At 60.9% G+C, this 56,959-nt stretch carries 51 protein-coding genes and 5 tRNA genes (1 of these 56 running past the window's edge); 44 read left to right on the top strand and 12 right to left on the bottom strand.

Translation table 11 applies throughout. From position 1 onward, the window contains the following. A protein-coding gene (locus tag ABCN01_RS03755; RefSeq protein WP_342995983.1) for an SIS domain-containing protein crosses the window boundary here: on the top strand, positions 1-99 show its final stretch. The gene continues 870 nt to the left of window position 1, outside the view; only the last 99 of its 969 coding nucleotides appear in the window; the start codon falls outside the window, past its left edge; the stop codon is at positions 97-99. Between the two features lie 133 nt (positions 100-232). Here ABCN01_RS03755 and ABCN01_RS03750 read toward each other — a convergent pair whose 3' ends face one another. Then, positions 233-1,210 (bottom strand): L-lactate dehydrogenase, encoded by a 978-nt coding sequence (locus tag ABCN01_RS03750; protein WP_342995982.1) that lies wholly within the window; start codon positions 1,208-1,210, stop codon positions 233-235. Positions 1,211-1,419: 209 nt separating this feature from the next. Between ABCN01_RS03750 and metA the strand changes: the two genes are divergently transcribed. Then, entirely contained in the window at positions 1,420-2,346 is a 927-nt protein-coding gene (gene metA / locus ABCN01_RS03745) for a homoserine O-acetyltransferase MetA (RefSeq protein WP_006235124.1), read from the top strand. A 42-nt stretch (positions 2,347-2,388) separates the two neighbouring features. Here the strand turns inward: metA and ABCN01_RS03740 are convergent, their stop codons facing one another. From ABCN01_RS03740 to ABCN01_RS03730, 4 genes are all read right to left on the bottom strand, one after another. After that, on the bottom strand, positions 2,389-2,985 hold the full coding sequence (locus ABCN01_RS03740) for a 5-formyltetrahydrofolate cyclo-ligase (RefSeq protein WP_342995980.1): 597 nt from the start codon (positions 2,983-2,985) through the stop codon (positions 2,389-2,391). A gap of 133 nt (positions 2,986-3,118) precedes the next feature. Beyond that, a complete protein-coding gene (locus tag ABCN01_RS03735) occupies positions 3,119-3,448 on the bottom strand; it encodes a type II toxin-antitoxin system HicB family antitoxin (RefSeq protein WP_055285251.1) in 330 nt (109 codons plus the stop codon). Beyond that, positions 3,441-3,704: a type II toxin-antitoxin system HicA family toxin gene (locus ABCN01_RS09525; RefSeq protein ID WP_425458727.1), complete on the bottom strand. Its 264-nt coding sequence runs from the start codon at positions 3,702-3,704 to the stop codon at positions 3,441-3,443. Before ABCN01_RS09525 ends, ABCN01_RS03735 begins: the two co-directional genes overlap by 8 nt. A gap of 317 nt (positions 3,705-4,021) precedes the next feature. Next, entirely contained in the window at positions 4,022-7,066 is a 3,045-nt protein-coding gene (locus ABCN01_RS03730) for an insulinase family protein (RefSeq protein WP_342995978.1), read from the bottom strand. A gap of 404 nt (positions 7,067-7,470) precedes the next feature. Here ABCN01_RS03730 and ABCN01_RS03725 point away from each other — a divergent pair, with 404 nt between their 5' ends. Then, positions 7,471-8,937, top strand: coding sequence for an ATP-binding protein (locus tag ABCN01_RS03725; protein WP_342995977.1), 1,467 nt, complete (start codon positions 7,471-7,473; stop codon positions 8,935-8,937). A gap of 100 nt (positions 8,938-9,037) precedes the next feature. Here ABCN01_RS03725 and ABCN01_RS03720 read toward each other — a convergent pair whose 3' ends face one another. Next, entirely contained in the window at positions 9,038-9,529 is a 492-nt protein-coding gene (locus ABCN01_RS03720) for a hypothetical protein (protein ID WP_342995976.1), read from the bottom strand. A gap of 215 nt (positions 9,530-9,744) precedes the next feature. Here ABCN01_RS03720 and ABCN01_RS03715 point away from each other — a divergent pair, with 215 nt between their 5' ends. Then, positions 9,745-10,827 carry an HNH endonuclease gene (locus ABCN01_RS03715; RefSeq protein WP_342995975.1) on the top strand — a complete coding sequence of 361 codons (1,083 nt, stop codon included), beginning with the start codon at positions 9,745-9,747 and terminating at the stop codon, positions 10,825-10,827. Positions 10,828-10,973: 146 nt separating this feature from the next. Next, positions 10,974-11,234 carry a hypothetical protein gene (locus ABCN01_RS03710; protein WP_342995974.1) on the top strand — a complete coding sequence of 87 codons (261 nt, stop codon included), beginning with the start codon at positions 10,974-10,976 and terminating at the stop codon, positions 11,232-11,234. A 38-nt stretch (positions 11,235-11,272) separates the two neighbouring features. Here ABCN01_RS03710 and ABCN01_RS03705 read toward each other — a convergent pair whose 3' ends face one another. Together ABCN01_RS03705 and ABCN01_RS03700 are read right to left on the bottom strand one after the other, a co-directional pair. After that, positions 11,273-11,959 carry a DUF5710 domain-containing protein gene (locus ABCN01_RS03705; RefSeq protein ID WP_342995973.1) on the bottom strand — a complete coding sequence of 229 codons (687 nt, stop codon included), beginning with the start codon at positions 11,957-11,959 and terminating at the stop codon, positions 11,273-11,275. Positions 11,960-12,362: 403 nt separating this feature from the next. Beyond that, positions 12,363-12,437: transfer RNA gene (locus tag ABCN01_RS03700), tRNA-Val, on the bottom strand. 289 nt (positions 12,438-12,726) lie between these two features. On the opposite strand from ABCN01_RS03700, the gene ABCN01_RS03695 reads away from it, so the two are divergent. From ABCN01_RS03695 to glmM, 3 genes are all read left to right on the top strand, one after another. After that, positions 12,727-13,749: a DMT family transporter gene (locus ABCN01_RS03695; RefSeq protein ID WP_342995972.1), complete on the top strand. Its 1,023-nt coding sequence runs from the start codon at positions 12,727-12,729 to the stop codon at positions 13,747-13,749. 149 nt (positions 13,750-13,898) lie between these two features. Next, positions 13,899-16,229 (top strand): DUF4012 domain-containing protein, encoded by a 2,331-nt coding sequence (locus ABCN01_RS03690; RefSeq protein WP_342995971.1) that lies wholly within the window; start codon positions 13,899-13,901, stop codon positions 16,227-16,229. Positions 16,230-16,232: 3 nt separating this feature from the next. Continuing rightward, positions 16,233-17,564, top strand: coding sequence for a phosphoglucosamine mutase (gene glmM / locus ABCN01_RS03685; protein ID WP_342995970.1), 1,332 nt, complete (start codon positions 16,233-16,235; stop codon positions 17,562-17,564). 97 nt (positions 17,565-17,661) lie between these two features. On the opposite strand, the gene ABCN01_RS03680 is transcribed toward glmM, so the two are convergent. Beyond that, positions 17,662-19,245 (bottom strand): carboxypeptidase M32, encoded by a 1,584-nt coding sequence (locus tag ABCN01_RS03680; protein WP_342995969.1) that lies wholly within the window; start codon positions 19,243-19,245, stop codon positions 17,662-17,664. A 503-nt stretch (positions 19,246-19,748) separates the two neighbouring features. On the opposite strand from ABCN01_RS03680, the gene pheS reads away from it, so the two are divergent. The 6 genes from pheS (at position 19,749) to ABCN01_RS03650 (ending at position 27,374) form a co-directional block, all read left to right on the top strand. Continuing rightward, on the top strand, positions 19,749-20,825 hold the full coding sequence (gene pheS, locus ABCN01_RS03675) for a phenylalanine--tRNA ligase subunit alpha (protein WP_342995968.1): 1,077 nt from the start codon (positions 19,749-19,751) through the stop codon (positions 20,823-20,825). Positions 20,826-21,031: 206 nt separating this feature from the next. Further along, complete coding sequence (gene pheT, locus ABCN01_RS03670; RefSeq protein ID WP_342995967.1) at positions 21,032-23,485, top strand: phenylalanine--tRNA ligase subunit beta; 2,454 nt, start codon at positions 21,032-21,034, stop codon at positions 23,483-23,485. A gap of 246 nt (positions 23,486-23,731) precedes the next feature. Then, positions 23,732-24,817 carry a cobalt transporter CbiM gene (cbiM, locus tag ABCN01_RS03665; protein ID WP_342995966.1) on the top strand — a complete coding sequence of 362 codons (1,086 nt, stop codon included), beginning with the start codon at positions 23,732-23,734 and terminating at the stop codon, positions 24,815-24,817. Next, positions 24,795-25,631 carry an energy-coupling factor transporter transmembrane component T family protein gene (locus ABCN01_RS03660; protein WP_342995964.1) on the top strand — a complete coding sequence of 279 codons (837 nt, stop codon included), beginning with the start codon at positions 24,795-24,797 and terminating at the stop codon, positions 25,629-25,631. Before cbiM ends, ABCN01_RS03660 begins: the two co-directional genes overlap by 23 nt. A 44-nt stretch (positions 25,632-25,675) precedes the next feature. Then, a complete protein-coding gene (locus ABCN01_RS03655; RefSeq protein WP_342995963.1) occupies positions 25,676-26,446 on the top strand; it encodes an energy-coupling factor ABC transporter ATP-binding protein in 771 nt (256 codons plus the stop codon). Between the two features lie 79 nt (positions 26,447-26,525). Then, positions 26,526-27,374: a hypothetical protein gene (locus tag ABCN01_RS03650; RefSeq protein WP_342995962.1), complete on the top strand. Its 849-nt coding sequence runs from the start codon at positions 26,526-26,528 to the stop codon at positions 27,372-27,374. On the opposite strand, the gene ABCN01_RS03645 is transcribed toward ABCN01_RS03650, so the two are convergent. Together ABCN01_RS03645 and pyk are read right to left on the bottom strand one after the other, a co-directional pair. After that, positions 27,371-28,276: a hypothetical protein gene (locus tag ABCN01_RS03645; RefSeq protein ID WP_342995961.1), complete on the bottom strand. Its 906-nt coding sequence runs from the start codon at positions 28,274-28,276 to the stop codon at positions 27,371-27,373. The genes ABCN01_RS03650 and ABCN01_RS03645 overlap by 4 nt on opposite strands. Before the next feature lie 586 nt (positions 28,277-28,862). After that, on the bottom strand, positions 28,863-30,323 hold the full coding sequence (pyk, locus tag ABCN01_RS03640) for a pyruvate kinase (protein ID WP_342995960.1): 1,461 nt from the start codon (positions 30,321-30,323) through the stop codon (positions 28,863-28,865). Between the two features lie 441 nt (positions 30,324-30,764). Here pyk and ABCN01_RS03635 point away from each other — a divergent pair, with 441 nt between their 5' ends. The 26 genes from ABCN01_RS03635 (at position 30,765) to proC (ending at position 54,015) form a co-directional block, all read left to right on the top strand. After that, positions 30,765-33,446, top strand: a complete 2,682-nt coding sequence (locus ABCN01_RS03635) for a cation-translocating P-type ATPase (RefSeq protein ID WP_342995958.1) — start codon at positions 30,765-30,767, stop codon at positions 33,444-33,446. 273 nt (positions 33,447-33,719) lie between these two features. Further along, the gene (gene rsgA, locus ABCN01_RS03630) at positions 33,720-34,904 is read left to right on the top strand and encodes a ribosome small subunit-dependent GTPase A (protein ID WP_425458726.1); all 1,185 of its coding nucleotides are present in this window, start codon (positions 33,720-33,722) and stop codon (positions 34,902-34,904) included. A gap of 252 nt (positions 34,905-35,156) precedes the next feature. Then, positions 35,157-35,816, top strand: a complete 660-nt coding sequence (gene cpaB, locus ABCN01_RS03625) for a Flp pilus assembly protein CpaB (protein ID WP_342995957.1) — start codon at positions 35,157-35,159, stop codon at positions 35,814-35,816. Next, positions 35,816-37,459, top strand: coding sequence for a CpaE/TadZ family protein (locus tag ABCN01_RS03620; protein ID WP_342995956.1), 1,644 nt, complete (start codon positions 35,816-35,818; stop codon positions 37,457-37,459). The genes cpaB and ABCN01_RS03620 overlap by 1 nt, the downstream gene beginning before the upstream one ends. A 2-nt stretch (positions 37,460-37,461) precedes the next feature. Beyond that, positions 37,462-38,790, top strand: a complete 1,329-nt coding sequence (locus tag ABCN01_RS03615) for a TadA family conjugal transfer-associated ATPase (RefSeq protein WP_342995955.1) — start codon at positions 37,462-37,464, stop codon at positions 38,788-38,790. Next, positions 38,763-39,689: a type II secretion system F family protein gene (locus tag ABCN01_RS03610; RefSeq protein ID WP_342995954.1), complete on the top strand. Its 927-nt coding sequence runs from the start codon at positions 38,763-38,765 to the stop codon at positions 39,687-39,689. Before ABCN01_RS03615 ends, ABCN01_RS03610 begins: the two co-directional genes overlap by 28 nt. Continuing rightward, positions 39,686-40,327 carry a type II secretion system F family protein gene (locus ABCN01_RS03605; RefSeq protein WP_342995953.1) on the top strand — a complete coding sequence of 214 codons (642 nt, stop codon included), beginning with the start codon at positions 39,686-39,688 and terminating at the stop codon, positions 40,325-40,327. Before ABCN01_RS03610 ends, ABCN01_RS03605 begins: the two co-directional genes overlap by 4 nt. A 10-nt stretch (positions 40,328-40,337) precedes the next feature. Beyond that, positions 40,338-40,571, top strand: coding sequence for a hypothetical protein (locus ABCN01_RS03600; RefSeq protein WP_117634299.1), 234 nt, complete (start codon positions 40,338-40,340; stop codon positions 40,569-40,571). Further along, positions 40,535-41,098 (top strand): hypothetical protein, encoded by a 564-nt coding sequence (locus ABCN01_RS03595; RefSeq protein ID WP_342995952.1) that lies wholly within the window; start codon positions 40,535-40,537, stop codon positions 41,096-41,098. Before ABCN01_RS03600 ends, ABCN01_RS03595 begins: the two co-directional genes overlap by 37 nt. A gap of 1 nt (position 41,099) precedes the next feature. Further along, on the top strand, positions 41,100-41,318 hold the full coding sequence (locus ABCN01_RS03590) for a hypothetical protein (RefSeq protein WP_342995951.1): 219 nt from the start codon (positions 41,100-41,102) through the stop codon (positions 41,316-41,318). 46 nt (positions 41,319-41,364) lie between these two features. Beyond that, positions 41,365-41,790: a pilus assembly protein gene (locus ABCN01_RS03585; protein ID WP_343014193.1), complete on the top strand. Its 426-nt coding sequence runs from the start codon at positions 41,365-41,367 to the stop codon at positions 41,788-41,790. Positions 41,791-41,854: 64 nt separating this feature from the next. After that, a complete protein-coding gene (locus tag ABCN01_RS03580) occupies positions 41,855-43,915 on the top strand; it encodes a hypothetical protein (protein WP_342995949.1) in 2,061 nt (686 codons plus the stop codon). Further along, positions 43,915-44,391, top strand: coding sequence for a TadE/TadG family type IV pilus assembly protein (locus ABCN01_RS03575; RefSeq protein ID WP_342995948.1), 477 nt, complete (start codon positions 43,915-43,917; stop codon positions 44,389-44,391). The genes ABCN01_RS03580 and ABCN01_RS03575 overlap by 1 nt, the downstream gene beginning before the upstream one ends. Then, the gene (locus ABCN01_RS03570; protein WP_343014191.1) at positions 44,367-44,747 is read left to right on the top strand and encodes a DUF192 domain-containing protein; all 381 of its coding nucleotides are present in this window, start codon (positions 44,367-44,369) and stop codon (positions 44,745-44,747) included. The genes ABCN01_RS03575 and ABCN01_RS03570 overlap by 25 nt, the downstream gene beginning before the upstream one ends. A gap of 58 nt (positions 44,748-44,805) precedes the next feature. Then, positions 44,806-45,072, top strand: coding sequence for a hypothetical protein (locus ABCN01_RS03565; protein WP_342995946.1), 267 nt, complete (start codon positions 44,806-44,808; stop codon positions 45,070-45,072). Beyond that, complete coding sequence (locus tag ABCN01_RS03560; protein WP_035137167.1) at positions 45,072-45,356, top strand: ATP-binding protein; 285 nt, start codon at positions 45,072-45,074, stop codon at positions 45,354-45,356. The genes ABCN01_RS03565 and ABCN01_RS03560 overlap by 1 nt, the downstream gene beginning before the upstream one ends. 123 nt (positions 45,357-45,479) lie before the next feature. Further along, positions 45,480-45,552: transfer RNA gene (locus tag ABCN01_RS03555), tRNA-Phe, on the top strand. Positions 45,553-45,841: 289 nt separating this feature from the next. After that, a complete protein-coding gene (locus tag ABCN01_RS03550) occupies positions 45,842-46,903 on the top strand; it encodes a glycoside hydrolase family 5 protein (protein ID WP_161115712.1) in 1,062 nt (353 codons plus the stop codon). 6 nt (positions 46,904-46,909) lie between these two features. Continuing rightward, entirely contained in the window at positions 46,910-47,788 is an 879-nt protein-coding gene (gene rsmI, locus ABCN01_RS03545) for a 16S rRNA (cytidine(1402)-2'-O)-methyltransferase (RefSeq protein WP_342995943.1), read from the top strand. Between the two features lie 69 nt (positions 47,789-47,857). Further along, entirely contained in the window at positions 47,858-49,459 is a 1,602-nt protein-coding gene (gene metG, locus ABCN01_RS03540) for a methionine--tRNA ligase (protein WP_342995942.1), read from the top strand. Positions 49,460-49,569: 110 nt separating this feature from the next. Then, positions 49,570-50,430 (top strand): 16S rRNA (adenine(1518)-N(6)/adenine(1519)-N(6))-dimethyltransferase RsmA, encoded by an 861-nt coding sequence (gene rsmA, locus ABCN01_RS03535; protein WP_342995941.1) that lies wholly within the window; start codon positions 49,570-49,572, stop codon positions 50,428-50,430. Continuing rightward, entirely contained in the window at positions 50,420-51,337 is a 918-nt protein-coding gene (locus ABCN01_RS03530) for a TatD family hydrolase (protein ID WP_343014190.1), read from the top strand. Before rsmA ends, ABCN01_RS03530 begins: the two co-directional genes overlap by 11 nt. Positions 51,338-51,380: 43 nt before the next feature. After that, positions 51,381-51,467, top strand: a tRNA-Leu gene (locus ABCN01_RS03525). A 288-nt stretch (positions 51,468-51,755) separates the two neighbouring features. Beyond that, positions 51,756-52,694, top strand: a complete 939-nt coding sequence (locus tag ABCN01_RS03520) for an SPFH domain-containing protein (protein WP_342995939.1) — start codon at positions 51,756-51,758, stop codon at positions 52,692-52,694. A 6-nt stretch (positions 52,695-52,700) separates the two neighbouring features. Beyond that, a complete protein-coding gene (gene rlmH / locus ABCN01_RS03515) occupies positions 52,701-53,171 on the top strand; it encodes a 23S rRNA (pseudouridine(1915)-N(3))-methyltransferase RlmH (RefSeq protein WP_217749852.1) in 471 nt (156 codons plus the stop codon). Positions 53,172-53,244: 73 nt separating this feature from the next. Further along, a complete protein-coding gene (gene proC / locus ABCN01_RS03510) occupies positions 53,245-54,015 on the top strand; it encodes a pyrroline-5-carboxylate reductase (RefSeq protein WP_342995938.1) in 771 nt (256 codons plus the stop codon). A 158-nt stretch (positions 54,016-54,173) separates the two neighbouring features. On the opposite strand, the gene ABCN01_RS03505 is transcribed toward proC, so the two are convergent. After that, a complete protein-coding gene (locus tag ABCN01_RS03505) occupies positions 54,174-54,347 on the bottom strand; it encodes a DUF6724 family protein (RefSeq protein ID WP_342995937.1) in 174 nt (57 codons plus the stop codon). A 111-nt stretch (positions 54,348-54,458) separates the two neighbouring features. Between ABCN01_RS03505 and serS the strand changes: the two genes are divergently transcribed. From serS to ABCN01_RS03485, 4 genes are all read left to right on the top strand, one after another. Then, entirely contained in the window at positions 54,459-55,742 is a 1,284-nt protein-coding gene (gene serS, locus ABCN01_RS03500) for a serine--tRNA ligase (RefSeq protein WP_040359108.1), read from the top strand. 172 nt (positions 55,743-55,914) lie between these two features. After that, positions 55,915-56,292 (top strand): hypothetical protein, encoded by a 378-nt coding sequence (locus ABCN01_RS03495; RefSeq protein WP_342995936.1) that lies wholly within the window; start codon positions 55,915-55,917, stop codon positions 56,290-56,292. Between the two features lie 80 nt (positions 56,293-56,372). Then, a tRNA-Arg gene (locus ABCN01_RS03490) sits at positions 56,373-56,449 on the top strand. A gap of 433 nt (positions 56,450-56,882) precedes the next feature. Next, a tRNA-Arg gene (locus ABCN01_RS03485) sits at positions 56,883-56,959 on the top strand.

Below are 56,959 nucleotides of genomic sequence, written 5' to 3'. Positions count from 1 at the left end.
TTCTTCTACAACATGAGCTGCGAGCTGCGCGCCGCACGCGGCAAGGTGTTCGATCACAGCCCCGAGGTTCGTCGCTACATGGGCATCGAGCAGTACTAAGTAACGGGAAAAGCATTCACCTTCGATTCGCAAGCGTGCCGTGTGAGTCAAAAAGCGGGCCGTGCCGGGGATTTCCGGCACGGCCCGCTTTGCATGGCGTCCGTATGGGCGAGGTGTCGCGGCAGCCAGCGGCTTACTTGGCGTCGTAGGCCTCGGCGTCCCACCAGTCGAGTTGGGCGATGTTGTCGCGGATGTGCTGGCAGCTCTTGTGGAAGCCCTCGAGCTCGTGCTCGGACAGGTCGAGCGTGTAGACCTCCTCGACGCCCTCGGCACCGATCACGCACGGCAGGGAGGTGAAGATGCCCTCCTCGCCATACTGGCCGGTCATGAGCGTGGAGGCGGAAAGCACGGCGTGCTCGTTGTGCAGCACGGCGGCGCAGACGCGCGCGGCGGAGTTGGCGACGGCGTACTCGGTGCACTGCTTGCCCTGGTAGGTTACGTAGCCGCCCTTGCGCGCGAGCTCCTCGATCTCCATGTGGTCGAAGTCATACTTGTCGGGGTTCTCGGCCTGAAGTTCGTTGAGGCTCTTACCGGCGATGGTTGCGGCCTTAAAGGCGGCAAGCTGGCTAAAGCCGTGCTCGCCGATCATGTAGGCGTCGATGGACTTGGGGCTCACGCCGACCTTCTTGGAGATCTCGGTGCGCAGGCGGGCGGAGTCCAGGCCGCAGCCCGAGCCGATGATCTTCTTGGGATCGTAGCCGGTCAGGTGCCACAGCTCGGTGCACACGACGTCGCAGGGGTTGGAGATGCTCACGAAGATGCCGTCAAAGCCGGCGTCGACGATGCGCTTGGCAAAGGTGCGGGCGGCGTCGGTGGTAAAGAACAGCTCGCCGTCGCGGTTGCCGGCGGCCAGCGCGACCTTGCCGGCGGCGTTGACGATGACGTCGCAGCAGGCAAGCTCCTCGTAGTGGTCGTAGCAGTTGACGATCTTGGTGTTGTACGGGACAAACGAAAGGGAGTCGCGCAGGTCCTGGACCTCGGACGTCACCTTGGCCTCGTTGATATCGCACAGGTACAGCTCATCGGCAATGCCCTGCATGAGCAGACTGTTGGCAACATGTGCTCCTACGTGGCCCTGGCCGACCACACCGATCTTACGCGTCTGGTACATATATGCATCCTTTCGGCCGAGTTTTTCGTGTCGAACCATTGTAACGTCCTGCTGCCACTTTGCTAGGCTAAAGCGCCATAGATTTTGGGTATGCCTTAATCTCTACTTTTGGAGTGATTTGGGCCGCTGACGGCATCGCTGGGCGATGTGCTCGCGCGGATGGGCCCGCTCGTTGTACCATAGCTGCAACTGACTCGTAAGGAGCATCCATGCCCATTCGCATTCCCGACGCCCTCCCTGCCGCCGCGCAGCTCGAGAGTGAGAACATCTTTGTCATGACCGAGTACCGCGCGCTGCACCAGGACATCCGTCCGCTGCGCGTACTCATCCTCAACCTCATGCCCACCAAGATCGCTACCGAGACGCAGATTATGCGCAAGCTCTCCAACACGCCGCTGCAGGTGGAGGTGGACCTGCTGCGCACGAAAACGCACGAGGCCACGCACGTGAGCGCCGGCCACCTGGAGACGTTCTATCGCACGTTCGACGACATCCGCGACATCCACTACGACGGCCTGATCATCACGGGCGCGCCGGTGGAGCAGATGCCGTTCGAGGAGGTCGACTACTGGCCCGAGCTCTGCCAGATCATGGATTGGTCCACCACGCACGTGCACTCCACGCTGCACATTTGTTGGGGCGCGCAGGCCGGTCTGTACCATCATTACGGTATCCAGAAGTACGACCTACCGGCAAAGGCGAGTGGCGTATTTGAGCATTATCTGGTGAAGCCGCAAAGCCCGCTGGTCCGCGGCTTTGACGACCGTTTCTATGCCGTGCATTCGCGCAACACCGATGTGCGCCGCGAGGACGTGGAGGCCGAGCCGCAGCTTGAGGTTGTGGCCGTGTCTGACGAGGTTGGCCTGTACATCGTCAAGTCGACCGACAGCCGTCGCTTCTTTGTATTTGGCCACCCCGAGTACGATACCGACACGCTGCGCCTGGAGTACGAGCGCGACGTGAAGCGCGGCCTCAATCCTCAGGTGCCGGCGCATTACTTCCCGGGCGACGACCCCACCGCCGAGCCGCGCAACGTCTGGCGCAGCCAGGCTCAGCTGTTCTACACCAACTGGCTCAACTACTACGTCTACCAGACCACGCCCTACGACCTGGCCCGCGCCGGCGAGGAGCACTAGGCTGCGATGGTGCTGCTGTAGCCGTGGCTGATGTGGCGGCGGTTAGGCGCTAATGATGTGGGGTAGCGGCAGGTCGTGGGCATCGGTGGGGATGTGGTCGACGCGCTGTTCGTCAAAGGAGATGCCGATGATCTGGCATGTGGCCGAACGCGTGGGCAGGTAGCGGTCGTAGCAGCCGCCGCCGTAGCCCAGGCGTGCGCCGGCGCGGTCGAAGGCCACGAGCGGCACAACAATCATGTCGAGTGCTTCGGCAGGTACGATGGGGAAGCGGTCGCTGTCGATGTCCGTGGCCGCGAAGGTCCGCGCAGGGTGGGCGATAAACGGAGCCGCGGACGCATCGTCGGCGGCAACTGCCCGCATACACATGCGCTGGCCACAAGCCACGGCGTCTGCTGCCGAGAGCATGCACGGATAGGCCACGCGCCAGCCGCGCACGGCGGCCGCAGCGGCAAACGCGGCAGGGTCTGCCTCGGAACCCATCGCGGCATAGACGGCAACGGTGCGCGGCGCCGCGGCATCCAAGCGGCCCAGCAGCTCAGCCAGCCGCGCACAGATATCAGCAGACTTCGCCGCGCGCAAGTCCAAATCAAGAGCATCGCGCCGAGCAATCACCGCCCGCCGCACTTCAGCCTTGTCCATCCCAGCCTCCTCTCCCAAACCTACCAAAAAGGGACAGGTTTATTTTGGCAGGTTTTATCTAGGCAAACAGCAAAAACAACCACGAAGGGAACACAGGCACCCTCGTGGTGGTTTTGATGGCGACTCGTCTCTATTACAACGCCGCGGCGATTGCTTCGGCCACAAATTTGTTAAGCGACTCACCCTTCTTTGCCGCCGCCAGTGCTGCCTGCTTGTGAAGCTCGGAGCCTGTTCTCACATTGAATGAGCCCTTAAAAGCCCGCTCTGGTTCCTTGCCCTTTTCGGCACAAAACTCAAGGTAATCGTCGACGGCGTCGTGGAAGCATCGCTCCACTTCTTCAACCGTGGAGCCTTCAAATACGATTGCGTCCCTAATGCCGGCGACCATACCTGTTAGCACATGCTGTTCGGCATCGAACTCGACCGGGGCGAAATAACCCTTGTATGCCAAAACGTTACTCATGACTACCTCCGACATCTTGCAGAAAGCGAACGATGTTTCGAATGGTCCCCGCTGTCAATTCGTCAGATGGATGAGGCACGTGCATTACGAACATCCTGCCATCTGATGGCCTGTAGAAGCGAACGCGCGATCCGGATGTCTTGCCTTTGCTGTCCATTTCAAAGCCATACGAAGCCATGACTTTTAAAAAATCCGCATACCGATACGTCGAAGGGCAGCTAAACAGTTGGGCGATGAGTTTATCGGTCCGCGTCATCCCGCCTCACATTCTGCAACTATATTCTAGTTGCAATTTCAGTTTGATGCAAGCACCTCTACTATAGAACATGTGTTCGTATAGAACAAGTGTTCGAATCACAACTGAGGAAGGAGACGGGCACCTTTGTGGTGGTCTGTGCTGTGGAGTGGGCGTCTGCGGCGGTTTGTCTCAATCTGTAACAGTAACTCGGCAAAATTGGACCTAGATGTTACAGATTGAGACAAATCGCCGCGGTGGGCTGCGCCGCCCCGCTCAAACCGCAGAAAAAAAGGTAGATTTTCAGACATGTCCCAAAAATCTACCTTTGCCGTGCCTTAGCCCAGCAGGTCGACTACGTTGAAGCCGGCGTTGCTCTTGGCGATGACTTCGCGGCCGCCAAAGACGCAGGTGGGCGACTCGGCTGCGATGCGCGTCACATCGGCGCCGAGCGAGCGCAGCTCACCGGGCGTGGCGGCGAGCATCTGGGCGCGACGCTCCTCGCGCGCATGCGGATCGAGCCCGGCCAGATAGGTCGTGTTGCGGCGCTTGGTGAGCGCGTACGGCTTCACCGGCGCATCCATGCCGCTCACGCAGCTTACGATAAAGCCCTCAAAGGCGGCCTCGTCGGGCTCAAAGCTGCTAAGCCATGCACCCGCGCGCTCCACGCGCTCAATCGAAGGATCGATCGCCGGGTCGCGGTAGGTGTAGAACGCCGTCTGGCGCTCGCTGGCTGCGCGGAATCCGCAACCGTACGCACCGCCCTTCACGCGAATCTCGTTCCACAGGTAATCGTAGGAGAGCGCGTTGGCAGCCACGGCCCAAGCGCCTGTCACGTCAATGCCCAGGCGACGCGGATCGCACGCACGCGCGGCAAAGCAGATGTCGCTGGGGATCACGAAAGCCTCGTGGCGGTCGCACGGCGTCGGCACCACGAGCGCGTCGCGGTCGGCATCGGCGCCGTCGCCAGCGCCCAGCTCCAGGTCGCCCGCGGCGGCCCAGTACGCGTTAAAGTCCTCATCGCTGCCGGTAAAGCTCGCCAGGCAGCCGTCGGCCACAAAGATGCGGCCTGCCAGCTCGGCAAGCTTGGCACGCAGGCCGTCCAGGCGCTCGTCAAAGTGGTCGAGCAAATCGCGCAGGAACAGGTAGAAGTCTACGCCCGAGAGCTGCTCACGCACCACGGCCGAAGGCGAGCTGTAGCTCATCACGCGACCGAGCGCCGCCGAGTGGCCGTTGTTGATAAAGCCCTGTTCAAGCCCAATGCGAATCTGCGTGAGCACGTCGCGCACGCGGTCGGCGTCGGCATCTGCCAAAAGCGTGCTCGACCACACCTCGCGCGGCAGGCTCGCCAGCGCGTCGATCTTCTCGGACAGGGCGCCTGCGCTCACCAGCAGGTAGGGGCGCACGCCGTCCACGTCGGGCTGGGTCATGACCTCGGTCGTAAAGCTCAAAAAGCCCAGCTTGCCGGCGAGCAGGTTGTCGAGCTCCTCGGCCGAATGCCCGCGCGTGGGCAGCTGCTTGAGCAGGCGGCAGAGCAGCGTCACGTAGGGCAGGTCCTCAAACGCGACGCAGCTCAGGTCGAAATACTGCATGGCGTAGGCCAGACGGTTGGTGGGGATGCCGTGGCGCAGGCAGGGGATGGGCGCGGTCGTGTCCACGATCAGCGGCGGCTCGGGGCGCGCCTCGCCAATGTCGGACACGCGCAGGCGCGGCAGCGTGGCCTTGGCCTCGGGCGTGTCTTCCGCCTCCTGCGCGGCACGCAGCGCGGCCGTGCGCTCGACCACGTCGGCCAGCTCGGCATCGGTCATGGCGTCGCGCTTGGCAGTCAGCTCGGCAGCTTCGGCACCCTCTGCGCCCTCGGCGGCGTCCACCGGCACCAGCTCAACCAGCGCCATGTGGTCGTTTTCCAGCACCAGCTCGCGCAGCAGGTCCTCAAAATAGCTGCCGTCCAGCTCGCCACGCAGCTCCTCGTACACCGGGCCGTACTTGAGTGCCAGCGTCGCGGCGTCGTCATCGTAGAGCCAGGTGCTCAGCGCGTCGCACGCAATGGCCACGCCGTCGGCGATGCCGTAGTCGCGCTGGCGCAGGTCGTACTCGTTGCTGCTGATGATAGCTTCCAGGCGCTCGCGCGGAACGCCGTGCTCGCACAGGTCGCGGCAGGCGTCCTGGAACACGCGGCGCAGCTCGCGCGCCACGCCGGGCTGCGCATTTTGCAGCATGATGAGCTCGTAGGGCTGCAGGCTTTCGGCCGCGGTGTAGCTCACCACGTTGCCGCCCAGGCCGGCGGCCAGAATGGCCTTCTTAACTGGCGCTTCGTTGGAGCCCAGCAGTGCCTCGAACAGGATATCCGCGGCGATCGTGCGCTTGCGGTCGAGTGCGCTGCCCAGCACAAGGCCCAGGCCAACCAGGGCGTTCTCGGGCGTGGTGTCCATCTCGATGCGCTTATACTCGCAGGTCACGGGCGCCTGCACGTCCAGCGGATTGGGTGCCAGCGTGGACGGATCCTCGCCGGCGGCAACGGCTGCGTCCATGCGCCGACTTGCGGCACTCGGCTGCGACAGATAGCGCTCGTCCAAAAAGGCCAGGGCGCGGTCCACGTCCAGGTCGCCGTAGAGCGTGATGTAGGAGTTGGAAGGATTGTAGTGGCGCGCGTGCGTGTCCAGGAACTGCTCGTAGGTGAGTGCGGGAATCGCGCGCGGGTCGCCGCCACTCTCGTGCGCATAAGCGGTGTCGGGATAGAGCGCGGCGTTGACGGCGTCGTCTAGCACGCTCATGGGATCGGACAGAGCACCCTTCATCTCGTTGAACACCACGCCGTTATAGCGCAGCGTGCCCTCGCGCAGGCTGGCGGCGTCGCCCTCGCCATCGCCCTCGGCGTCCTCCGGCAGGTCCAGCTCGTAGTGCCAGCCCTCCTGCTCAAAAATGGTGGACTTGGTGTAGATGGCCGGGTTGAACACCGCGTCCAGATACACGTCCATCAGGTTGTACAGATCCTGCTCGTTGGTGGTGGCAACGGGGTAGATGGTCTTGTCGGGGTAGGTCATGGCGTTGAGGAACGTCTGCATGGAGCTCTTGATCAGGTCGACAAACGGCTCCTTGACGGGGAACTTTGCCGATCCGCACAGCACCGAGTGCTCAAGAATATGGAACACGCCGGTGGAATCGGCCGGCGGCGTCTTAAAGCCAATGGCGAAGGCCTTGTTTTCGTCGTCGCACGCCAGGTACAGCAGGCGAGCGCCCGAGGCGGTGTGGCGCAGCACGTAGGCGTCCGAGTCGAGCTCGGGCACGGTCTCGCAGCGCTCGACGGCAAAACCGTGACAGATGGTACCGGGCACCAGCAGTGCGGCAGCAGCGGCACGCGGGTCGGTTGAGGTGGTGGACATATGCAGTCTCCTTTGACGCCCCAGCGGGGGCGAATCGAGTCGAATCCCCGAGAGTATACCCATATGGGGCCGCGGCTCTGCGGCGAACTGAAGACGATGCTGGCGGATTGGGCAAAGGCCCCGCGTGACCGCCGCGCGAGCGTGGAAACTTGGACGCCTATCGAATGAGAGTGGATTTTCGGACGGAATCAGCCTCAAAACGCCCAAAAACCGTCCAAATATCCACCCTCATTTTCCGACCGTCCAAAATCCACGCTCATCCGCTGCCCACACATCTCTCATATCTCATTCGTCTCTAATATGAGAGATAACAGAAAGATGAGAGATAATTACGAGAGATAACTGAGAGACGAAGGAAATCTATTCGCGGCATTCTTCGCAGAACCGAGCGAAAGGACGTGCAGGTGAACGAAAACGAACTGACCGGTTTGCTCGAGTCTTTAAGGCGCATGGGCTCGGACGATCTTAACGTCGAAGTGAAGGAGAGCGCCACGACGCTTTCCCGCGACGTATGGGAAACGGTCAGCGCTTTCGCAAACACCGCCGGCGGCATCATCGTACTCGGAGTGAGCGAGCGCGCGGGTTTTGTCCCAGTTGCAAACTTTGAGACCGAGAAAGTGCTCAACCAATTCGTGGCGGGCATGGGCGATGCGGGCGGTCGCGGAAAGCTGGCCAATCCGCCCAAATACGCGATCGAGCGAGTGGAGCTTCAGGGCGTCATCGTTCTCGTCATTACGATTGAGGAGCTCGACCCGTCGAGCAAGCCTTGCTATGTCATAGATCGGGGCGCTCAAGGTGGCAGCTACAAACGCATCGATGACAAAGATGTCCCGCTTTCGTCGACCGAGGTTTTGGCACTGCCGTCAAATGAGCGGACGAGTCCTAGCGATCGCGATGCGGTGCCCGGCACGAGTGTGGGCGATCTCGACGAGTCGCTGGTCGACCGCACGATAGAGCGTGCCTATTCGTTGACGCCTCGAGCGATGCGCGGTGCGGCGGACAAGAAGACAAAGATGGAGCGTCTGAATTTCCTCGACTTCCAGGGCAATGTTACCAAGGCCGGCCTCCTTGCCGCGGGCGTTTACCCTCAGCAGTTCTATCCCAAGCTCTTCATTGATGTGGCTGTCCACGTGGGAGCTCAAAAGGGAGCTGCGGGGCCACTAAGGTTTATGGACCGCACAATCTGTGAGGGAACGTTGGGCGAGATGATCTCGGGTGCTGTCGCGGCCGTCGCCAAGAATTTGCGGCGAACATCGACCGTCCAAGGCGTCTCGCGTGTCGACTCGCTGGAGATTCCCGAGGAGGTTCTGCGCGAGGCAATCGCCAACGCCGTAATCCATCGAGAATACGGGGATCGGTTCTGTGGACAATCGATTGCCGTCGACGTCTTTGACGATCGTGTCGAGGTGACGAATCCTGGCGGCCTTTACGGGGGAAAGGCTCGCGAGAACTTGTTTGACGGCAGCTCCCGATGCCGTAACGCGACACTCGTGAAACTCATGTCGATTGTCCCGCTGCCGGATGGCGCAGGTTCGCCGGCTGAGGGCAATGGCTCGGGCATCCCGATGATGATCGATGCCATGCGCGCGCATGGTCTGGCCGAGCCCCTGTTCTGCCCGGGGTTCGATCGGTTCAAGGTCGTACTTTACCGTTCAAAGATCGAGCCGGTCGATCATGGCGGGGGCTTAATTGTGACGGCACTCAAACACTACGGCGAGCTGGGGACGCGTGAGCTGGCAGAACGTACGGGGCTTACAATTTCCCAGGTTAGGTCGCGCGTCAACGCGCTCATTGCTCAAGGCGAGCTTGAGCCCACGGCGCCGGCGACGAGCCGCAACCGCAAGTATCGACTGTCAGGGCGCGTGGAATAAATGCGTTAGTGGACGAGGCGACCCAATAATCGACCCTCAATTGGCGCCCACTAAGGTAAAGCGGTTGTTGCTCAGTCGACGGTGATGCTAAAGACTCGGCTTACGCCGGCATGGCCCCGAACCCGTCCATCAAGAACAGCCTAAGAACCAGCTTGATGACATATCCCGGTTTGACTTCTGCCGCGTCAAAGACGTGGCGCTCGGCGAGCTCGCTGGAGTATGCATAGATGTCGCGGATAAGGTCCGCGCCCGAAAGCGTAAACATGTAGCCTGCGTCTGAAAGCGCATTGGGTACGGCGGGCAACTTGGCTATGCGGCAGAACGTTTGCAGGTCGGGCGCCATAACATTCTGGTAGTCGAGGTGGCCGCTGGCGTCCTGTGCGGCAAGCTCCAATTGGCGCACAAAATCCAGCGCCGCCGCTAACACAAAGCTCGGCGTAGGCGCATTGACGTCCTGAGTGGTCGCCACAAGCCTGCCCGCCGCCTGCGTGACAAGCCAGGCGACCTCGCGCTGGCAACGCACGGCCTTGCGCGTAACCGGCTTGATGGACGAAGAAGAAACGCTCCCCTTAGGCGGATTCGAAGCAGCCATGAGATCCTCCCATGAACAATCCGGCCCAAAAAGTCCGGATGAAACACGTGCTACATCAGTATACAGGGGAGTTGGATGGCGGGGTACAAGCGCGCCAGCGGCAAACCGAGAGCATCAACGATGTGCCGATCGCGGAATGAGATCTCGTAATAATTGACTCTCGGCCATATTATTGAGGGGTATGACTCGTGTTCGTATGGTTGTAGGTGCTGGCGATGAACGACATTGACCTTGCTGTTCCGTTGATGGATGGACCAAGCTATGACCGTGCCTGCAGTCTCGTTCCTTCTGAATACGTTGAGGCATGGGAGTGGTTTCTGGGTGAGGAGCAGCGCGGCGGCGTTTGGGCCAGCCTTCCGCACCACACCAAGGAAGATAGCCCTCAGTATCAGTATCGTTTGAGAATTGGCTCGGACTTCTTTCCCGTAACGCGGGATTCAGGGATCTTCTGGCCGGGCCAGGATCGGGTGAAGCAAGATCCCAATAAGATCTTTGCGCTTTCGGTCCATAACTCTAAAAAGAGCTTCTACACCGATGTGCCTCCGCTCTATTTGGACGATGGTACGTGGGTCATTAAGTATTCGGTTCAAGCGCCGGGTACCGTTGGTTTTCGAGACCAGAATTACAACCGTAAAATGCTCAACTGCATGGAATGTGGCGTTCCAGTCGGAGTCATATTTGCAACCGAGGTGGGCTATAAGGTGCTCGGCCTTGCGTTTGTTGAGCGGTTCGAGCCCGAAAACGGATGGTTTGTTCTGCACGGTCCTGTTCATAAAGGCGGACCGGACCCTCGTTTTGCGCCCGACATGAGTTATCTGAAGCACATGCCCGTCGATATTGAGTTTGCCGGACAGGGTACGACCGACGACGAAAAGGTCCGCTATGCGTTAAGGCGCGAGCGATTGGGGCAGCAATGGTTCCGCAAGCAGCTCGTTGCCGCCTATGATGGCCGTTGCGCGGTGTCGGACTGCGGCGTCAGCGAAGCTCTGGAGGCTGCACATATCGAGAATTACTCGGGACCCAAATCGCAGGTTGCCAGCAACGGCATTCTGCTTCGGCGCGATCTTCATTCCCTATTTGATGCTCACCTGATTTCGTTTGAGCCTGTTTGCGGCGAATATCGGCTGTGCGGATCGTACCTGCTGGATAAGACCGACTACGTTTCCTTTGCGGGTGCGACGCTAAGGCAGCCGAATGAGCGTCAGTGGCGACCCAATACGGTGTTTCTTGAGGCCCATCGCATTGAGTTCGATCGCTCGGAAAAGAAGCGTGAAAAGGCGGGGCTTCTGCCGTATTAGCGTATTTGGCTTTGGCATTCTTTGACGATCGTGTTGTTTGATCGGATCGCGTGGCGATGCAATCTCGCGCACGCCTGCCGGTGCATGCTCTTCCTGTTTTGTATAGCGAGAGGGGAGCGTGTATGAGCTGGCGAGGCGATATTGCGATGGGGAAGTACGAAAAACTGCCGTGTGCCCTTATAGACAACAATATGTTTCCGAGCGTAGAGGTTGATTGCGGGTCGTTTGTCGTCACCTGCCCTTGCTGCGGCTCGCAAATACCGTGTCTCGACATTCGGTTCATCGATGCACGTGACAGGTTCAGCGACGAAGTGAGGAAACGTACGGGCGTTCATATGCCGGTGTATCCGGAGAAATGCCCTGTTTGTGGCCTTGATATCGTGTACGACGCCGGCGACGAGGGATAGGTGATGCGGAGGAGCTGGCTGTGAAGGCTTCTCCGTATCTACAAATAAACCCCCTCACCGAGTTGCCTGTGGAACTCGGCGTGATGGTCGCGTGCCCAGGTAAAGAGCGCCTGGTCAAAGTCGGTGCGCGTGGCCGGGACGCCAAAGACGCCGGCAACTTCGACGCGCACAAACTCCAGTGCCGGCAGCTTGTTGATGGCAGTGAGGGCAAACGGGGACGAGGGCTCCTCGAACAGATAGCTGCTGCCTTGCAGCGCGTCGCAACTGGTGCACGTGTTGCCGAGCGACGGGGCTTTGGAGGCTCGCGCGCCTACGGGCTTGTAGCCGCAGCGCTTATGAAGGTAGTCGCGGATCTCGCCCGGCACGCAGCCAAGAGCGGGCACGATGGCGAGTGCGTTGGCGTTGGCCGTGTTGATGGCAATGTGCCCGGCTTCGTTGGGCGCGTGCGCGATGACGATGCTCTCGTCGTTATCGGTTCGATAGGGAATGCCAAAGGCCGCGACCGAGGTCTCTTTGTGACATTTCCAGCACTCGCGCTTGCCCAGTACTAGATATATATACGGCGCTGAGGGGTCGGATCGGTCAACACCGGGCAGCCACTCGGCAAAGGGCTCGGGGTTGACGCCGCTGGGTACATACCAGATCTTCTTGGTCCGGTCCCATTTGGCGCCCAGCGCCTTGGCTTCTTCTTTGTGCGAAAAGGGGACATCGAGCTCGGTGCGCATGGCGGCTCCTTGGTGCTGCAGGTGCAAGTGACTCAAGGATACCGCAGGGCGCAGACATCGCGGCGTTTTGCTGAGAAGTTGCGGTGCGGATGGGTTCGAGACGCGTTGGTCTCGGCCTCGGTGGCTATTGGGGCGGTTTTGATTGACTGCGGAGTCAGCCGGGATAGGCACCTGGGTCGCTGACGCGGTTTTGTGTATGGGCAGGGTGGTTGTTTGGGCGGTTGGAGCAGCTTGCGGCGCAGTTTTGTGCCTGGCTATTGTTGATGTTGGGGTATTGAATTTGTTTGGCTGCCATTTGTCAGGTGAATTGATGTTACGTTGCGATGACGGTTGGAGCTGCCAGCTGATTTGACGACATAAAACAAAACAGCCCAGAGGACATAGCCTCCGAGCTGCGAACATTTGGTGGGCGTTAGAAGATTTGAACTTCTGACCTCTTCCGTGTCAGGGAAGCGCTCTCCCCCTGAGCTAAACGCCCGATCAAGGGTGCGCAAGCGCGCAAGGGATAATATAACGGAGCCTGAACTCGGTGGCAAGAACATTTTTAAAAATCGCTTACATTGTGGAATTCGGGGGCTTTGCCGTATCCATCTCAAAAGAGCCTGCTGCCGCGATTTGGCTGTCGCATAATGCAAGGCCATTGCGGTATCGAGCTATGGAAAGACGCCTGCGGAATTGTCCTACCGATAAGCGGACAAGCCTCCAGCTGGTGACTTCGCCGTGGTAAGGTAAGCCGAATTGTTTCCAGGCTGTTTCGGGGGAGTGGAATGAGCAAAGAGTGTGTCGAGCAGGTCGAAGGCGCAGGGGCTTCGGTGCCGATGACCGATATATCGAACATTGATGTGCCCGAGGGCACCGACGAGCTCAGCCGCAACACCCGTCGCGCATGGCGCGACCGCTTGAACAGCGCTTCGACGCGCAAGATGATCACGGGCGTCTTGGCTACGCTGGTGGGCGGTTCGTTTTGGGGCTTTTCGGGCACCAGCGCGAGCTTTCTGTTCGATACCTACCACGTCGACACCTTGTGGCTTATGAGCGTGCGTCAGATTCTCGCCGGTCTACTCTTTATGGCCGTGGTTGTTACGCGCGACCGCGAGCGCCTGATTAAGCTCTGGACCACGCCCGCCGATCGCAAGCAGCTGCTGCTCTTTACCGCCTTTGGCCTGCTGTTCAACCAGTTTTGCTATCTTTCGGCCGTGCGCCTGACGAACGCGGGAACCGCGACGGTGCTCCAGTGCCTGCAGCTCGTTATCATCATGGGCTACACCTGCGCGATCGATCGCCGCATGCCGCGTACTCGCGAAGTCATCGGCATTGGCCTGGCTCTGGGTGGAACCTTTTTAATCGCCACCGGCGGCGACCCCACCAGCCTGAATATCTCGCCGCTTGGCCTGGCAGCGGGTCTTATGTGTGCGGTCAGCGCCGCGTGTATGGCGGTAATTCCCGCCAAGATCCTGCCCGAATACGGCAGCCCCATCGTCACGGGCTCGGCAATGCTCACGGCGGGCGTGATCTCATGTGTCTTCGTGCAGCCCTGGGCGCATATGCCGGCGCTCGATGCTGCCGGCATCGAGGCGCTCGCGGTGTTCGTGGTTATCGGCTCGTTTTTTGCTTACATGCTCTATATGCAGGGCGTTAAGGACATCGGCTCGGTGCGTGCGAGTCTCATCGGAACCGTGGAGCCCGTCTCGGCGACCATCACCAGCGCCGTTATGCTGGGCACGGTGTTTTTGCCGACCGACCTTATCGGCTTTGCCATGATCATCGTGATGATGTTCCTCACGGTGTAGCTGGCGCCGCTGCCAAGACGGAAAAGGTGTTGTGCCGCATTTTCGCCAATTGATGTCCGTGTCTGGAGTTTAGCTGTCGATGCCCAAAATGCCATAAACTAGTAACGTTATGGACTTTTTCATTGCGACTCAATTGCGAGGATTTCTTTATGGCTGGTAATCACTTTAAGGGCAGCGATAGCGGCCGTCCTGCAGTTCCGCCGCGTCCGAACGGGGCTGGTAAGGCCGGCACGCCGGGCGGCGCTGGACAGGGCGGTTCCGGTAAGCGCGTGTCCCCGGGCGAGACGGCGATGTTTACCGCTCTGTACGAGCAATCTCAAAAGGCAAAAAAGACCGGCCGCGCAAGAGGGAATGTCTTTGCGGGCGGTGCAACCTCCACGTCGCAGCCGAGCGGGGCTCCTTCGGTACCCGCGAACAACGCAGGTGCTGCCAACGCCGCGAATGCCGCCGGCAACGTTAATGCCGACAAGGCCGCCAACAATACTCCCTCTGCCGGTGGCGCGGGGCTTACGGGTAACCTTGGCACGATTTACACCGGCGCCTCCGAGACTGGCACGTTCGCCCGCCTGGATGATAGCGGTGCCGAGTTTGCGGGCTCGGGTTCCAAGGAAGATTATTACGATTTTGGCTTGAACTACGGTAGCGATGCTTCGTCGAGTTCGACCTCTGACGGTCTGGTCCGTCATCGCCATCGCAAGGGCGAGCGCAAAAAGCGTCACACCGGCGCCATTATTGCCGCTGTAGCCGCGGTGCTTCTCGTTGCGCTTGGCGCAAGCGGCTTTATGCTGCTTAACTCGGCAAAGACCGTAAAGAGCGAAGCGAAGGAGGCTGTCGAGATCGTCGGTGGCCTTAAGGACAAGGTCACGTCGGGCGATTTTTCGACGCTGCCTGACGGCGCGAAGAAGATTGATGAGCTCTGCGACAGCATGAAGGCGGAGACCTCGAGCCCGCTGTGGACGGCGGCATCGTTTATCCCGGTGTATGGCAGTGACATCAACGCGGCCCGCACCATGATTGATGCCCTGTCCGATGTCTCGAGCAACGCACTGGTTCCCATGGCCGACAACCTTTCGCAGGCCACGCCCGGCAAGCTGTTCCAGGACGGCATGATTAACGTGTCCGCGCTGCAGGCGGTCGCCGATTCGCTTTCCAGCAGCTCGAAGGTGTTCAAGAGCGCCAACGAGAAGGTCCAGGGCATTGGCGATACTCATATTTCCCAGGTGACCGAGCTGGTCGATAAGGCCAAGGACGGCTTTGCCACCCTCAACGGCGCGGTTGACGCGGCGGAGAAGGTCGCCCCCGTCCTTCCCCAGATGCTCGGCGCCAACGGCCAGACGCGTCATTATCTTGTGCTCGCGATGAGCAATGTCGAGATCCGCGCCTGCGGCGGTTTCCCCGGTTCTCGCGGCGTGATGTCGGTGACTGACGGTAAGCTCGAACTGGGCGATTTTGTCAAAGTCGACATGATGAAAGAGCCTTTGAGCCCGCTTCCCATCACCGATGAAGAGGCAAACTTGTTCACGACCGGATGGGGCCTGACCGGATTCAACACGCTCGGATACACGATGGGCGACGTTACGATGACGCCTGATTATCCGCGTGCGGCTCAGCTTGCCAGCGATATGCAGAAGGCCATTGTCGGAGATGACATCGACGGCGTATTCGCAGTCGATCCGGTATTTTTGCAGTATATGCTCGGCATTGTAGGCGGTACACAGCTTCCTGATGGCACCGTCGTTGATGGAAGCAACGCTGCAAAGGTGCTGCTGCACGATATTTATTGGAATTACCCGGTAGAGGAACAGGATGCCATTTTTGCGGCGGTTGCCGGATCAGCTTTTAACAAGATCGTGGGCGAACTGGGATCCAGCGATATTACTAAGATTGCTGCCGCCATCGAAAAGGGCGCTTCCGAGGGTCGCATCCTCATGTATTCGAGAAACGATGACGAGGAAAAGGCCGCGAAGGCTCTTGGAATATCGGGCGCCCTCCAAACCGATACGTCGGAGGCTCCGATCTTGGGCGTCTATGTGAACAACTACAGCTATTCAAAGATGGATTGGTTCCTCGATAAACGGGTCACCATCGATTCTTCGGTTGAAAATGCCGATGGCTCGACGACGTATCGAGTGACCACCTCGCTCAAGAACACGATGACCCCCCAGGAGAAGGCCGAGATGCCTGGTTATTTCCAGGGCCATAACGGCATTAGCCAGGATATTGACGATGAGGTGCTGAGGCTTTATCTCTATGCTCCTGCGGGAGGCAGCATTTCGGACATTAAGACTTCGGGCTCCGGTTCTATCGAAATGAACGAAGCGACGCACGATGGCTTGAAGGTTGCATGGGGCGGTGTCCACATGCTTCTTGGACAAGACATAAAGGTCGAGTACACGGTCACGACTTCGAAGGACTCTGGGCACAAAGAGCTTAAGGTTCGTACCACGCCAACCGCTCAAACGTTCGAACAGGATAAGTAAGATATGAAGTACTTTGGCACCGACGGCTTTCGCGGTGAGGCCAACGTTGGGCTGACGGTAGAGCACGCTTATAAGATTGGCCGTTTTGTGGGCTGGTATTACGGCGCCAACCGCGAGCGCAAGGCGCGCGTCATCGTGGGCAAGGACACACGCCGCTCGAGCTATATGTTTGAGGCGGCGCTGGTGAGCGGCCTGGTCGCGAGCGGTGCGGACGCCTATATGCTGCACGTGATCCCCACGCCGGGCGTGGCGCATCAGACCGTGGAGGGCTGCTTCGATTGCGGCATCATGATCAGTGCGAGCCATAACCCGTTTTGCGATAACGGCATTAAGCTCGTCAACAGCGACGGCTTTAAGATGGACGAGGACGTGCTGGAGCTCATCGAGGACTATATCGATGGCAAGAGCGAGGTGCCGCTGGCAACGGGCAATCACATCGGCGCCACGGTGGACTACATGCAGGGCCGCAACCGCTACATTGCTTCGCTCATCGCCAGCGCGAACTTTTCGCTGCAGGGCGTCAAGATCGGTATTGACTGCGCCAACGGCTCGGCTTCCTCGGTGGCCAAGCCGGTGTTTGACGCGCTCGGCGCCGACGCGCGCGTGATCAATGCCGCGCCCGATGGTTTTAACATCAACGTCGACTGTGGCTCCACGCATATGGAGCGCCTGCAGCGCCACGTGGTGGAGCAGGGGTTGGACGTGGGCTTTGCCTACGACGGCGATGCCGACCGCTGCCTGGCTGTGGATGAGCGCGGTCGCGTGGTAGACGGCGACCAGATCCTGTACGTGTGCGGCGTGTATCTGAACAAGCACGGGCGACTCTCGGGCGGTACCGTGGTGCCGACGATTGCCAGCAACTTTGGCCTGGTCAAGTCGCTGGAGCTTGCCGGTCTGAGCGCCGTGACCAGCGGCGTGGGCGACCGTCACGTGTATGCCAAGATGCGCGAGGGCGGCTACAGCCTGGGTGGCGAGCAGACGGGCCATACGATCTTTGGCGATATCGAGCGCACGGGCGACGGCATTATGACCTCGCTGCGCGTGATGGAAGTGATTCGTGCCGAGCGCGAGACGCTCTCGCAGCTCACGGCTCCGTGCAAGCTGCTGCCGCAGGCGCAGGTGGCCGTGCACGTGGCGGACAAGGACGCCGCGCTCGAGAACATGGGCGTGCAAAACGCCATCGCCGAGGCCGAGGCTGCGCTGGCAGGCGAGGGCCGCGTGCTCGTACGCAAGAGCGGAACCGAGTCGGTTATCCGCGTGCTGGCCGAGGCGCCCGACCAAGCCGCCGCCGACGCCGCCATGAAGCGCATCACAAGCGCTCTGGAAGCTCTATAAGGTAGTCATTGGGGACGTTCTTAAGCGACTAGGTGGAAAGGGGGCGCTGCGGATTGGTTCCGCGGCGCCCCCTTTGCGTTGGCGTGCTGCCTAAGCTTTACAGCTCGTAGAGCGCGGTGAACTTGTCCTGCAGGTAGCTGCAGTAGTAGCGGGCATCGAACGCCATGCCGCACGCGCCCTTGATGAGCTCCGGCGCGTCCTTGGCGCGGCCCCACTGCCAAATGTGCTCGCCCAGCCAGGCGCGGACGGGTGTCAGGTCGCCGCTCGCGCAGGCGCCGGTAAGGTCGACGCCGTCGCGGCACATGGCCGGCACAAACATGGCGTCGTAGGCGCTGCCCAGCGCATAGGTGGGGAAGTAGCCAAACGAGCCGCCGCTCCAGTGCGTATCCTGCAGGCAACCACGCGTGTCGTCGGGAACCGGAATGCCCAGGTACTCATCCATGAAGCGGTTCCAAAGCGCGGGGATGTCCTTGGCCGTGGCCTCGCCGGCAAACAGCATGCGCTCGATCTCGTAGCGCACCATAACGTGCAGCGGATAGGTGAGCTCGTCGGCCTCGGTGCGGATCAGCGAAGGCTGCGCGATGTTCACGGCGTGGTAGAGCGTGTCCTCGTCGACGTCGCCGTAGACCTCGGGTGCGTGGCGGCGCAGTACCTCGAGCAGCGGTCCCATAAAGGCGCGGCTGCGACCCACGGTGTTCTCGAAAAAGCGGCTCTGGCTCTCGTGGATGCCCATGGAGGTGCCACCCTCCAGGCACGTGCACGCATAGGCGGGGTTCACGCCCAGCTCATACATGGCGTGACCTGCCTCGTGGATGATGCTGAAGACGTTGGAGATACAGTCGTTCTCGTAGATGTGCGTCGCGATGCGTGCATCGCCCACGGCAAAGCCCTCGCTAAACGGATGCTCGGTAAAGGCAAGCGTGGTGTCGTCCAGGTCTAGGCCGACGAGCTTCATAAGGTCAAAGCTCATGGCGCGCTGGGCGGCCTCGGGCACGCGGGCATGCAAAAAGTCGGCAGCGGGCTGCTGGCCGCGCTCGCCGATGGCGTGCACGAGCGGCACGACCGTGGCCTTAACCTCCTCGCAAAACGCGTCGAAGCTCTTGGCAGAAAGGCCGCGCTCGTACTGGTCGAGCCAAACGTCGTATGGGTCGCGCTTGGGGTCCATGAGCTCGGCCTGATGCTTAAGCTGGGCGACGATTCTATCCACATAGGGCTCAAAGCTCGCCCAGTCATTGGCCGTCTTGGCCTTGTGCCACACGGCGTCGGCCTCGCAGGTGAGCCTGGTCCAGGCTTCGGCCTCCTCGGTAGGAATAACGCTTGCCTCGCGCTGGTCGCGGCCGAGCACGCGGATCTCGTCGAGCAGCTGCGGGTCGTCGATCTTGCCTCCGGCGACCGTCTCACGCGCGAGAGAGCGCACAAGCTCAACGGACTTCTCGCTGGTCAGTAGCTTGTGATGCTCGCCGGCAAGGGTTCCCATGGCGTCGGCGCGCGCTGCGGCGCCGTTGGCAGGAGCAATCGTCGCTCCATCGAACTCGGCAATCTTGAGCAGGTACTCGCGAGTCCACAGCTTGCCCTCGAGTTTGCGGAACTTTTTGACGGCCTTGTCGACTTTAGCGGCCTTGACGCCCTTGGCGGCCTTTGCCACGGCGGCCTTGGCCTTCTTATCGAGTTTCTTTCCCATACCGTATCCTTAATCTCGCAGGCCGAGCGCCGTAAGCGGCTGCGCGGCCAGTTTGCACAGCTACCTGCCTTGTACCCAGCACGAACAAAACGGAACGCGGCGATATGCTCGCAGAATGTGTTATCCTATAGCCCAATGCGTTGACGGAGAGGGTTTTGCCCGTCGCGTCGCCGGCAAGAGAGGGAAGGTCATGGGCTGCAAGCCTTCCTGCGGTGGCAAGGGCTAAGCGTTCACTCCCGAGCAGCGACCTCAACGGGCGCGCGGCCAGTGGCAGCAAAGTCTCAGTAGGGAAGCCGTGAGCCTCGCGACAAGAGGCGCAGAGTGGGCGCGGCGGGCCATACATCCGCCGGGTCAAACAAGGTGGTACCGCGGAATTTAACCGTCCTTGGGCAATGCACATGCCCGAGGGCGGTTTTTTGTTACCGAACCGGGCCGCGCATCCGCAGCATCGGGCGGCGTCAGCCGTCCCGGAGCGCGGATGCGCGAGAGACGAAAGGGAAGACATGAGTCTGATTGATGATCTGGTCAAACTCGAGGAAGAGGCCAAGGAGCTCGTCGCAGGTGCCGACGACGCCGCCAAGCTCGAGGCTGCGCGCGTTGAGCTGCTCGGTCGCAAGGGCCGTATCACCGGCCTGATGCGCATGATGGGCAAGCTCGCCCCCGAGGATCGTCCCATGATGGGCAAACGCGCCAACGAGATGCGCCAGCTGATCGAGGGCATGCTCGACGAGCGCACCACCGAGATGAAGGCCGCCGCCCTCAAGCACGCACTCGAGCACGAGGCCGTCGACATCACGCTGCCGGGTATCCGTCCGCAGATTGGTCACCAGCACCTGATCAAGCAGATCATCGAGGAGGCTGAGGACATCTTTAGTGGTATCGGCTACACCGTCGAGTCCGGCCCCATGGTCGACACCTCCTACTACAACTTCACCGCGCTAAACGCCCCCATGGATCACCCGAGCCGCTCGGCCCGCGATACCTTCTACGTGGTCGACAACAACCCCGGCAGCGTCGCGCATCCCGAGGCTCACGCTCACGGCGAGTCCGACGTGCTGCTGCGCACCCAGACCTCGGGTGTGCAGATCCACACCATGGAGTCGCAAAAGCCGCCCATCTACATGATCTGCCCGGGCACCGTCTATCGTCCCGACACGGCCGATGCCTGCCATCTGCCGCAGTTCAACCAGATCGAGGGACTGGTCGTCGACGAGGGTATCACCTTTGGCGACCTGAAGGGCACGCTCGACTACTTTGTTAAATGCATGTTTGGCGAGGATCGCAAGACGCGTTACCGCCCGCACTTCTTCCCCTTCACCGAGCCCAGCTGCGAGGTGGACGTGAGCTGCCACGTCTGCGGCGGCAAGGGCTGCAACTTCTGCAAGCACAGCGGATGGATCGAGATCCTGGGCTGCGGCATGGTCGACCCCAACGTCCTGATCAACTGCGGCATCGACCCCGAGAAGTACACCGGCTTCGCCTTTGGTATTGGCGCCGAGCGCGTCGCGGCACTGCGCTACGACCTGCCCGACCTCAGAACGCTCATGACAGGCGATATGCGTTTCCTGAATCAGTTCTAGGCTGCGGCTTGCCCAAGCCTAGGCTGCGGCTTGCCCAAGCACGGCACCTCGGCGCTCATTCGTCGCTTGCGTACCAAAGTACGCGGCGCTCCTCTTTCGGGCCGATCTGCCGCACTTGGACAACCCTCGCTTTGTAAGGAATGTTCACAAAGTTGAAGTTTCCACCTGCATCTCTTCGCAGGCTTTCAGTATGAAAGGAGAGCTAGATGCGTGTTTCTTACGACTGGCTCAAGACCATGATCGATATTCCGGAGGATCCCAAGACCCTTTCGGACGAATATATCCGTACCGGCACCGAGGTCGAGGCGATCGACACCGTGGGCGAGTCCCTCGACCACGTGGTGACCGCCAAGGTGCTCACCAAGACCCCGCACCCCGATAGCGACCATATGTATGTGTGCTCGGTCGACGTGGGCGACAAGAACCTCGACGCCGACGGCAACCCCGCTCCGCTGCAGATCGTCTGCGGCGCGCAGAACTTCGAGGCCGGCGACCACATCGTCACGGCCATGATCGGCGCCGTGCTTCCTGGCGACGTCAAGATCAAGAAGAGCAAGCTTCGCGGCGTCGTGTCCATGGGCATGAACTGCTCCGCGCGCGAGCTCGGCCTGGGCGGCGACCACTCCGGCATCATGATCCTGCCCGAGGACACGCCCTGCGGCATGCCGTTTGCCGAGTACGTGGGTTCGAGCGACACCGTGCTCGACTGCGAGATCACGCCCAACCGCCCCGACTGCCTGTCCATGATCGGCATGGCCCGCGAGACCGGCGCCATCTTCGACCGCGATTTCCACGTTGAGCTGCCTGCCATCAAGGCCGAGACTGGCCGCGCGACCGACGACGAGCTTTCCGTCGAGATTGCCGACGAGGGCCTGTGCGACCGCTACGTTGCCCGCATCGTGCGCAACGTCAAGGTCGGCCCGTCGCCCGACTGGATGGTCAAGCGCCTTAACGCCCTGGGCGTGCGCCCGCACAACAACATCGTCGACATCACCAACTATGTGATGATGCTCACCGGTCAGCCGCTGCACGCCTTTGACCTGGACACCTTTGCCGCGCGCGAGGGCAGGCGTCGCGTGGTGGTTCGCGCCGCCCAGCAGGGCGAGAAGTTCACGACGCTCGACGGCGAGGAGCGCGTGCTCGACGCCGGCATGGGCCTCATCACCGACGGCGAGCGTCCCGTGGCGCTGGCCGGTGTCATGGGCGGCATGGATTCCGAGATCGAGGACGATACCGTTGACGTGATGGTCGAGAGCGCCTGCTTCAACGCCGGCCGCACCTCGCACACCAGCCGTGACCTATCGCTGATCTCCGACGCCTCCATCCGCTTTGAGCGCCAGGTCGACGAGACCGGCTGCGTGGACGTCGCCAATGTGACGTGCGCGCTCATCGAGGAGATCGCCGGCGGCGAGGTCGCCCCCGGCTATGTGGACGTGTTCCCCGCGCCCAAGACCATCGACAGCATTAAGCTGCGTTTGGCCCGCGTGCACGCCATCTGCGGCGCCGACATCGAGCCCGACTTTATCGAGCGCTCGCTTACCCGCCTGGGCTGCACCGTCGAGCGCGATGGCGAGGACTTTATGGTCACGCCGCCGAGCTTCCGTCCCGACCTGCCGCGTGAGATCGACCTGATCGAGGAGGTCCTGCGCCTGTGGGGCATGGGCCGTGTGACGGCGACCATCCCGGCTGCCAAGAACCACATCGGCGGTCTGACGCGCGAGCAGAAGCTTACCCGCAAGGTCGGCGAGATCCTGCGCGCCTGCGGCCTCAACGAGACCACGACTTTTGGCTTTGCTGCCCCGGGCGACCTGGAGAAGATCGGCATGTCCACCGAAGGCCGCGGCTGCCCCGTGGTGCTCATGAACCCGTTGGTCGCCGAGCAGACCGAGATGCGCCGCTCGTTGCTGCCGGGCTTACTGCAGTCCGTTGCCTATAACGAGGCCCACGGCACGCCCAACGTGCACCTGTACGAGGTCGGCAGTCTGTTCCACGGTCGCGAGAACGCCAGCCTGCCCAAGGAGACCAAGTCCGTCGCGGGCGTGCTCTCGGGTCAGTGGTGCGAGCAGTCTTGGAACATGAAGTACCGCAAGCTGCGTTTCTTCTTTGGCAAGGGCATCGTCGAGGAGCTGCTCGCCCAGCTGCGCATTGAGAAGGTTCGCTTCCGTCCCGTCGAGGGCGAGAGCTATGCCTTCCTGCAGCCGGGTCGTGCTGCCGAGGTGCTCTCGGGCGGTACCGTGCTGGGCTGGGTTGGCGAGATCCACCCCGAGGCGCGCGAGGCTATGGGCATTGACGAGGTCGTCGTCGCCTTTGAGCTCGACCTGGACAAGCTGATCAAGGGCGCCCGTAACCAGGAGAACTACCGTGAGTTCTCGCAGTACCCGGCCGTTGAGCACGACCTCGCTATCGTGGTCGACAACACTGTGACCTGCGAGGATCTTGAGCGTCGTATTACGAGTGCCGGCGGCAAGCTGCTCGAGGGCGTGCGCCTGTTCGATGTCTACCGCGATCCCATCCGCATCGGTGCGGGCAAGAAGTCCATGGCCTTTGCGCTTACGTATCGCTCCGACGACCACACGCTCACCAGCGAAGAGGTCGAGAAGGCGCACCAGAAGATCGTCACCAAGGTGTGCAAGGGTGTGAACGGCGAGGTCCGCGGCTAGATCCTGCGCTGGGGTATGGGTCAGCGGTGGCTGCTGCCGAGTCCTACGTGACTGCTATGCCCGGTATAAGGCACCGTTGAGCCTGCATATATGACACGCGCATTACATGACGGCGTGCTGCTTTGTCGGCAGCGCGCCGTTTTGCTATGATAGCCCGCGGCGTGTTACGAATCTGGCAATACGTAACACTGGCAAGGTGATTCAAGCGGCGTTGCAATTCTGTGCGCCGACAACCGGGAGGCGTATATGCACATTCCAGATAATTATCTGTCCCCGCAGACCGATGCTGTCATGGCGGTGGCGATGGTGCCCGTTTGGGTCCATTGCATCAAAAAGGTACGCGCCACGCTCGATCGCGAGCACATGGCTTTCCTGGGCATCTGCGCCGCGTTCTCCTTCTTGCTCATGATGTTCAACGTGCCGTTGCCCGGCGGCACCACGGGTCACGCCGTCGGCGGCGCGCTCATCGCGCTGCTGCTGGGTCCCGAGGCCGCGGCTATCGCTGTCTCGGTCGCGCTGGCACTGCAGGCGCTGCTGTTTGGCGACGGCGGCATCCTGTCCTTTGGCGCCAACTGCTTTAACATGGCCTTCGTGTTGCCGTTTGCCGCTGCTATCGTGTTCCGTGCGCTCAACAGCCGTTTGCACGACAAGAGCTGGGGCACCTCGGTTTCGGCCATCGTAAGCGGCTGGGTCGGCCTGTGCCTGGCGGCCCTTTGCGCGGCAATCGAGTTCGGTATTCAGCCGATGCTCTTCACCAACGCTTCGGGCGCTCCGCTGTACTGCCCCTTCCCGCTGTCCGTGGCTATTCCGGCCATGTTGATCCCGCATATGCTGGTTGCCGGCGTGGTCGAGGGCGTGGCGACTGCCGCGATCTACGGCTTTATCAAGAAGACGGCGCCGAGCGTTATCGTCGGGCCCGAGGCCGTCGATGGCCAGCTTACTGCCGAGGGCGCTGCTGCCAAGAAGACCTCGCTGGTCCCCACGCTCATCTTGGTTGCCGTGCTTGTCGTGGCTACGCCGCTCGGCTTGCTTGCCACAGGTGACGCATGGGGCGAGTGGGACGCCGAGGGCGCCGCGACCGCCGTTCAGGAGGTTGGTGACGACAGCCTGCAAGCTTCGGTCGGCCTTGATACCCCGACCTTTGCCGACGCTCTGCCTACGGGCGATTACCTGCAGGCCTATTCCGAGGAGCAGGGTCTTGGCTTTGCCGGTCAGGCTGCCATGTATATCCTGTCCGGCGTGATTGGCGTGGCGGTGCTCACCATCGCATTCCGTCTGATCTCGCTGACGGTTAAGGAAAGCGGTGCTCATGGCAATAGCCGAGCTGCCTAGCTGGCTTGCGGCCGAGGAGCGATACGAGCCCGTGGGGGCTCGGCATCGTGTGATGCAAAAGAATGTCCTGCACCTGGCGAGCCTGCTTGAGCGGGTTCGCTTGGGTGGAGGCGCGCACGAGGGCGGGTCGATGGTCGACCGCGCCCTTTCTTGCGTTTCGGCTCCGGTGCGCCTGGTGGGGATGTTCGTCTGCGTCCTGTGCGTGTGTCTGACACAGAGCCCGCTGTACCTCATGTTGATGGCGGCCATTGCGCTGGTGCTCGTTGCCGTGCGTCCCGTACGCGGGCTGCGCGCGACCTTTGTGCCGGCGCTTGGCGCCGCGGGGCTCGCAGTGGTTTTGGCGCTGCCTGCCCTGCTGCTGGGTGCTTCCGCTACGGGCGCCATGCTCAAAATTGCGCTTAAGACGTTCATTAACGTGTCGCTCGTGCTGGGTGTTTCGTGGACGCTCACCTGGAGCCGCATGTCGGCGGCGCTCAAGACGCTACATCTGCCCGACGAGGTCATCTTTACGTTTGATATGGCGCTCAAGCACATCGAGGTGCTGGGTCGCACGGCGCACAATCTGTGCGAATCGGTCATGCTGCGCAGCGTTGGCCGTGCGCCTGAGGGATTTTCGCGTACCGATTCGATCGCGGGTATCATGGGCAGGACCTTTATCAAGGCGATGGAATGCAGCCGCGCGATGGACGAGGCTATGCTCTGCCGTGGCTTTGCCGGTGCGTATCCGGCTCCTGCGCGGAGCGGCTTTGGCTGGCGCGATGCGGTTTACGCGGTCGTTGTGGTTCTGCTCGCCGTGTTGTGCGCGGTGCTGTAGCGCGGGCGGTCGAGCCGTCGATGTGGATAGGGAAGGGCGACGTTTTGGCAAACGATACAAATGGCGCGATGTGCGCGAGCGGTGCTGCCGGCGCCGAGACCACGCCGCTCATCGAGTTTCGTGACGTGGTGTTTTCCTATGCGGGTCATACGGTGGTCGACGGCGTTTCGCTGCAGGTGGATCGTGGTGAACTCGTTGCTCTGCTTGGTCCTAACGGCTGCGGCAAGACGACGATCATGCGCCTTATCAACGGCCTTGAGCTCGCGGATGCCGGCGCATACCTGTTTGACGGACGCGTGGTCGATGCGGCGTATCTGAAGGATTCTGCTGCTGCTCAGAAGTTCCACCAGCGCGTGGGCTTCATATTCCAAAACGCCGACGCCCAGCTGTTCTGCGCTACGGTGGGCGAGGAAGTTGCTTTTGGTCCCGCGCAGATGGGGCTGCCGGCAGACGAGCTCGAGCGCCGCGTGCGCGATGCCATGGGGCTGTTTCAGGTTGCCGACCTTGCCGACGCCTCTCCCTATCAGCTCTCGGGCGGGCAAAAGAAGCGCGTTGCGCTGGCTGCGGTGGTGTCGATGAACCCGGATATCTTGGTCCTTGACGAGCCTACCAATGGGCTCGACGAGGATTCATGCGACATCGTGGTCAACTTTTTGCTGGCCTACGTCGCGGCGGGTAAGACGGTCTTGATGAGCACGCATCACCAGGATTTGGTGCGACGCCTGGGTGCCCGTGCAATCTATATCGATCGATATCACCATGTGGTCGAGGCACCTTCGCCGTCGTATGGAACCGAAAGCGGTGCTACGGACTAGTTGCTGCGTAGAGCGTGCGTAGCCGCCCGCGCGGCTTTGCCGTGATGGTATAGTTATCCAGGTTTTTATGGGGGTGGCTATGCCAAGCTGGAACATTCATATCGCTCAGACGGAGCGTTTGCTGGAGCGCACCGGTGCGCTTGCCAATAGCGTGCGCGATCGCAATGCCTTTTTGTTTGGCTGCGTGGTTCCGGATATCTTCGTGGGCTATATGGTCCCTGGCATCGCCGATCCCATCCCGTACCGCATTACGCACTTTGCCAAGCCTGAGCCCATCCCAAAGCCTCGTGAGCATGAGTTCTGGGATACCTATGTGGCACCGTTGCTTAAAAGTTCGCCCATCGGTGCGCCAGCCGCGGCGACCTCGATTATCGAGGAACGCGAGCGACTGAACCGCGTGCACTATCCCCAGCGCTACAAGGATGCCGAGCCGGTTGCCGGTCCCGGCGCCTGTGAGTTCTCGCTTGCGTCCGAGGACGTGGCGCAGTCGTTGCTCGATTTGACACTGGGTGTCTGGTCGCATCTGGTGGCCGATACCGTATGGAATACGCGCGTGAATCAGTACCTGGAGGTGCACGGCGGCAAGCCGTGCGAGGAGTTCCGCATTAAAAAGCAAGGCGACTTTGACTGGTTTGGCAAGACGCTGGGCATTGTTTCCATCCCGCGTGCGACCGATCGCCTGTATACCGCTGCGACGCGTTTTGGGCAGTATCCCATCCATAAAGAATATGTGCTCAAGACCATCGGCGTCATGCACGAGATTGTACGCGAAAACCCCGGTGAGCCCGACCATCCGCCATACCGCCTGCTAACCGAGGAGTTTTTCGATGCAACGTTTACCGAGGTCATCGAGCTAACCGAGGCGGGATTTGCGGCTCGCGTTGCTGCTTCTGACGTTCCCGCAGTCCCCCTGATCGCTAGCTGCTAGCCGGCCGGCTTAACGGAGAACAGTTCATCCCAATTGACCAACAGCTCCCGTCGCAGGGCATCTTCGGTGGTGCGTTCCTGATCGGTCTTTGGGATGTAGGGGAGCCCCGCCTTTTTATGAATGAGCTCGGCGATGTTGTTAAAGCTCTTCGTGTCCTTGATCTGGTCGTAGGTTATCTGGATAACGTCATAACCCATGCTTGTGAGGGACGTGGTGCGTTCGGCATCGGAGAGGCTTGCGGCTTCGCTGTCATGGGCGGAGCGGCCTTGGCATTCCAGAATGACGCCCATGCTGTCGGTGCTGCTCTCTATGAGGATATCGGCGTAGCAGCAGGTTTTGTCATACAGTGAGCGCGCGGAGTCGCTGAGTGGGATGCGCACGTTGTTTGCGATGTTGATGCCCATGCCGCCCTCGTCGCGGGGGAGCGAGACAAGCATGGAGGTCTGTACTTCGAAGGGCGAGGCAGTTTGCCCCGTCATGTGCTCGGCCGCCCAGCGCAGTTGTTTAACGCCGCGCAGGCCTGCGGCTTGCTTGGCGAACGCGGCGATATCCGTTGCGGTAAGAAGCGGCGTGCGTTTCCACAAGTTGGTGCCATTGCCCTTGGTATCGACAACGCGTTTCCAACCACAGTCGGGCGGAATGAGCTTAAGCGAAATAGCTTCATCAAGTTGTTGTTGCGTTCGCTCGCAGGGCTTAAACACTGCAAAGGAGCCGCACATCTCGTAACAAGCCATGAGTAACTGGTTGCGTGAAACCTGCGTAGCAAGGTTGAGCAGCGTGAACTCCGGTGACGTGACATCAAACCCATGTTCAGTCTGCCTAAACGACCCCGGAGGTGGCTCTTGGGTTAGCAGACGGCTATGAAATAGCTTTCCGTTCGCGCGCTGTTTTCTTTCGCTCACGAATCTTCAAACTGGTGTGCCGAGCAAGTCTTTAAATACTGGCTGTTTTGAGTAATGCACCAAGCGATGGTCATGGTCAGGCGGCAGGATTGCCGGATAGAGTCCCAGTATCTGGGGCGGGATGCGATAGTACTGAAAAGCCGTGGGTCCGCAGGCAAGAAATGACATAGCGATCCGATCGTTTGGGCGTAGTTTGGGCTAGAAAAGCTATCGGTTTCGGAAGTGCGGGGAAAAAGACAAACAGGCAAAGCACAAGCGGTATTTGAACCAAATTTATCAGGGGTTTTGTTGAAATAAAAGGGCTTGTGCTCGGAGGTAAGCAATTTTTCCCCGCACTTCCGAAAACGCGGTCGATTTGGACTTTGCTAAAACGATTTATCAGCCCTGCGTGAGGTGTGGTCTTGCCACCGGGTGAACACTTCTAGCGCCTGAGCTATATTTTTTGGGCCTCGAAGGGTGGATTTCGCGCTTTTGGTAAAGAAATGAGTGCGTGTTTTGCCGTGCGCCGGCATTGACGCAAAGAAAAGGGTCCGGAAGGCGAAGCCTTCCGGACCCTTTGCAATGCAAATCTGCTTGCAAGTGCGATTTAGCGCACCTGAGCGACGTAAGCGACGTTGGTCGAGGAGACCTTGTCCTCGAGCTGGACGCTCATGCGGGGATCGCCGGCGGTAGCGACGGTCAAATCGCCAGTCTTGACATAGCCGAGCTCCTTAGCGGTCTCGATCGCCTTGACGATCGTGCCGTTGACGGTGCCCTGGGTAATCTCGGCCTGGTGCGGGATAACGCCCCAGTACATGATCATCTGCTGGACGGCCCACTCGTGGCGGGAGAACGCGCAGATCGGCATGTTGGGACGGAAGTGCGAGATCAGGCGAGCGGTACGACCGGTGGTCGTCGGCACGGTGATGCACTTGGCGCCAACGGTGGTGGCCATGTTCACAGCGGACATACCCACAACGTTGTTGACGACGCGGGTGCCGTGAGCGTCAGCCGGAACCTCGAGCGGAGCGTGAGCCGGGAGGTACTTCTCGGTCTCGAGAGCAATGCTGGCCTGCATCTTAACGGCCTCGACCGGGTACTTGCCGGCAGCGGACTCGCCGGAAAGCATAACGGCGTCGGTACCGTCGTAAATGGCGTTAGCAACGTCGGCAACCTCGGCGCGCGTCGGGCGCGGGTTCTGCTGCATGGAGTCGAGCATCTGCGTAGCGGTGATAACGGGCTTGTAGGCCGCGTTGCACTTGGCGATGATCTCCTTCTGGATGTGGGGAACGAGCTCGGGCTTGATCTCGATGCCCAGGTCGCCACGGGCGACCATGATGCCGTCGGAAGCCTCGAGGATCTCGTCGAAGTTCTCGACGCCCAGGGCGCACTCGATCTTCGGGAAGATCGTCACGTGCTCGCCACCGTTCTCGCGGCAAAGCTCGCGGATGCCGCGGACGGACTCGCCGTCACGGATGAAGGAAGCGGCGATGTAGTCGATGTTCTCGGTCAGGCCAAAGAGGATGTCCTGACGATCGCGCTCGGTGATGGCGGGCAGCGAGATGTTGACGTTGGGCATGTTGACGCCCTTGCGCTCGCCGATCAAGCCATCGTTCTTAACGACGCAGGTCATGTCCTGGCCGTCGACGGACTCGACCTCGAGGGCAACCAGGCCGTCATCGATCAGGATGAGGGAGCCCTTCTCGACCTCGGAGGGCAGAGCCAGGTAGTCGAGGGAGATGTGCTCAGCGGTGCCGTGGAAATCCTCGGACGTGGGCTGAGCGGTGACGACGATCTTGTCGCCGGTCTTGACGGCAACCTTCTTGCCGTCGACCAAAAGGCCGGTGCGGACCTCGGGGCCCTTGGTGTCGAGCAGGATGCCGACGGGCAGACCGAGCTCCTTGGAAATACGACGGACGCGCTCGATGCGACCGTGGTGCTCGTCGTAGGATCCGTGCGAGAAGTTAAAACGGGCGACGTTCATGCCCGCCTTGATCATCTCGCGGATGGTCTCGTCGCTATCGCAGGCGGGACCCATGGTGCATACAATCTTGGTGCGCTTGTACATTCAGACCTCCATCTGACATCGTCTTGCGCTGATAGATAAACCATAAGAAATAAAACTGAGATGATTATAACGAAATGCCGACCGAATACCCCAAAAAATCGACCGTATGCCGAATTAGAAGTTCATTTTTTGCGAAAAAACGGTATATGCAAAAACTTTACCAACCGTTCTAACCGCTGCTATCTGGGCGATATTTCAGTTTGATGATGCGCCGAAGAAAAAACGTTTTATCAATGTTGAACATCACACGGTCTGCATCGTTGCGAATGGACCCTATTTCCAAATGGATTGTTTTGGCTAGACGCGTCGCTTTGGGGTACCATAGCTCCACTATCAACTGCCGCTCAGCACGGCAGCCTTGATGAGCCCTTGCCCTTCTCCTGGGAATTATGATCGGGCATCAATCTGCTGAGTGGCCCGAATCCCAGGAGGGGACTCTATATGCAAAAGGAATACCTGTCCGCCGCGGCGGAGGTGCTCAGCGACCAAGGTGTCGATGAGAACCTCGGCCTGAGCAACGGCGAGGCGTCGTCGCGCCTCGCCAAGACAGGCCCTAACAAGCTCGAGGAAGCCGAGAAGACGCCGCTGTGGAAGCGCTTCTTTGAGCAGATGGCAGACCCCATGGTCATCATGCTGATCGTTGCCGCCGTCATCAGCGCACTCACGGGCATGGTCAAGGGCGAGGCGGACTTTGCCGATGTCGCCATCATCATGTTCGTCGTTATCGTCAACTCGGTGCTGGGCGTAGTCCAGGAGGCTAAAAGCGAGGAGGCCCTCGAAGCCCTGCAAGAGATGAGCGCGGCGCAGTCCAAGGTGCTGCGCGACGGCAAGCTCGTGCATCTGCCGAGCGCCGAGCTCGTCCCCGGCGACGTGATCATGCTCGAGGCGGGCGACTCCGTCCCGGCCGACTGCCGCGTACTCGAGAGCGCCACGATGAAGATCGAAGAGGCCGCACTGACCGGCGAGTCCGTGCCCGTCGAGAAGCACGCCAACGTGATCGAGCTCGCTGCGGGCACCGACGACGTGCCGCTCGGCGACCGCAAGAACATGTGCTACATGGGCTCCACCGTGGTGTACGGCCGCGGTCGCGCCGTCGTGGTCGGCACCGGCATGAACACCGAGATGGGCAAGATTGCTGGCGCCCTGGCCGAGGCCAAGGAAGAGCTCACGCCGCTGCAGGTGAAGCTTGCCGAGCTCAGCCGCATCCTCACCATCATGGTTATCGTCATCTGCGTCGTCATCTTTGGCGTCGACATCATCCGCCACGGCGTGGGCAACGTTCTCACCGATCCGACCGCGCTGCTCGACACCTTTATGGTCGCTGTCTCGCTTGCCGTCGCCGCCATCCCCGAGGGCCTGGTTGCCGTCGTGACTATCGTGCTTTCGCTCGGCGTGACCAAAATGGCCAAGCGCCAGGCAATCATCCGCAAGCTCTCTGCCGTCGAGACCCTTGGCTGCACACAGACCATCTGCTCCGACAAGACCGGTACCCTCACCCAGAACAAGATGACCGTCGTCAAGCACGAGCTCGCTGCGCCTAAGGAGAAGTTCCTGGCCGGCATGGCTCTGTGCTCCGACGCCCAGTGGGACGAGGAGCTGGGCGAGGCCGTGGGTGAGCCGACTGAGTGCGCCCTCGTCAACGACGCCGGCAAGGCGGGGCTCACCGGCCTGACCGCCGAGCACCCGCGTGTGGGTGAGGCCCCGTTCGACTCTGGCCGCAAGATGATGTCCGTGGTCGTCGAGACCCTGGACGGCGAGTACGAGCAGTACACCAAGGGCGCGCCCGACGTGGTGATCGGCCTGTGCACTCATATCTACGCGGGCGACAAGGTCGTTCCGCTGACCGAGGAGCGTCGCGCCGAGCTCGTGGCCGCCAACAAGGCCATGGCCGACGAGGCCCTGCGCGTGCTGGCGCTGGCAAGCCGCACCTACACCGAGGTCCCGAGTGACTGCAGCCCCGCTGCGCTCGAGCACGACCTGGTCTTCTGCGGCCTGTCCGGCATGATTGACCCGGTCCGCCCCGAGGTCGCCGACGCCATCCGCGAGGCCCACGATGCCGGTATCCGCACCGTCATGATTACGGGCGACCACATCGACACCGCCGTGGCCATCGCCAAGCAGCTGGGTATCGTCACCGATCGCAGCCAGGCCATCACAGGCGCCGACCTCGACCGCATGAGCGACGAGGAACTCGACGCGCACATCGAGGACTACGGCGTGTACGCCCGCGTCCAGCCCGAGCACAAGACCCGCATCGTCGAGGCTTGGAAGTCGCGCGACCAGATCGTCGCCATGACGGGCGACGGCGTCAACGACGCCCCGTCCATCAAGCGTGCCGACATCGGCGTGGGCATGGGCATCACCGGTACCGACGTCACCAAGAACGTCGCCGACATGGTGCTTGCCGATGACAACTTCGCCACCATCATCGGTGCCTGCGAAGAGGGCCGTCGCATCTACGACAACATCCGCAAGGTCATCCAGTTCCTGCTTTCGGCCAACCTTGCCGAGGTCTTCTCGGTGTTTATCGCCACGCTCATCGGCTTTACCATCTTTCAGCCGGTGCAGCTGCTGTGGGTGAACCTGGTCACCGACTGCTTCCCCGCGCTCGCGCTGGGCATGGAGGATGCCGAGGGCGACATCATGAAGCGCAAGCCGCGCAACGCCAAGGACGGCGTCTTTGCCGGTCACATGGGCCTGGACTGCGTGGTCCAGGGCCTGATCATCACCGTGCTGGTGCTGGCGAGCTTCTTTGTGGGCGTGTACTTTGACATGGGCTACATCCACATCGCCGATATGATCGCCGGCAATGCCGACGAGGAAGGCGTGATGATGGCGTTCATCACGCTCAACATGGTCGAGATTTTCCACTGCTTCAATATGCGCAGCCGTCGTGCGTCGCTGTTTAGCATGAAGAAGCAGAACAAGTGGCTGTGGGCTTCGGCCGCGCTGGCGCTGGTACTGACGGTTATCGTGACCGTTCAGCCGACGCTTGCCGAGATGTTCTTTGGCCCCGTGACGCTTGAGCTCAAGGGCGTTCTTGCCGCGCTGGGCCTGGCCTTCCTAATCATCCCGCTGATGGAGATCTACAAGGCGATCATGCGCGCGGTCGAGAAGGAGTAACGTTCTCGTCCGGGCCCGCCCCACGCCCTTTCTCCCTCACTGGTCCTCGCGCTTCGCGCTGCGGGATCGTTCGGGAGAAAGGGCTTCCGGGGCGGGCCCTGCGGTATCCTTGCTGGCTTTTCTCCCGCGCGGATGATAAAGGGCTGAGGGAAAGTTTGTGAGCCGATCGAGCGTTTGCTCGACCGGCTCTTTTTGATTTAGGGCTTTGCCCGGCCAGCTCTTTTTGATTTAAAATACCTGCTCAGTTGTGATTTGTGGTGCTGGGAGGCGCTTGTGGGCAAGGCTAAGGCGAAGGCGAAGAAAAAGACGACGGGGGCGCGGGCTAAGCGCGATCGTCGTCGGAAGCTTGCGACCGAAGCCCCCGCGTCTGCCGAGGAACTGCTGGCAAGCGTGCCGGGACTCGACGCGCTGCAGGATGTTCCGGCGTTCGACGACCTACCGATCGATGAGGCTCAGCAGGCTGCCTTCGATGATTTTTGTGCCCAGGCCGAGGAGCCCGAGCAGACGCAACTTGGTACCGTGGTGCGCCTGGATCGCGGGTTTCCGCTGGTAGCGACTGCCGACGATACCTTTCGTGCCGAGCATGCCGTGGGGTTTGCCAAGTCGCGTGGCGAGGACGAGGTTTTGCTGCCAGCCGTGGGCGACCGCGTGGCGGTGCGCCGTGCGCCCGGGCACGACATGGGCGTGATCGAGTGCGTGCTGCCTCGCCGCACGAGTTTTGAGCGTTGGCGTGGACGCGCTCGCGGCGAACGTCAGGTGCTTTGCTCCAACGTGGATAGCGTTCTGATCGTGCAGGCGCTTGGCGCCGGCGAGGTGTTGCTCGACCGCGTGGCACGCTCGCTGGTGCTGGCACTCGACTGCGATGCCGAGCCGGTGGTGGTACTCACCAAGGCCGACCGATGCGACGCCGATGAGCTTGCACGCGACCTGGATCGCGTGCGCCGCTTGGTGGGTCCAGACGTGCACGTAATCGTGACGTCCTCTGCCGAGGGCCGTGGTTTGGATGAGGTGCGCGCCTGCGTGCCCGCCGGGAGCTGCGCCATGATCTTGGGTGAATCGGGTGCTGGCAAGTCGACGCTGCTCAACGCGCTGCTGGGTCACGATACATTGGCGACCGGCGGCGTGCGCGAGCGCGACGACCAGGGCCGTCACACTACCGTCGCGCGCGTGATGGTGGCGCTGCCGGGCGACGCCGGTGTGATCGCCGATGCCCCGGGCCTGCGCAGCCTACCGCTCGTGGGTCACGAGCGGGGTCTGGCGCGCGCCTTCCCCGAGATTGTCGAGGCATCGCGCGCGTGCCGGTTTGGCGATTGCACACATACCCATGAGCCGGGTTGCGCCGTTCGCGAGGCCGAGGACGCCGGGCAGATCGACAGTCTGCGTCTGGAAACGTTCCAAAACTTGGCGTCATCCATGCGCGTGAGCGCTCAAATGCTCGATCCCGATGTCCATCTGTAATTGATTTTTCCTATGACAGCCGTCTCCCAACTGGTCGGGAGACGGCTTTTTTGCTGCGGAAAAGCCTCGAAACATGCAGTTTGCTGACGTGCTGACCAAAACTTTGCCACGAGCTTGACGGGCTGGTCAGCTTTTGGTCAGCGATTGGTTTGACATCGAAAACCAAGATCGCGATTGCACCGCTTTGCACTCTGACCGCCCAGACAATGGTGGTACGGGCATTCGCCCGGCACTGCCATGAGAGGAGCGGCCGTGAACAAGAGCAAGCGCATCGCCATCAGTCTGGTCGCGGGCGTGCTCGCTGCTCTGCTCTGCATGGTTTACGGCTCGTCGATCCGCTCGCAAGCCGAACAGGTCCAGGCTGAGACCTTGGCCAAGTACGGTGGCGATCGCGTCGAGGTATGCGTCGCGGCGCGCGATATCGATGTGGGCGAGACCCTCGATGAGACCAATGTCATAACCCAGGAATGGCTGACGAGTCTGCTGCCGCGTGACGCGGCGACCGAGCTGCGCCAGGTGCGCGGCGACGTGACGACTTCGCGTATTCCCAAAAACGCCGTGATCTGCAATGTCTACACCAAGGCCGAGAGCCACAAGCTCGAGGTGCCTAAGGGCAAGGTCGCCGTTTCGGTGGCGGTCGATGCCGAGCACTCGGTCGGCGGTGCTACGGGCGTGGGCAGCTACGTGGATGTGTATGTGCAAAAAGACGGCGTAACCGATCGACTGTGCGGCGCGCACGTGATCGATACCAGTGAGGATTCTGGTGCTACGCGCGAGGGCAAGATCGAATGGGTGACGCTGGCAGCTGACCCCGAAGACGTCAAGGAACTGCTGGGAGCCTCGGGCAAGGGAACGGTCAGCTTGACGATTCCCGCCACGGCGCGCGGCAAAAAGAGCGGAGGCGACGAGTGATGAAGGCGATCTGGCTTGCGTGCTGCGCGTGCGGCGATTACGGGCTGTTGCAGCGGGAAGTCGAGGGCCGTGATGCGGGTGCACAGGTGCTTCGCGTGGGTGACCTGGACGGGCTGGTTTCCATGGCTCGGGCGTTTCCGTCGCGCCGCGGGGCTGCCATCATCGCAGCGTCTCTGTTTGATACCGAAGATGTGCGCAAGACTGTTGCGCGCCTGACGGCCGAAGGCCGCGTGAGTCGCGTGGTCGTCTTGATAGAAGCGCTCGATCCGTCGGATATCGAGGGGTTGTTTCGCGCGGGGGCGACCGAGGTCATCGCTGCGCACAGTATATGCGGCAGCGGGCGCGCGGGCGAGGGAGCGGTTGATTCCGATCGGCGCATGACGATTGAGCCCGATGCTTTTGTTGATAGGGAACCCGGGGCGCCTCGCGCTACAAGAGGCCCGCGTGTTGATGATTATGGAAAAGCGGAAGCCGAGCATGGTCGGCGCCCCCGGAACCCCCTTGTATGCGATGACGCTGGAGGGCCGGCGCAGCATGCTGGCGACTCCCCGGCTGTAGATATGGGATACGTGCACGGCGTGAATCTGGCGGATGAACTCGACGAAGTTGAGGGCTTTGCCGGGTGCGGCGAGTTGTCGCTGATGCAGCATGAGCAGATTGCGCAGAACGAGCCTGCCTCGCAGACCGAACAAGCTGACATGCCGGCTTGGACGCAGCGTGTAGTTGCGGCGGGGGAGACGGGGACGCTGTCACCGACGCCCGCCCCGCCGCCTCCGATGCCGCCGGCAGACGCTGCCGCTTCGCCGCATCGAGCTCCGGTCGTCTGCGTCATTTCGGGCTCGGGCGGTTGCGGCAAGTCGACGATCGTTGCCACCATGGCACACGCATCGTCGCTGTTGGGCTTGCGTGCCGCCGTGCTCGACCTGGACCTGATGTTTGGAAACCTTTACGACTTGTTAGGCGTCGATGCTCCGCGCGATATGGCGGCACTTATCGAGCCGTCGGCGGCGGGCACGCTCACCGAGCCGGATATCGTAGCCGCATCGATGCGCGTCGCCCCGGGCGTTACGCTCTGGGGTCCCGTCGCGGCGCCCGAGCAAGCCGAGCTCATGGCACGTCCGGTGGAGCTACTGCTTGATGTCCTGCGTCGCGAATCCGACGTGGTCTTTATCGATACCTCGGTCTTTTGGGGCGACGCCATGGCGGCTGCGGTGGCGGCGAGCGACCGTTGCCTGATCGTTGGCGATGCTGCGGTGTCGTCCGCGACATCGGCATCGCGCGTCATTGAACTGGCAAGTCGAGTAGGTGTGCCGCGCACGCGCATGAGCGCCGTGTTCAACCGGTTCGGTGCGCGCGGGGCAGACGAGGACGTCGCCATGCGCTTTGAGATTGCCTGTGCGTTGAGCTCCAAGATTCGTATCGCCGATGGCGGGCAGGATCTCGCCGCGCTCATGGCGTTTGGGCGCGCTGACGAGGCAGTGGGGCAGACCAGCGCTTTTGCGACCAGCGTGCGCGAGGCCACGCGCGAGATGCTCGTGGAACTGGGGTGCGCCGTCGGCCCTTGGAGCGATATGGTCGCCGACCGTGCAACGCGCACCGAACGCCCGCGTATCCGCCTTCCCTGGTCGCGCGAGGGTGATTAGCGATGAGCCTGCAAACGAGGATTAAGGCTGCCGGCGCTGCAGCGGCGGCAGCGCCTGTAGATGCGGGGCGTCGCCGCGCGGTGAAACGACGCACTAAGCGCGCCGTGATGGACCGCATGGGTTACGACGAAGTGGCGCGTATCAGCGCCTATGTCGACCCGGTACTTGCCCGCTCGGAATTGCGTCCCGCGGTGGAGGCGGCGCTCAATGTTGAGGAGCCGACCGATCTCGCGACGCCCGAGCGCGAGACCATCATCGACGAGATTTTGGATGACGTGGTGGGCTTGGGGCCGTTGCAGCCGCTCATCGAGGACGACACCGTTACCGAGATCATGATCAACGGCTGCCGCTCGGCTTTCTTTGAACGCGGCGGCGTCTTGTGCCCCATCGAGCATGCGTTCGAGGATGATGAGCAGATCCGTGTGCTTATCGACCGCATCATCTCGCCACTTGGCCGCCGTATCGACGAGCGCAGCCCCATCGTCAACGCCCGCCTCAAAACGGGTTATCGCGTCAACGCGGTGATTCCGCCTGTGGCGATTGACGGACCGATTCTTACCATCCGAAAGTTCTCGGACCGTATCTGCTCGCTGGACGAGCTTGTGGGGCTGGGGTCGCTGCCGCTTTGGTATGCGCAGCTGCTGTCGTGCGCGGTGTCGCTGCGACAGGACCTGGCGGTTGCGGGAGGCACGGGATCTGGTAAGACCACCCTGCTCAACGCGTTGTCATGCGAGATTTCCACCGGCGAGCGCATCGTGACGATCGAGGACTCTGCCGAGCTCAAGTTTGCGCATCATCCGCACGTGGTGCGCCTAGAGGCGCGCGAGGCTTCAATTGAGGGCGAGGGTGCGGTGACGATTCGCGACCTAGTAACTAATGCCCTGCGCATGCGCCCCGACCGCATCGTGGTGGGCGAGGTGCGTGGTGCCGAGTGCTGTGACATGTTGCAGGCCATGAACACGGGCCACGACGGGTCGCTCACCACACTTCATGCGGGTTCAGAACAGGAGACCGTGGTGCGTCTGACGTTGCTTGCACGTTATGGCATCGATCTGCCGAGCGAGCTCATCGAGGAGCAGATTGCCATGGCGCTCGACGGCATCGTGATGTCCGAGCGCCATGCCGATGGCAGGCGTTTTGTAGCCTCATATTCGGGGGTTCACCGCGGCGTGTCGGGCGGTGTTGAGCTCGAACGCTACGTGACTTTCGATGCTGCCGAGCGCACCTGGACGCTCGACCGCGAGCCGCCGTTTATTGCGGAGGGCTTGCGGTCGGGAACGCTTACACAAGAGGAGGTGGACGAATGGAGATCACTGTGCCCCTCGTCGTAGGGGGCTTGGCAGGGCTTTCTGTCGCGACGGTGTGTGGGGCAGAGCCTCGTGTGCCGCGGGTACCGCCGGCGGAGCTGGCGCGCCAGACGCTCGAATCGATGGCGGAGAAGCTGCCCCGTGAGTTGGCGGAAAACGACCTGCTGACAAAGATCGCCCGTTCGTGGGCATCGTTGGTCCCCGCAGATCGTCTTGGGCTTGCTATTGAGGATAACGCGACTCGCCTGGCGTTTCTGCTGCTATCGAGCGGTGTCTGCTGCGTTTTACTGACGATGGTGTCGTTATCGCCCCTCGGATTTGCCTTGGGACTTGTTGCTCCGATTGCCGTTGGCGCCGCTCGGGATGGCTTTGAGAGCCGGCGCGAGCAACACGATGCAGAAGAGGCCATGCCCGAGGCGTTTACGGCGCTCTCTATGTCGCTTGCCTCGGGACACTCGCTGGCCCAGGGCATGCGCTTTGTGGGCGCTCATGCGCAAGAGCCGGTACATACCGAGTTTTTGCGGGTAGCGGCGGCGATCGATTGCGGCATCTCGGCGACCGACGCGCTCGATGACTTGCTCGTGCGCATCGACGCCCCCGGTCTTTCGCTTGTGACCTTGGCGCTTAAGGTGCTTCAGCGCACCGGTGCTCCGCTTGCCGACTTACTGGCCGAGGCGTCGAGCATGGTGGGGGAGCGCATTGAGCTCAAGCGCCGCCTGGATGTCAAGACGTCGCAGGCCCGCATGTCGGCGCATATGGTCGCGGCGATGCCGGCGGGCATGTGCGCAGTGTTGGCGCTGCTTTCGGCAGATTTTCGTCGCGGTCTTGTAACGCCTGCCGGTGCGGGCGCTGTGGTGCTGGGTCTTGCCCTCAACGCCGTTGCCCTGGTGGTTATCCGGCGCATTATGAGGGTGGAGCTATGAGCGCCCTGGTTGCAGTTGCGGCTTGCCTGTGCGCCCTGAGTGTATTTGTCGCGACGGGTTTGGATCGGGCGGATGCGCGCAAGATCGCAGGGGCCTGCAAGCGCGAGGCGGTGCTGGTCGCTGCTGCGGGTCGCTCGGTGGTCGATGCCCTGACCGCGCGAGTGAAGGGCGCGGTTGGGGCGGGCGGCCCGGCGCTAGTGCCGCTCGGCGAAGTGTCCGAGATGATCGACGTGGTGCGCCTGGGGCTTTCTGCCGGCCTTTCGTTTGATGCGGCGCTTGAGATTTTCTGTGCCAACCGCCGGTCAGTGCTGGCTCTTCGCCTTGAGCGGGCCTGCATGGCGTGGCAGGTGGGCGTGGGCACGCGTGAGGACGAGTTGTTGGCCGCCGCGCGCGACCTGGACGTGCGAGCGCTCGAGACCTTTGCGATCACGGTGGGGCAGGCGCTCGCCCTGGGTGCCCCACTTGCCGAGACGCTGGCCGCTCAAAGTCGCGAGATCCGTGCGGCTCATCGCGCCGCGGTCGAGCGCGAGATCGAGCGTGCGCCCGTCAAGCTGCTGATTCCCACCGGCACGCTCATCTTGCCGGCGTTGCTTCTGTCCATATTGGGCCCGCTGCTGGGAGCAGGCGGGATGATGTAGGGAGGAATACATGAACACGATGGTCGAAGTTGCTGACAAGGCTTGGAACTGGGCTTTTTGCCGGGCGATCCGCGCTCGCCAGCATGCCAGGGAACTGTTGCAGGAGGAGAGCGCGCAGGGTACCACCGAGTACGCCATTTTGGTGGGTGTGCTCGTGGTGATCGCGATTATTGCCATCGTTGCATTTAAAGGCAAGGTTAAAGAGCTATGGGATGCGATCAGCGAGGGCATCAACAGTCTGTAGAGGGCGAGCGCCCCATCGGGGTACTGCTGGTGTTTGCTTGCCTGATCGTGGCGATAGCGGCGGTGCTTTGGGGGCTTAACGCCGCGCGGCAGCAGCGTCCTGGGGCCGCCTTCGATTCGGGCTCAGATTTGGCGGTGGCGTCTCAAAAAGATGAGACGCGAGATGCGAACGATTCGGATGTCGCTGTCACGGCGCAAACCTTTCTGCGGACGCTCGACAAGCGGTCTGGCACTGCGACGGATTCGCCTGAGGGCAACGCGATTGCGGTCCGGCTTGCATGGTCCGAGGACCGACCGATGGCCGAGGCAGCGGCGGATATGTTACGCGCCTACCGCGAGGTGCCAACGGCCCAGCTCGCCCTGAGCGGCTATCTCGATATTAAGGGCAACGTATGGGGCGCCATCGTGCGCGATGGACGCGGCTGGGTCGATATGGTGACGGTCGCTGCGGATGCCGGCGATGCCTCGTGCCGCCTGCGTGCCGTGCGTCTGGTTCCGCAAACAACGGAGTCAAAGGAGGGGTCGTGAAATGCATGATGTCCTGCGTGAAGAGGTTGCCCAAGCGACTGTGGAATACGCCATCGTCACGGTGGCGCTGTTATCGATCGTGCTGGCGATTGCGGGACTTTGGCGTGCTGGCACCGATGGACGCTTGGCGGCGCTGGCCGAGCGGGCGGCATCCCATGGCGTTGCCTCGACGTCGGTTATCGACGCCGCTGCGGGCGCTAAGGACATCGCGTTGTATTGATATCGCGCGCGAGGACCGGGCGCAGTCTACGGTCGAGGCCGCTTTTTTGCTGCCGACGTTTCTGACGCTCATCCTTCTCGCACTGCAACCGGTGTGCCTGCTTTATACGTGCGCGGTCATGGAGTCTGCCGCCGCCGAGACCGCGCGGCTCATGACCACGACGACGGCAGAGGACGATGATCTTAAGGAGTTCACCCGCTGCCGGCTTGCCGCAGTGCCCAACGTTTCGATCTTTCATGCCGGCGGGCCGTTGTCGTGGGATATCGAGCTTGGCCGGGCCGGTGCGGGTGGCGTCTCGTCCGTGTCCGTTTCCGGCGAGGTCAAGCCGTTGCCTGTGATCGGTGCGTTTGCGCAGGCTATGGGTGGTACCGCCGAGGGCGGCTACGTTGAGCTCAAGGTCGATGTCTCGTATCAATCGCGTCCCGAATGGCTGGAGGGAGATTATGATTCGTGGATTGCTGCATGGGATTAAGCGTTTCTGGTCTAGACGCGTTTTGACGCGCCGTCCGAGCTGCCATCGCAAACGAGGCGGCTTTATGGGTCGATCCGGTATCGACCTGTTTATCGAAGACGGTGCCTACACCACGCTTTCCTCTGCCGTGGTCATCCTGGTGGTGCTCACGTTGTTGTTTTCGTCAACCGCGGCGATATGGAGCATGTCGCGTGCCGGGGATACCCAGGTGGCGGCCGATAGCGGCGCGCTGGCGGGTGTCAACGTAGTGTCGTCCTATCACACGGCTGCCACGGTGGTTGATGCGAGCATCTTGAGTCTGGGGCTGGCGGGGTTTGCCACGATCGGGACGGGCCTGGTCGCCATCCTCATCCCGGGTGCCGAGCCGGTTGCCGGCAATATGGTCGACACCGGGATCGAGATCATTAAAACGCGCAACAAGTTTGCCAAAAGCGCATCGGAAGGCTTACAGAAAATCGAGACGGCTCTGCCGTATCTGATCGCCGCGCGTGCCACGCAGGCGGTGTCGGCGCAGGATACCAATAGTGTGACCTATACCGGTACGGCGCTTGCCGTGCCTAGGACATCCGAGTCGGACTTCGCTGCGCTCGAGGGGTCCGAGATCTCGACCGATGTCATTAAAGACACATCGGAAAACCTGGAGTTCGCAGCCAAGAAGCTGAAGGAGGCATCTGAGGATACGGCGAAAGCAAAAGAGCGCGCCTGGCTTGCGGACTGCGGCGGATCGGATAAAGGTTCGGTCGGCAGCTGTTCGTGTATGTGGGAGCGCGCAAAAAGCCTAACGGATCTCTCTGGTGCTCAAAATCCGCATTACTCATCGAGCGTTACGTGGGAGCCTCAAGTTGCCCTTGATCGCGCGAAGGACTACTACCATTGGCGTCTGACAAATGAGAAGCCTCACGGCCCGAGTGTCGAGATGAAGGCAGAGTCTGCGGCGCGTAAGGCGTTTTATACCTATGCGAGTGCGGAGGTCGATCGGGCAAATATAACCGAGAACGGAGACAGGGTTTCCTCCTATATTCCGCTGCTGCCGCGCAACTCTGATGAGGTTCGGGCGACGGAACTCTATACCGATGCGGTGTGGCCGACGAGCGTGAACGATGACAAGGCGTATCTGCATTACGGGACGACCTGCCCCAACTATAAGAAAGGAACGCCGAGCGGATTTGCTTCGGTTGCCGATTACGATGGACAGGATAAATGCAGCAAATGCCATTTTGGCGTTTTGTCGCTTGGTGCTGTTGCGGCGCCTTCAACCTCTATCGAAAACGGCTTCGAATATCACTTCGACAGGTTCAAAGACGCCATGGAGGACTACGTTAAATGCCGCAACAAAGAACTCGAACTTGAGCGTCAGACCGAGGACGAGGCCGACCGTGCGGGCAATGCGTTTGACCAGGCCATTAAAGCGCTTTCGGGTGAGCGTCCGCGTATCGCCCCGCCCGGCCGCAACGGCGTGGTTGCCCTTGCGGTTTCGGGCGATATGACCAGCCCCGATCAACTTAACTCCTCGTTTAACACGGCGGTTGAGCTTGGCAGTCGCGGTGCCATCTCTGCCGCGGTGCTGGCGCCCGATGAGGCGACGGCGCAAAACAACGTGCTTTCGCGATTTTTCTCGACATTGAAGGAACGCTCGGGCGGCGTTGCCGGCGTGCTCGACGGCGTCATGGATGTTTGGGGACGGCTGCTCGTAGGATACGGTGATATCCAAGGTTCGGCCGACGAACTTATGGACGAGATGATTAAAGACCTAGGAGGGGGCAGCGGCGCGTTGGGCTCCATTGCATCGTGGCTCGGCGATACCGTTTCGGCATCCGTGGCGGCGCTGGGTTTGGAACCGTGCGACTTGCGCCTGCGAAAGCCGGTGCTGACCGATTCCGCCAACGTCATTAAGAGTCCGGGGTCTGACATTGCTGGTCTATCTCAAGCGCAAGACAAGCTGCGAAGTATTCCGTTGGGCGTGACCGATCCCAAGGCGCTTTGCGAGGCGTTGGAATATCAAGTCGAACGCACCATTAGTGGTACGGTGTTCACACTTGCGGAGATTCCTCTGCCCGGCGGCGGCTCCATCCCGCTCACCGTCGATGTCGCCACGCTGGTTGGCGCTCTGGGCGGTGGGTCGTAATGAGTATCCGCATGCGTCTGCGCGAGGAGCGCGCCCAAGCGACGGTGGAGATGGCAGTGGTTACGCCCGTTTTGCTGGTGCTGGCACTCATCGTGTACAACGTCATGATCTTTGCCAGCGCTGTCGCGCGCTTCGACCGCGTGGTGCCCGACATCGTGCTAGCGCATGCCGTGGCGTCGGAGGGGGAGGGCGACGAAAGCTCTGCCGATGCCTCGGCGACGGTTCAGGCTCAAATTCTGAATGCCATGGAAGGCTATGACTTGCAGATCGAAGTGTCGAGCGAGCAAGGCGCGAAGGCATCGGATGGTGGCCTGCTCTCCCTATCCGGTACGTTTAGGACCTACACCTGCACCATGCACTATGAGCCGTGGCCGACTTCTCTCAGCATCGCTGGCGTTCCGCTGGGGGCGCCGACAACGTTGTCGCACGAGCGTGCGGTGACGGTCGATCCATGGCGTCCGGGGGTGGTCATGTGACCGCGGTCTCGTCCTACATCGTCTATGCGCGGGCACTCAATAGGCTGGGTTGGACGCCGGCCGAGTTTGTGGTGGCGGAGTCGTTTGTCGTGCGCCTGCGCGGCATGCTGGGACGGCGTCCGGTTGCCGCCAACGGCCTGCCGCTCGTCATGGCGTTTCCACGCTGCTTTTCGGTCCATACGTGTTTTATGGCCTATCCCATCGACATCGCCTTCATCGATCGCGACGGCAATATCCTCGCGCGCTACAAAAACGTCCGCCCTTGGCGCATGTGCTCCTGCCCCGGCGCCTGGGCCGTACTAGAGCGTCCTTCAATCATTGTTTCGACTCCTGCTCTCCAACGCGTGCCGGCTTAAGAATTGGCGACAGTGGACTTTCGTCATACGAAATTGGGTAAGATGGAGGAGAAGATGCATGGATGTTGAGATTCATCCCAACGCTAAAAAGCACCTGACGGAAAAGCAGGTGCTTAGCGCTTGGCTTGCGGTTACTGAGTGCATTCGTCGCGAGTCGAAGGACGAGCCGCCGAGATGGCTTGCGATTGGATGGCTCCCAGACGGACGAAGCGTGGAGCTTGTCGCGGTCGAGCTTGTCCGTTGGTGGCTTATCATTCATGCCTTGTCTCCAGTCCAGAAGAAATTTTGGCAGGAGATTGAACAGGCTCGGCAAAGGGGTCGATGATGGGCAAGACGTATACGGCCGCTAATGGTCAGGTTGTAACGGATGAAATGATTGACGCGTGGTGCGAGTCGTACGAGCGCGGAGAGTTTCCGGATGGCGAACACACCGTTGGTGGGATCGTGCATGGACGGCCCCCGCTCTCAGGTGAGGGGACGGCAACGCTGTCGGTCAAGATTCCTCTGGGAATGAAGGAGGCCATTCGTCGACGGGCGGCTGCCGAGGGGATGACGCCAAGTGAGTTTGCCCGTGCGGCTCTGAGTGAAAAACTTCTTGCTGCCGGCTGATGCCTCTGACGTGCCGATTTATAGAACCGAGGCTGTGCTCAAAAACTTTTTTAAAATTCTCGGTTGACCGGAACGCGTCCTTGGTTATACTAATCAAGCCTTGAAACAAGGCACACCTCAAATGGCTGGGTAGCTCAGTTGGTAGAGCAGAGGACTGAAAATCCTCGTGTCAGGGGTTCGATTCCCTTCCCCGCCACCTTGAATTGACTAGGACCTCTGCAAAGGGGTCCTTTTCTTTTATGTGGACCCGCGGAAAATGCATCCCAGTCTTTTGCGAAAAACGGGATGCGCTTTCCGGCCGCCTACTTCCGGCGCATATGTACATCTCGGCGCGCCATCTCGGGCCCGCCCAGATATTCCTCCCGCTTTTGCGCCACTTTACAGACCGTTCGGTCGTCTGTCCGCACGCGCGGGTATACTCAAAACGATACTTTTCCTGTGCAATACGATGCAGGCTCGGCCTGCACGATCCGAAGGGGGCAGTGATGGAGAGGATACTCGGCGTTAATCTCTCTGGCTGGTTTATTCCCGAGCCTTGGGTGACCCCGTCGCTATACGCGGCGACCGGTGCATCCAACGCGGCCGAGCTGCAGGAGGCCATGGGCACCGCCGCCTATAACGAGCGCATGCGCCGTCATTACGAGACGTTTGTGAGCGAGGACGATTTCCGTCGCATGGCGCAGATCGGTCTCAATGCCGTGCGTCTGCCGGTGCCCTGGTATGCCTTTGGCTCGCAGGAGTCCGATGCGTCCTACATCTCGGTTGTCGACTACATTGACCGTGCGATTGAGTGGGCTGCCAAGTACGACATCCGCGTGCTGCTTGATCTAGCAACTGTGCCCGGTGGCCAGGGCGATTCCAATGATTCGCCCGCCACGCCAGAGGCTGTTGCCGAGTGGCATTCGTCCACCAACGGTCGTCATGTCGCGCTCGACGTGCTCGAGCGCCTGGCCGATCGCTACGGCGAGGCCGAGAGCCTGCTGGGCATTGAACTGCTGGATACGCCGCAGATGAGTGTCCGCAAGAGCCTCTTCACCATGACGGATGGCATTCCGGCGCACTACCTGCGCAACTTCTATCGCGATGCCTATGAGCTCGTCCGTTCGTATATGCCCGAGGATAAGATCGTCGTCTTTTCGTCGTCGGGGCATCCCAGCGAGTGGAAGCATTTTATGCGCGGCGCCAAGTACAAGAACGTCTACATGGACCTTCACCTGTACCATTACCGCGACGAATATGCGCTCGATATCACGAGCCCCCGCGGGCTGACGACGGCGATTTCGCGCAACAAGCGCGAGCTCAAAGAAGCGATTTCGACTGGATTCCCCGTGCTGGTGGGCGAATGGTCGGGCGCGGCGATCTTTGCCAACTCGTCGGTTACGCCCGAGGGCCGCAATGCCTACGAGCGCGTGTTTATCGCCAACCAACTGGCTTCGTTTGCGCCGGCTGCCGGTTGGTTCTTCCAAACGTGGAAGACCGAGAAGCGCATTGCAGCATGGGACGCCCGCGCGGCGCTCGGTACGCTCGAGCGCGGCATGATTGAATAGGTTGATATGACGCAAAACAGCGCCCATACGGGCAAACTCTATGTGGTCGGCACGCCCATCGGCAACTTGGGCGACCTGTCCCCGCGCGTTGGCGAGGCCTTTGCCGCCGCCGATGCCATCTGCTGCGAAGACACGCGTGTGACGTCAAAGCTGCTGATGCACCTGGGCATTTCCAAGCCGCTTGTCCGTTGCGACGAGAATGTGATCGCCAGCCGCGCCGCCGGCCTGGTCGACCGTCTGCTGGCGGGGGAGACCCTCGCCTTTGCCTCGGACGCCGGCATGCCGAGTGTGTCCGATCCCGGCCAGGCGCTGGTCGAGGCGGCGCGTGAGGCCGATGTGCCCGTCGAAGTTATTCCCGGGCCCTCTGCTTGCGTCACGGCGCTCGTTTCGTCCGGTATTCCCTGCGAGCATTTTTTCTTCGAGGGCTTTTTGGGCCGAAAGCACGGCGACCGCGTGCGCCGTTTGCAGCGCCTTGCCGTGGTGCCCGGCGCACTCATCTTCTACGAGTCTCCACATCGCATCGTGGCGACGCTTGAGGCCGTGACGGAGGTCTTTCCCCAGCGTGAGGTTGCCGTCTGCCGCGAACTCACCAAGCTGCACGAGGAGGTCTTGCGCGGGCCCGCTGCCCAGCTTGCCGAGAAGCTGCGTGCTCGCGGCGAGGTAAAGGGCGAGATTGCGCTGGTCATCGCGCCGCCGAGCGAGGATGAGGAGGCCGGTGCCGTGCCGGTTGGCGCCGCGGCAGCGGATTCCGACGAGGCCCTGCGCGAGGATATCCGCGTCGCGCTTGAGGAGGGGGAGCCCGCCTCTGCGGTGGCCAAGCGCCTGTCTCAGAAGTATTCGCGCCGCAAGCGCGATGTCTATGCCATGGTGCTCGATATGCAATAGATGGAGGATATCCAGCCCTTGCGCTAGAATCATCCTCTGTATGCAACGTTTTTCTGGAGGACAAACCCCATGGATCAAAGCAAGCCTTCGTTCTTTATCACGACGCCCATCTACTACGTCAACGCCGATCCGCACCTGGGCACGGCCTATTCCACCATCATCGCCGACGTTCAGGCTCGCTATCGCCGCTCCGCTGGCTTTAACGTCAAGTTTCTGACCGGCATGGACGAGCACGGCGAGAAGGTCGCCGAGGCCGCAGCCAAGCACGGCATGACGCCGCAGGAGTGGACCGATAGCCAGGCCCCGCACTTCAAGGAGCTTTGGAGCAAGCTCGAGATCTCCAACGACGACTTCATCCGCACCACCGAGCCGCGCCAGCATCATGCCGTGCAGTACCTGTGGGAGCGCATGAAGGAGTCCGGCTACCTGTATAAGGGCAGCTACGACGGTTGGTATTGCGTGCCTGACGAGACCTACTTCACTGATACACAGGTTCAGAAGGGCGACGAGGAGTACGGCAGCGTCGGCCAGCATCTATGCCCCGACTGCCATCGTCCGCTTGAGCGCGTGCAGGAGGAGTCCTACTTCTTTAAGCTTTCCGCCTTCCAGGACAAGCTGCTCAAGCTCTATGACGAGCACCCCGACTTTGTCGAGCCTGCGTTCCGTATGAATGAGGTACGCAGCTTTGTCGAGGGCGGCCTTAATGACCTTTCCGTGAGCCGTACGAGCTTTGACTGGGGCATCCAGGTCCCGTTTGACGAGGGTCACGTGACCTACGTGTGGTTCGATGCGCTGCTCAACTATATGACGGCCGTCGGCTACGGTGTCGACACCGACGAGGCGCGTGCCGAGCTGGCCTATCGCTGGCCCGCGCAGTTCCACATCGTGGGCAAGGACATCATCCGTTTCCACTGTGTCATTTGGCCTGCCATGCTCATGGCCATCGGCGAGGCCCTGCCCGAGCACGTTTTTGCCCACGGCTTCCTGACCGTGCGCAACGCCGAGACCGGCAAGGCCGAGAAGATGTCCAAGAGCCGCGGCAACGCCATTGCTCCGCAGGACGTTATCGACATGCTGGGTGTCGAGGGCTACCGCTATTACTTTATGACCGACGTGGTACCCGGTACCGATGGCGCTATTAGCTTTGAGCGCATGGAACAGGTCTACAACGCCGACCTGGCCAACAGCTGGGGTAACCTCATCTCGCGTTCGCTCAACATGAGCGGCAAGTACTTTGACGGTTGCGCGCCCGTCAAGCCCGCATCGTTCGATGCGTTCGACAACCCGCTGGCAAAGATCGCCGATGGCCTGGTCGACCGCTACATGGCCAAGATGGACGTGCTCGATTACGGTGGAGCCAAGGACGAGGTCATGGAACTCATCCACGCCGCCAACCACTACATCGAGGACTCCGAGCCCTGGGCACTTGCCAAGGACGAGGCCAAGGCTGACGAGCTGGCATTTGTGATCTACAACCTGCTCGAGGCCATCCGCATTGCCGCTCACCTGCTGATGCCGCTCATGCCCCAGACTTCTGCCGAGGCTCTGCGCCGCCTGTCCTGCGAGGACGAGGCCGCGAGCGACGACCTCAAGGGCATTTGCGCTTGGGGCCTGCTTGCCGGCGGTCAGCCCGTCGAGAAGGGCGATCCGCTGTTCCCGCGTCTGGCGTAGAGACCGCGCGAGCGCCATATCGGCAATTTGCTGTTTAGCTGTAAGGGCATGGCCGCCACGGTCCATGCCCTTTTGTTTCAAGACGCCGCCATCATGCTAAGGAGGCAACCATGACAACTTCGCCTTTGGCAAACCCCACGGCCACCAGGGAGCTGCTGGAGGAGTTTGGCCTTGCGACCAAGCATCGCCTGGGCCAGAACTTTCTAATCGACAATCATGTGATCGAGCGTATCTGCGAGCTTGCCGAGCTTACAGGTGACGAGCGCGTACTCGAGGTGGGTCCGGGTTGCGGTACGTTGACACTCGCGTTGCTGCAGGAAGCGGCGTGCGTTACGTCCATTGAGGCCGATCCTGAGCTCGAACCGGTGCTCGACGCCCACGCCGCCGACTATGCCAACTTCCGCTTTATCATGGGCGATGCGCTCAAGGTGGGCCCGGAGCAGATTGAGCAGGTTGCGGGCGGCGAGCCCACGGTATTTGTCGCGAACTTGCCCTATAACGTGGCGGCGACGATCATTTTGCAATTTTTCCAGACGATGCCGGCGCTCAAGCGTGCCGTCGTCATGGTGCAAAAGGAGGTTGCCGATCGCATTGCCGCAGCGCCGGGCAACAAGACCTATGGCGGCTATACGGCAAAGCTCGGCCTGTACGCGCAGGTGACGGGTCGCTTTGAGGTGCCGCCGCGTTGCTTTATGCCGACGCCGCACGTGGACTCGGCCGTCGTGCGTATCGACCGTGTTGACGGCGTGGTGCCCGAGGGGCTCGATCGCGAATTTGTGGCCCGCGTGATTGATGCTGCATTTGCTCAGCGTCGCAAGACCATCCGCAATTCCATGAGCGCCAACGGCTTTGCCAAGGACGTGCTCGATGTCGCCTTTGAGGCTTGCGGTATCGCGCCCACCACGCGCGCCGAGACGCTTGATGTTGCTGACTTTGTCCGTCTGGCCCAGGAGCTAATCCATGATGCCTAATGCCGAACGCGTGACGTTTACCAAGAAAAAGAAGACGGTTGCTTGTCCCGTGCCCTTGGCACCGCTTGCCGACACGCATGCGCATCTGCTTTCGTTCTGGGGCAAGGATGTGCCTGAGACGCTCGTGCGTGCCAAGGCGGCGGGCGTCGACCTGTTGGTGACGATGTTCGACCCCATCGCTGATAAACGCAGTGTGACGGACTATAGCGACTGGCTGACGCGCGAGATTCTGCCGATGCAGGATATCCCGCAGATCAAGTATCTTGCCGGCGTGCATCCGTATGGCGCGCCGGACTATGCCGACGACGTTCACGCACAGGTCGTTGCCGCACTCGATGATCCCTTATGCGCCGGTATTGGCGAAATCGGCCTGGACTACCACATGGACTATGACGACGATATCGCGCCGGCACCCCATAACGTGCAGATTGACTGCATGGCGCGCCAGCTCGAGCTTGCCGTGTGCCGTAACGTGCCGGTGGAGCTACATCTGCGTCACGAGGACACGGACCAGGAGCGTACCTCGCACGTGGACGCCTACAACGTGCTTCGTGAGGTGGGCGTGCCCCAGGCCGGTTGTGTGCTGCACTGCTTTGGCGAGGACCGCGCCACGATGGAGCGCTTTGTGGAGCTGGGCTGCTATATCGCCTATGGTGGTGCGGCCACCTTTAAGCGCAACGACGACGTGCGTGAGGCATTTGCGGCAACCCCACTCGATCGAATTTTGTTCGAGACGGATTGCCCGTATATGGCTCCGGAGCCCATCCGCGGTCTTGAATGCGAGTCCGCAATGATCTCCATTACGGCAAACACGCTGGTCAACGACCGTGTCGATCGTACCGGCGAGGATGCTGAGGCAATCGCGCGAGCAGCTTGGGAAAATGCCTGCAAACTTTTTCAAAAATAGTTCTTGCGTTCGCGATGGCGCTCCGTTATTCTAATTCCTGCACGCGGGCGTGGCGGAATTGGCAGACGCGTACGGTTCAGGTCCGTATGGGGGCAACCCCATGAAGGTTCAAGTCCTTTCGCCCGCACCATTAAATGGAAGAGCTCCCAGCAATGGGAGCTTTTTTGTTATGGGCCCATCGCAGGGACTTGAACCTGCGAAGGAGCGAGCGTAAAGAAAACGCGGAGCGTTTTTAGCGAGCTGGCGAGGACGCCGGCAGGCGGCCGAAGCCGGTGCGGATCCGCGAAGCGGATACGCGGACGTCCTTTCGCCCGCACCATTGAATGAAAGAGCTCCCAGCAATGGGAGCTTTTTTGTTATGCACGATCTCCTTGGACGGGTATCCTAATGCCAACGTGTGCCTATCAGAGGAGAGACCATGCTGTTTTCCGGTATCATCGCCGCCCTTACCAGCCTTTTGATTCCCATCATCATCCTGTTGCTGCTGCTTCCCAGCGCCTGCTATGTCGTTGAACAGCAGCATGCCGTGATCATCGAACGCTTAGGCAAGTTCAACCGCATCGTCAACGCGGGCTTCCACATGAAGGTACCCGTGATTGACCGCAAAGCCGCCACGGTGAGTCTGCGCACCATGAAAAACGGTTTTGGCATCGACGTTAAGACCCAGGACAACGTGACCATCGGCCTCGAGGTCTCGGCTCAATATCACGTGAGCTATGACATGGGCGCCGGCCCGGCAGATTCGGGTATCTACAAGAGCTACTACATGCTGCAGGAGCCCGTCGACCAGATGCGTGACTTCATCACCGACGCCCTGCGCTCTTCGATTCCCGTCTACACACTCGATGAGGTCTTTGCCAAGAAGGATGACATCGCCAAGGATGTCAACGCTACCGTTTCCGAGCAGATGGCCGCCTACGGCTTCACCCTCGTGTCGACGCTCATCACCAAAATCGCACTGCCGACCGAGGTTGAGAACTCCATGAACGACATCAACGCCGCCCAGCGCAAGCGCGCTGCGGCACAGGAGCTCGCTGAGGCCGACCGCATCAAGCGCGTCACCGAGGCGACCGCCGAGGCCGAGGCTATGGAAAAGGCGGGCGAGGGCATCGCCAACCAGCGCAAGGCCATCGCGCTGGGCATCAAGGATTCGCTCGAGATCATCCAGGAGACAGGTGTTGGCAACGATGAGGCCAACCAGCTGTTCATGTTTACGCAGTGGTCCGAGATGATGACGGAGTTCGCTCGCACGGGTAAAACCTCGACGGTCGTGCTGCCGAGCGATTTCTCGCAGTCGGCCTCGATGTTCGAGCAGATGCTGACAGCCAGCAAAGTTCAAAACGATTCGAAGGAGTAGACACGCGTGAAATACACCGTCGTTTGCGTCGGTAAGCTCAAGGAGCGCTTTTGGAAGGACGCGTGCGCCGAGTACACCAAGCGCCTAGGTGCCTATGCCAAGGTGGATATCCGCGAGGTGGCCGATATCGACCCGGCTAAGGCGGGCGGCGTGGATGCCGCGCGCGACAAGGAGGGAGCGGCGATACTTGCAGCCCTGCCGCCTCGAGCGCATGTGATCCTGCTGGCCATTGAGGGCAAAGAGCGCTCGAGCGAGGAGCTTTCGGCGCGGCTCGATGATCTTATGCTGCGAGGCAATAGCGACATCGCCTTTGTGATTGGCGGATCGGACGGCGTGAGCGATGACGTGCGCGCACGAGCCGACGAGATGCTCAGCTTTGGACGTATTACCTTGCCGCATAACTTGGCGCGCGTGGTGCTGCTGGAGCAAATCTACCGCGCCTGCAAGATCAGCCGTGGCGAGCCGTATCACAAATAGGTCGGCAATACGAAACAATGGCGTGGGACAATAGCTTTCGTTTTGAAGAGCGTGTCTGAAAGGACTATGAGATATGAAGATTGGATTTGTCGGTTTTGGCAATATGGCGAGCGCTATGGCCGATGGCTGGATCGCTGCCGGTGTAGCTGCGAGCGACATGTGCGCCTGCGCGGGTCGCTACGACGCACTGGTTGAGCGCTGCGAGGCACGCGGCATGGTCGCCTGCCACGATGCCGCCGAGGTTGTCGCCGCATCCGATATCGTGGTCGCTGCGGTCAAACCGTACATGATCGAGAAGATATTCGCCCCGCTCAAGGATGCTCTTGCCAAAAAGGTCGTTCTGTCGGTTGCCTGGACCTGGGACAGTGCCAAGTGGGAGCAGGTCCTGCCGGGCGTCGCGCATATCTCGACGGTGCCCAACACACCGGTTTCGGTGGGCGAGGGCGTCATCGCTTGTGAGAAGGCTTCCACGCTTAGTGATGAGCAGAGCACAGTGGTGCTTGATCTGCTTGGCAAGCTCGGTGCGGTGGTCGAGCTCGATACGAGCCTGCTGTTTGTGGGCGGCACGGTGGGTGGTTGCGCTCCGGCATTTGTCGCTATGGCAATCGAGGCCCTGAGCGATGCGGCGGTCAAGCACGGTATCCCGCGTGCCGATGCCTATCGCATTGTGAGCCAGATGGTGCTGGGTACGGCAAAGCTGCAGCTTGCAACTGGTCAGCATCCTGCGGCGATGAAGGATGCCGTATGCTCGCCCGGTGGTGCCACCATCAAGGGCGTCGTTGCGCTCGAGGACGCCGGCATGCGCAGCGCCCTGGTCAAGGCAATCGACGCAACTCTCCAGTAAAACCGACCAAAAAAAGACGGGTTTATTTTTGGCAGGTATTTTCTGCGGTTTTGTCCTTTTAGCGAAAAGCGCCCCGCAACTGGCTCAATTCCAGTTGCGGGGCGCTTGCGTTTGCCCAGATAAAACAGACCAAAATAAACCTGTCCCTTTTTGGCAGGTTAGTCCCAGAAGCTGTCTTCCTCATTCTCGGACTTGGGTCCGCGGTCGACGTACATCTTATGGGTACGCTTCTCCATTACAAAGGCAAGAATCGCAAATAACAGGATGCCGCCGGCGAAAAGGATGGCAAAACCGGTGCGGGTGCCAAACAAAAAGGAAAAAACTGCGTCCATTGGGTGCCTTCTTGCGTAGTTGAGTTGGGTCGTAAACGCTCATAAGTATATACTTGCCCATACATGTACAAGGTTGCAACCTAAATGGAATGTATATCGCCGGAGGATCTAATGCTTGATATCAAGTTTGTTCGCGAGAATCCCGATGCCATCGATGTCGCCATGGCTAACCGCCAGACGTCTTGGGATCGCGAGAAGTTCTTTGAGCTCGACGACGAGCGCCGTGCCGTCATCACCGAGGTCGAGGAGCTCCAGGCTACGCGTAATGCCGAGTCCAAGAAGATCGGCGCCCTGATGAAGGAGGGCAAGAAGGACGAGGCCGAGGCCGCCAAGGAGGCCGTGCGCGCCGTCAACGAGAAGATTGACGGTCTGGCCGAGCGCCGTACCGCCCTCGAGCAGGAGCAGTACGACTTCATGGCTCATCTGCCCAACATCCCGTGCGAGGCCACCCCGTACGGCAAGGACGAGGATGAGAACATCGAGCGCCGTCGTTGGGGCACCCCGCGCGAGTTCGACTTCGACTTCAAGCCGCATTGGGATCTGGGAACCGACCTCGATATCCTCGATTTCGAGCGCGGCAACAAGCTGTCCGGTAGCCGCTTCACCGTCCTCGGTGGTGCTGGCGCCCGCCTGGAGCGTGCCCTCATCAACTTCTTCCTGGACACGCATACCAGCCGCGGCTTTAAGGAGTGGTGGCCGCCCATCGTCGTCAAGCGTCAGACCATGTTTGGCACGGGTCAGCTGCCCAAGTTCGAGGACGACGCCTATCACGTCTCGGGCGATAACTTCCTGATCCCCACCGCCGAGGTCGTGCTGACTAACCTGCACGCCGGCGAGGTTCTCGACGCCGACACCCTGCCGCGTCGCTACACTGCCTTCACCCCCTGCTTCCGCGAGGAGGCCGGTTCCGCCGGTCGCGACACCCGCGGCATCATTCGCCAGCATGAGTTCGATAAGGTCGAGATGGTCAAGTTCGCCAAACCGGAGGAGTCCGATGAGGAGCTCGAGAGCATGACCGCCGAGGCCGAGTACCTGCTGCAGCAGCTGGGCCTGCCGTATCGCGTGATTAGTCTGTGCACCGGTGACCTGGGCTTCTCTGCCCGTCAGACCTACGACGTCGAGGTTTGGCTGCCGAGCTACAACGCCTACAAGGAGATCAGCTCCTGCTCCAACTGCGGTGACTTCCAGGCTCGTCGCGCCAACATCAAGTATCGTGACCCCGAGAACTTCAAGGGTTCGCGCTACTTGCATACCCTCAACGGCTCCGGTCTGCCGGCTGGCCGTACTATGGCCGCTATTCTGGAAAACTACCAGAATGCCGACGGCACCATCACGATCCCCGAGGTCCTGCGTCCCTACATGGGCGGCCTCGAGAAGATCGAGCCGGTCGCGTAACTTAGACACACAAGCGATTTGCAAGGGCGCTCCATCTGGGGCGCCCTATTTTGTGCGCAGCCCATACCATACCGTCCGGACAGCTCAATATAAAACACACGAACAAATGTTCTGTATACAGCTATCTACCTGCTATGCTTTTACTAGATAAGAGCGAGAGGAAGGGGACGCGATGGAACTGTTTGACGAGCGGGTGGTTTTGTTTGAGAGCGACGAGGGTGGGGAGTACCTGCTTGTAGCGTGTGAGCCGTCTGGCATGGGTGGCCTGGTGGTTCGACAGACGAGCGAGGGGCCGTTGACGCAATGGTGCTTTGAGGAATCGCCGCATGTGGTCGAGACATTTGTGGCGCATGAGGCGCTTGTTGTCCTTGAGCACTTCTATGGCGTTGGAACTTCTAATCAGGTGGCCCGAATGCTGAGCATTTCTTTTGCCGACTACGACTGTGCCCAACGGGTGCGGTCGCTTCTGGGGGAGCTTGGCGTCGGGTTCGATGTGATCGAAAAGCCAATCGATCGCACGAGAAGCGCCGATGCTTGTGGTGCAGCGTGACAAATTGCGGCCCGCGCGAAAAAAAGTTTGAGATTTTGCTTGACTCTAACGAACTAAAGTGGTTTTATATGTCTTGCGCTGCGGCGTTACCTCAGCTGGATAGAGGGTCTGACTACGAATCAGAACGTCATAGGTTCGAATCCTATACGCCGCACCAATTGAACTTAAAGCCTCCGGCAACGGGGGCTTTTCTTTTACGTAAACACTGCATGGATTCGAACCTCGGTCGAGGCGCGAGCGTGAAGCGGACGCGGAGCGTCCGTAGCGAGCGGGCGAGCACGCCGGCAGGCGGGCGAAGCCGGTGCGGATCCGCGCAAGCGGATACGCGGAATCCTATACGCCGCACCAATCGAACTTAAAGCCTCCGGCAACGGGGGCTTTTCTTTTAGGCGGACGCCGCATGGATTCGAACCTCGGTCGAGGCGCGGGCGTCAAGAAAACGCGGAGCGTTTTTAGCCCGCGGGCGAGTCCGCCGGCAGGCGGGCGAAGCCGGTGCGGATCAGCACGACAACTTAATCAGCGCTCCGTAAAAATTTTCCAAATTGTTGCTTGACCCATCGAGGGCTCACGTGCATAATAATCCGTGCGTTGCGGCGTTACCTCAGCTGGATAGAGGGTCTGACTACGAATCAGAACGTCATAGGTTCGAATCCTATACGCCGCACCA

This window comes from Collinsella aerofaciens, from assembly GCF_039062365.1.
GTDB lineage: Bacteria > Actinomycetota > Coriobacteriia > Coriobacteriales > Coriobacteriaceae > Collinsella.
Note: the sequence above shows the minus strand (reverse complement) of the source record. Positions and strands in the feature narration are given on the sequence as shown.

What these genes read in the sequence shown, in the direction of transcription:
- metG (WP_342995942.1), top strand. Translation starts at nt 47,858, where the DNA reads ATGGATCAAAGCAAGCCTTCGTTCTTTATCACGACGCCCATCTACTAC.
- ABCN01_RS03615 (WP_342995955.1), top strand. Translation starts at nt 37,462, where the DNA reads ATGAGCCTGCAAACGAGGATTAAGGCTGCCGGCGCTGCAGCGGCGGCA.
- ABCN01_RS03580 (WP_342995949.1), top strand. Translation starts at nt 41,855, where the DNA reads ATGGGTCGATCCGGTATCGACCTGTTTATCGAAGACGGTGCCTACACC.
- ABCN01_RS03705 (WP_342995973.1), bottom strand. Translation starts at nt 11,959, where the DNA reads ATGCGCACCGAGCTCGATGTCCCCTTTTCGCACAAAGAAGAAGCCAAG.
- proC (WP_342995938.1), top strand. Translation starts at nt 53,245, where the DNA reads ATGAAGATTGGATTTGTCGGTTTTGGCAATATGGCGAGCGCTATGGCC.
- ABCN01_RS03495 (WP_342995936.1), top strand. Translation starts at nt 55,915, where the DNA reads ATGGAACTGTTTGACGAGCGGGTGGTTTTGTTTGAGAGCGACGAGGGT.
- ABCN01_RS03595 (WP_342995952.1), top strand. Translation starts at nt 40,535, where the DNA reads ATGGGATGCGATCAGCGAGGGCATCAACAGTCTGTAGAGGGCGAGCGC.
- glmM (WP_342995970.1), top strand. Translation starts at nt 16,233, where the DNA reads ATGAAGTACTTTGGCACCGACGGCTTTCGCGGTGAGGCCAACGTTGGG.
- ABCN01_RS03620 (WP_342995956.1), top strand. Translation starts at nt 35,816, where the DNA reads ATGAAGGCGATCTGGCTTGCGTGCTGCGCGTGCGGCGATTACGGGCTG.
- ABCN01_RS03590 (WP_342995951.1), top strand. Translation starts at nt 41,100, where the DNA reads ATGCATGATGTCCTGCGTGAAGAGGTTGCCCAAGCGACTGTGGAATAC.
- ABCN01_RS03565 (WP_342995946.1), top strand. Translation starts at nt 44,806, where the DNA reads ATGGATGTTGAGATTCATCCCAACGCTAAAAAGCACCTGACGGAAAAG.
- cbiM (WP_342995966.1), top strand. Translation starts at nt 23,732, where the DNA reads ATGCACATTCCAGATAATTATCTGTCCCCGCAGACCGATGCTGTCATG.
- rsmA (WP_342995941.1), top strand. Translation starts at nt 49,570, where the DNA reads ATGACAACTTCGCCTTTGGCAAACCCCACGGCCACCAGGGAGCTGCTG.
- metA (WP_006235124.1), top strand. Translation starts at nt 1,420, where the DNA reads ATGCCCATTCGCATTCCCGACGCCCTCCCTGCCGCCGCGCAGCTCGAG.
- pheS (WP_342995968.1), top strand. Translation starts at nt 19,749, where the DNA reads ATGAGTCTGATTGATGATCTGGTCAAACTCGAGGAAGAGGCCAAGGAG.
- ABCN01_RS03605 (WP_342995953.1), top strand. Translation starts at nt 39,686, where the DNA reads ATGAGCGCCCTGGTTGCAGTTGCGGCTTGCCTGTGCGCCCTGAGTGTA.
- ABCN01_RS03710 (WP_342995974.1), top strand. Translation starts at nt 10,974, where the DNA reads ATGGGGAAGTACGAAAAACTGCCGTGTGCCCTTATAGACAACAATATG.
- ABCN01_RS09525 (WP_425458727.1), bottom strand. Translation starts at nt 3,704, where the DNA reads ATGACGCGGACCGATAAACTCATCGCCCAACTGTTTAGCTGCCCTTCG.
- ABCN01_RS03690 (WP_342995971.1), top strand. Translation starts at nt 13,899, where the DNA reads ATGGCTGGTAATCACTTTAAGGGCAGCGATAGCGGCCGTCCTGCAGTT.
- ABCN01_RS03550 (WP_161115712.1), top strand. Translation starts at nt 45,842, where the DNA reads ATGGAGAGGATACTCGGCGTTAATCTCTCTGGCTGGTTTATTCCCGAG.
- ABCN01_RS03600 (WP_117634299.1), top strand. Translation starts at nt 40,338, where the DNA reads ATGAACACGATGGTCGAAGTTGCTGACAAGGCTTGGAACTGGGCTTTT.
- ABCN01_RS03695 (WP_342995972.1), top strand. Translation starts at nt 12,727, where the DNA reads ATGAGCAAAGAGTGTGTCGAGCAGGTCGAAGGCGCAGGGGCTTCGGTG.
- ABCN01_RS03570 (WP_343014191.1), top strand. Translation starts at nt 44,367, where the DNA reads ATGGCGTCCGGGGGTGGTCATGTGACCGCGGTCTCGTCCTACATCGTC.
- ABCN01_RS03750 (WP_342995982.1), bottom strand. Translation starts at nt 1,210, where the DNA reads ATGTACCAGACGCGTAAGATCGGTGTGGTCGGCCAGGGCCACGTAGGA.
- ABCN01_RS03505 (WP_342995937.1), bottom strand. Translation starts at nt 54,347, where the DNA reads ATGGACGCAGTTTTTTCCTTTTTGTTTGGCACCCGCACCGGTTTTGCC.
- ABCN01_RS03530 (WP_343014190.1), top strand. Translation starts at nt 50,420, where the DNA reads ATGATGCCTAATGCCGAACGCGTGACGTTTACCAAGAAAAAGAAGACG.
- ABCN01_RS03720 (WP_342995976.1), bottom strand. Translation starts at nt 9,529, where the DNA reads ATGGCTGCTTCGAATCCGCCTAAGGGGAGCGTTTCTTCTTCGTCCATC.
- pheT (WP_342995967.1), top strand. Translation starts at nt 21,032, where the DNA reads ATGCGTGTTTCTTACGACTGGCTCAAGACCATGATCGATATTCCGGAG.
- ABCN01_RS03635 (WP_342995958.1), top strand. Translation starts at nt 30,765, where the DNA reads ATGCAAAAGGAATACCTGTCCGCCGCGGCGGAGGTGCTCAGCGACCAA.
- ABCN01_RS03680 (WP_342995969.1), bottom strand. Translation starts at nt 19,245, where the DNA reads ATGGGAAAGAAACTCGATAAGAAGGCCAAGGCCGCCGTGGCAAAGGCC.
- ABCN01_RS03610 (WP_342995954.1), top strand. Translation starts at nt 38,763, where the DNA reads ATGGAGATCACTGTGCCCCTCGTCGTAGGGGGCTTGGCAGGGCTTTCT.
- ABCN01_RS03650 (WP_342995962.1), top strand. Translation starts at nt 26,526, where the DNA reads ATGCCAAGCTGGAACATTCATATCGCTCAGACGGAGCGTTTGCTGGAG.
- ABCN01_RS03560 (WP_035137167.1), top strand. Translation starts at nt 45,072, where the DNA reads ATGGGCAAGACGTATACGGCCGCTAATGGTCAGGTTGTAACGGATGAA.
- ABCN01_RS03715 (WP_342995975.1), top strand. Translation starts at nt 9,745, where the DNA reads ATGAACGACATTGACCTTGCTGTTCCGTTGATGGATGGACCAAGCTAT.
- ABCN01_RS03735 (WP_055285251.1), bottom strand. Translation starts at nt 3,448, where the DNA reads ATGAGTAACGTTTTGGCATACAAGGGTTATTTCGCCCCGGTCGAGTTC.
- ABCN01_RS03660 (WP_342995964.1), top strand. Translation starts at nt 24,795, where the DNA reads ATGGCAATAGCCGAGCTGCCTAGCTGGCTTGCGGCCGAGGAGCGATAC.
- ABCN01_RS03520 (WP_342995939.1), top strand. Translation starts at nt 51,756, where the DNA reads ATGCTGTTTTCCGGTATCATCGCCGCCCTTACCAGCCTTTTGATTCCC.
- ABCN01_RS03740 (WP_342995980.1), bottom strand. Translation starts at nt 2,985, where the DNA reads ATGGACAAGGCTGAAGTGCGGCGGGCGGTGATTGCTCGGCGCGATGCT.
- rsmI (WP_342995943.1), top strand. Translation starts at nt 46,910, where the DNA reads ATGACGCAAAACAGCGCCCATACGGGCAAACTCTATGTGGTCGGCACG.
- ABCN01_RS03575 (WP_342995948.1), top strand. Translation starts at nt 43,915, where the DNA reads ATGAGTATCCGCATGCGTCTGCGCGAGGAGCGCGCCCAAGCGACGGTG.
- ABCN01_RS03730 (WP_342995978.1), bottom strand. Translation starts at nt 7,066, where the DNA reads ATGTCCACCACCTCAACCGACCCGCGTGCCGCTGCTGCCGCACTGCTG.
- pyk (WP_342995960.1), bottom strand. Translation starts at nt 30,323, where the DNA reads ATGTACAAGCGCACCAAGATTGTATGCACCATGGGTCCCGCCTGCGAT.
- serS (WP_040359108.1), top strand. Translation starts at nt 54,459, where the DNA reads ATGCTTGATATCAAGTTTGTTCGCGAGAATCCCGATGCCATCGATGTC.